This is a genomic window from Escherichia sp. E4736 (assembly GCF_005781225.1).
GTDB lineage: Bacteria > Pseudomonadota > Gammaproteobacteria > Enterobacterales > Enterobacteriaceae > Escherichia.
This window is the reverse complement of record NZ_VATT01000038.1, coordinates 1-57,671: the sequence shown is the minus strand read 5'-3', so window position 1 is coordinate 57,671 and position 57,671 is coordinate 1. Positions and strand designations below refer to the sequence as shown.

57 protein-coding genes, 3 tRNA genes and 2 pseudogenes (1 of these 62 running past the window's edge) are annotated in these 57,671 nt (G+C 49.4%); 19 read left to right on the top strand and 43 right to left on the bottom strand.

The features are described from left to right. From torZ to FEK46_RS20620, 4 genes are all read right to left on the bottom strand, one after another. Window positions 1-1,750: the 5' portion of a trimethylamine N-oxide reductase TorZ gene (torZ, locus tag FEK46_RS20635; protein ID WP_135559475.1), read on the bottom strand. 680 nt of this gene lie to the left of the window's left edge; only the first 1,750 of its 2,430 coding nucleotides appear in the window; its start codon is at window positions 1,748-1,750; the stop codon falls past the left edge of the window. A 24-nt stretch (window positions 1,751-1,774) separates the two neighbouring features. Then, window positions 1,775-2,875: a NapC/NirT family cytochrome c gene (locus tag FEK46_RS20630; protein ID WP_135559474.1), complete on the bottom strand. Its 1,101-nt coding sequence runs from the start codon at window positions 2,873-2,875 to the stop codon at window positions 1,775-1,777. Window positions 2,876-3,262: 387 nt separating this feature from the next. Further along, window positions 3,263-4,009 carry a copper homeostasis protein CutC gene (gene cutC / locus FEK46_RS20625; protein WP_135494067.1) on the bottom strand — a complete coding sequence of 249 codons (747 nt, stop codon included), beginning with the start codon at window positions 4,007-4,009 and terminating at the stop codon, window positions 3,263-3,265. 13 nt (window positions 4,010-4,022) lie between these two features. After that, window positions 4,023-4,589, bottom strand: coding sequence for a VOC family protein (locus tag FEK46_RS20620; protein WP_130208505.1), 567 nt, complete (start codon window positions 4,587-4,589; stop codon window positions 4,023-4,025). 215 nt (window positions 4,590-4,804) lie between these two features. Here FEK46_RS20620 and argS point away from each other — a divergent pair, with 215 nt between their 5' ends. Beyond that, on the top strand, window positions 4,805-6,538 hold the full coding sequence (gene argS, locus FEK46_RS20615; RefSeq protein WP_130208507.1) for an arginine--tRNA ligase: 1,734 nt from the start codon (window positions 4,805-4,807) through the stop codon (window positions 6,536-6,538). 52 nt (window positions 6,539-6,590) lie between these two features. Here argS and flhe read toward each other — a convergent pair whose 3' ends face one another. The 15 genes from flhe to flhD all read right to left on the bottom strand — a co-directional run bounded on the left by flhe (window position 6,591) and on the right by flhD (window position 20,680). Further along, a complete protein-coding gene (gene flhe / locus FEK46_RS20610; RefSeq protein ID WP_167852914.1) occupies window positions 6,591-6,986 on the bottom strand; it encodes a flagellar protein FlhE in 396 nt (131 codons plus the stop codon). Further along, window positions 6,986-9,064, bottom strand: coding sequence for a flagellar biosynthesis protein FlhA (gene flhA, locus FEK46_RS20605; protein ID WP_135559472.1), 2,079 nt, complete (start codon window positions 9,062-9,064; stop codon window positions 6,986-6,988). Before flhA ends, flhe begins: the two co-directional genes overlap by 1 nt. Next, window positions 9,057-10,205, bottom strand: coding sequence for a flagellar biosynthesis protein FlhB (gene flhB / locus FEK46_RS20600; RefSeq protein ID WP_130208511.1), 1,149 nt, complete (start codon window positions 10,203-10,205; stop codon window positions 9,057-9,059). The genes flhA and flhB overlap by 8 nt, the downstream gene beginning before the upstream one ends. A 207-nt stretch (window positions 10,206-10,412) precedes the next feature. After that, entirely contained in the window at window positions 10,413-11,057 is a 645-nt protein-coding gene (cheZ, locus tag FEK46_RS20595) for a protein phosphatase CheZ (RefSeq protein WP_135559471.1), read from the bottom strand. A 10-nt stretch (window positions 11,058-11,067) separates the two neighbouring features. Beyond that, the gene (cheY, locus tag FEK46_RS20590; RefSeq protein ID WP_000763855.1) at window positions 11,068-11,457 is read right to left on the bottom strand and encodes a chemotaxis response regulator CheY; all 390 of its coding nucleotides are present in this window, start codon (window positions 11,455-11,457) and stop codon (window positions 11,068-11,070) included. A 14-nt stretch (window positions 11,458-11,471) separates the two neighbouring features. After that, complete coding sequence (gene cheB, locus FEK46_RS20585; RefSeq protein WP_130208515.1) at window positions 11,472-12,521, bottom strand: protein-glutamate methylesterase/protein glutamine deamidase; 1,050 nt, start codon at window positions 12,519-12,521, stop codon at window positions 11,472-11,474. Window positions 12,522-12,523: 2 nt separating this feature from the next. Continuing rightward, window positions 12,524-13,384: a protein-glutamate O-methyltransferase CheR gene (cheR, locus tag FEK46_RS20580; RefSeq protein ID WP_130208517.1), complete on the bottom strand. Its 861-nt coding sequence runs from the start codon at window positions 13,382-13,384 to the stop codon at window positions 12,524-12,526. Then, window positions 13,381-13,518: a hypothetical protein gene (locus FEK46_RS23470; protein WP_165383289.1), complete on the bottom strand. Its 138-nt coding sequence runs from the start codon at window positions 13,516-13,518 to the stop codon at window positions 13,381-13,383. The genes cheR and FEK46_RS23470 overlap by 4 nt, the downstream gene beginning before the upstream one ends. Beyond that, window positions 13,518-15,173, bottom strand: a complete 1,656-nt coding sequence (gene tar, locus FEK46_RS20575) for a methyl-accepting chemotaxis protein II (protein WP_135559470.1) — start codon at window positions 15,171-15,173, stop codon at window positions 13,518-13,520. Before tar ends, FEK46_RS23470 begins: the two co-directional genes overlap by 1 nt. A 145-nt stretch (window positions 15,174-15,318) precedes the next feature. Beyond that, on the bottom strand, window positions 15,319-15,822 hold the full coding sequence (gene cheW, locus FEK46_RS20570; protein ID WP_130218676.1) for a chemotaxis protein CheW: 504 nt from the start codon (window positions 15,820-15,822) through the stop codon (window positions 15,319-15,321). Between the two features lie 21 nt (window positions 15,823-15,843). Next, window positions 15,844-17,808 (bottom strand): chemotaxis protein CheA, encoded by a 1,965-nt coding sequence (gene cheA, locus FEK46_RS20565; RefSeq protein WP_135559469.1) that lies wholly within the window; start codon window positions 17,806-17,808, stop codon window positions 15,844-15,846. Between the two features lie 4 nt (window positions 17,809-17,812). Further along, the gene (gene motB / locus FEK46_RS20560) at window positions 17,813-18,739 is read right to left on the bottom strand and encodes a flagellar motor protein MotB (RefSeq protein WP_131161115.1); all 927 of its coding nucleotides are present in this window, start codon (window positions 18,737-18,739) and stop codon (window positions 17,813-17,815) included. Further along, window positions 18,736-19,623: a flagellar motor stator protein MotA gene (gene motA, locus FEK46_RS20555; RefSeq protein ID WP_130208527.1), complete on the bottom strand. Its 888-nt coding sequence runs from the start codon at window positions 19,621-19,623 to the stop codon at window positions 18,736-18,738. The genes motB and motA overlap by 4 nt, the downstream gene beginning before the upstream one ends. A 125-nt stretch (window positions 19,624-19,748) precedes the next feature. Continuing rightward, complete coding sequence (gene flhC, locus FEK46_RS20550) at window positions 19,749-20,327, bottom strand: flagellar transcriptional regulator FlhC (protein WP_064529301.1); 579 nt, start codon at window positions 20,325-20,327, stop codon at window positions 19,749-19,751. A gap of 2 nt (window positions 20,328-20,329) precedes the next feature. Then, window positions 20,330-20,680 (bottom strand): flagellar transcriptional regulator FlhD, encoded by a 351-nt coding sequence (gene flhD, locus FEK46_RS20545; protein ID WP_130208529.1) that lies wholly within the window; start codon window positions 20,678-20,680, stop codon window positions 20,330-20,332. Window positions 20,681-21,460: 780 nt separating this feature from the next. On the opposite strand from flhD, the gene uspC reads away from it, so the two are divergent. Beyond that, window positions 21,461-21,889 (top strand): universal stress protein UspC, encoded by a 429-nt coding sequence (gene uspC, locus FEK46_RS20540; RefSeq protein WP_130208531.1) that lies wholly within the window; start codon window positions 21,461-21,463, stop codon window positions 21,887-21,889. 6 nt (window positions 21,890-21,895) lie between these two features. Here the strand turns inward: uspC and otsA are convergent, their stop codons facing one another. The 5 genes from otsA to araF form a co-directional block, all read right to left on the bottom strand. After that, window positions 21,896-23,320 carry an alpha,alpha-trehalose-phosphate synthase gene (otsA, locus tag FEK46_RS20535; protein WP_135559468.1) on the bottom strand — a complete coding sequence of 475 codons (1,425 nt, stop codon included), beginning with the start codon at window positions 23,318-23,320 and terminating at the stop codon, window positions 21,896-21,898. Then, entirely contained in the window at window positions 23,295-24,098 is an 804-nt protein-coding gene (otsB, locus tag FEK46_RS20530; protein ID WP_130218666.1) for a trehalose-phosphatase, read from the bottom strand. Before otsB ends, otsA begins: the two co-directional genes overlap by 26 nt. 162 nt (window positions 24,099-24,260) lie before the next feature. Continuing rightward, a complete protein-coding gene (araH, locus tag FEK46_RS20525) occupies window positions 24,261-25,247 on the bottom strand; it encodes an arabinose ABC transporter permease AraH (RefSeq protein WP_130208537.1) in 987 nt (328 codons plus the stop codon). 14 nt (window positions 25,248-25,261) lie between these two features. Continuing rightward, complete coding sequence (gene araG / locus FEK46_RS20520; RefSeq protein ID WP_135559467.1) at window positions 25,262-26,776, bottom strand: arabinose ABC transporter ATP-binding protein AraG; 1,515 nt, start codon at window positions 26,774-26,776, stop codon at window positions 25,262-25,264. A gap of 70 nt (window positions 26,777-26,846) precedes the next feature. Further along, the gene (gene araF, locus FEK46_RS20515) at window positions 26,847-27,836 is read right to left on the bottom strand and encodes an arabinose ABC transporter substrate-binding protein AraF (RefSeq protein ID WP_130208541.1); all 990 of its coding nucleotides are present in this window, start codon (window positions 27,834-27,836) and stop codon (window positions 26,847-26,849) included. 791 nt (window positions 27,837-28,627) lie between these two features. On the opposite strand from araF, the gene FEK46_RS20510 reads away from it, so the two are divergent. After that, the gene (locus FEK46_RS20510; RefSeq protein ID WP_130208543.1) at window positions 28,628-29,131 is read left to right on the top strand and encodes a non-heme ferritin-like protein; all 504 of its coding nucleotides are present in this window, start codon (window positions 28,628-28,630) and stop codon (window positions 29,129-29,131) included. An 82-nt stretch (window positions 29,132-29,213) separates the two neighbouring features. Here FEK46_RS20510 and yecJ read toward each other — a convergent pair whose 3' ends face one another. Continuing rightward, window positions 29,214-29,465: a DUF2766 family protein YecJ gene (gene yecJ, locus FEK46_RS20505; RefSeq protein ID WP_064529310.1), complete on the bottom strand. Its 252-nt coding sequence runs from the start codon at window positions 29,463-29,465 to the stop codon at window positions 29,214-29,216. Window positions 29,466-29,580: 115 nt separating this feature from the next. Continuing rightward, a complete protein-coding gene (gene azuC, locus FEK46_RS20500) occupies window positions 29,581-29,667 on the bottom strand; it encodes a stress response protein AzuC (RefSeq protein WP_010723106.1) in 87 nt (28 codons plus the stop codon). Window positions 29,668-29,920: 253 nt separating this feature from the next. On the opposite strand from azuC, the gene yecR reads away from it, so the two are divergent. After that, complete coding sequence (gene yecR / locus FEK46_RS20495) at window positions 29,921-30,244, top strand: YecR family lipoprotein (RefSeq protein ID WP_130208545.1); 324 nt, start codon at window positions 29,921-29,923, stop codon at window positions 30,242-30,244. A 178-nt stretch (window positions 30,245-30,422) separates the two neighbouring features. Beyond that, window positions 30,423-30,920 carry a non-heme ferritin gene (gene ftnA / locus FEK46_RS20490; protein WP_135559466.1) on the top strand — a complete coding sequence of 166 codons (498 nt, stop codon included), beginning with the start codon at window positions 30,423-30,425 and terminating at the stop codon, window positions 30,918-30,920. A gap of 37 nt (window positions 30,921-30,957) precedes the next feature. Here the strand turns inward: ftnA and FEK46_RS20485 are convergent, their stop codons facing one another. Beyond that, window positions 30,958-31,197: a YecH family metal-binding protein gene (locus tag FEK46_RS20485; protein ID WP_130208547.1), complete on the bottom strand. Its 240-nt coding sequence runs from the start codon at window positions 31,195-31,197 to the stop codon at window positions 30,958-30,960. 189 nt (window positions 31,198-31,386) lie between these two features. On the opposite strand from FEK46_RS20485, the gene tyrP reads away from it, so the two are divergent. Continuing rightward, window positions 31,387-32,598: a tyrosine transporter TyrP gene (gene tyrP / locus FEK46_RS20480; RefSeq protein ID WP_135559465.1), complete on the top strand. Its 1,212-nt coding sequence runs from the start codon at window positions 31,387-31,389 to the stop codon at window positions 32,596-32,598. A 93-nt stretch (window positions 32,599-32,691) separates the two neighbouring features. Here the strand turns inward: tyrP and yecA are convergent, their stop codons facing one another. From yecA to uvrY, 7 genes are all read right to left on the bottom strand, one after another. Continuing rightward, window positions 32,692-33,357: a UPF0149 family protein YecA gene (gene yecA / locus FEK46_RS20475; protein ID WP_130259925.1), complete on the bottom strand. Its 666-nt coding sequence runs from the start codon at window positions 33,355-33,357 to the stop codon at window positions 32,692-32,694. Window positions 33,358-33,550: 193 nt separating this feature from the next. Further along, window positions 33,551-33,637 (bottom strand) — tRNA-Leu (locus tag FEK46_RS20470). 11 nt (window positions 33,638-33,648) lie between these two features. Then, window positions 33,649-33,722, bottom strand: a tRNA-Cys gene (locus FEK46_RS20465). A 54-nt stretch (window positions 33,723-33,776) separates the two neighbouring features. Continuing rightward, a tRNA-Gly gene (locus FEK46_RS20460) sits at window positions 33,777-33,852 on the bottom strand. 151 nt (window positions 33,853-34,003) lie between these two features. Then, window positions 34,004-34,552, bottom strand: coding sequence for a CDP-diacylglycerol--glycerol-3-phosphate 3-phosphatidyltransferase (gene pgsA / locus FEK46_RS20455; RefSeq protein WP_135559464.1), 549 nt, complete (start codon window positions 34,550-34,552; stop codon window positions 34,004-34,006). A gap of 56 nt (window positions 34,553-34,608) precedes the next feature. Then, window positions 34,609-36,441, bottom strand: a complete 1,833-nt coding sequence (uvrC, locus tag FEK46_RS20450) for an excinuclease ABC subunit UvrC (protein WP_130208553.1) — start codon at window positions 36,439-36,441, stop codon at window positions 34,609-34,611. Beyond that, window positions 36,438-37,094 carry a UvrY/SirA/GacA family response regulator transcription factor gene (gene uvrY / locus FEK46_RS20445; protein ID WP_064529316.1) on the bottom strand — a complete coding sequence of 219 codons (657 nt, stop codon included), beginning with the start codon at window positions 37,092-37,094 and terminating at the stop codon, window positions 36,438-36,440. Before uvrY ends, uvrC begins: the two co-directional genes overlap by 4 nt. A gap of 338 nt (window positions 37,095-37,432) precedes the next feature. On the opposite strand from uvrY, the gene FEK46_RS23835 reads away from it, so the two are divergent. Continuing rightward, the gene (locus FEK46_RS23835; RefSeq protein ID WP_240731141.1) at window positions 37,433-37,567 is read left to right on the top strand and encodes a hypothetical protein; all 135 of its coding nucleotides are present in this window, start codon (window positions 37,433-37,435) and stop codon (window positions 37,565-37,567) included. Then, window positions 37,554-37,778 (top strand): DUF2594 family protein YecF, encoded by a 225-nt coding sequence (gene yecF / locus FEK46_RS20440; protein ID WP_000106474.1) that lies wholly within the window; start codon window positions 37,554-37,556, stop codon window positions 37,776-37,778. Before FEK46_RS23835 ends, yecF begins: the two co-directional genes overlap by 14 nt. A 66-nt stretch (window positions 37,779-37,844) precedes the next feature. Here the strand turns inward: yecF and sdiA are convergent, their stop codons facing one another. From sdiA to dcyD, 4 genes are all read right to left on the bottom strand, one after another. Continuing rightward, complete coding sequence (sdiA, locus tag FEK46_RS20435; protein WP_135559463.1) at window positions 37,845-38,567, bottom strand: transcriptional regulator SdiA; 723 nt, start codon at window positions 38,565-38,567, stop codon at window positions 37,845-37,847. A 229-nt stretch (window positions 38,568-38,796) separates the two neighbouring features. Continuing rightward, window positions 38,797-39,549, bottom strand: a complete 753-nt coding sequence (tcyN, locus tag FEK46_RS20430; protein ID WP_135559462.1) for an L-cystine ABC transporter ATP-binding protein TcyN — start codon at window positions 39,547-39,549, stop codon at window positions 38,797-38,799. Continuing rightward, complete coding sequence (tcyL, locus tag FEK46_RS20425; RefSeq protein ID WP_130208559.1) at window positions 39,546-40,214, bottom strand: cystine ABC transporter permease; 669 nt, start codon at window positions 40,212-40,214, stop codon at window positions 39,546-39,548. The genes tcyN and tcyL overlap by 4 nt, the downstream gene beginning before the upstream one ends. A gap of 14 nt (window positions 40,215-40,228) precedes the next feature. Then, the gene (dcyD, locus tag FEK46_RS20420) at window positions 40,229-41,215 is read right to left on the bottom strand and encodes a D-cysteine desulfhydrase (protein WP_135559461.1); all 987 of its coding nucleotides are present in this window, start codon (window positions 41,213-41,215) and stop codon (window positions 40,229-40,231) included. 240 nt (window positions 41,216-41,455) lie between these two features. Here dcyD and FEK46_RS23830 point away from each other — a divergent pair. The 3 genes and pseudogenes from FEK46_RS23830 to FEK46_RS20405 all read left to right on the top strand — a co-directional run. Continuing rightward, window positions 41,456-41,572 (top strand): annotated as a pseudogene (locus FEK46_RS23830) (hypothetical protein); the annotation flags it as partial. 443 nt (window positions 41,573-42,015) lie between these two features. Next, complete coding sequence (locus FEK46_RS20410) at window positions 42,016-45,999, top strand: autotransporter outer membrane beta-barrel domain-containing protein (RefSeq protein WP_135559460.1); 3,984 nt, start codon at window positions 42,016-42,018, stop codon at window positions 45,997-45,999. A gap of 23 nt (window positions 46,000-46,022) precedes the next feature. After that, window positions 46,023-46,268: pseudogene (locus tag FEK46_RS20405) on the top strand (integrase core domain-containing protein); the annotation flags it as partial. A 21-nt stretch (window positions 46,269-46,289) separates the two neighbouring features. On the opposite strand, the gene tcyJ reads toward FEK46_RS20405, so the two are convergent. From tcyJ to FEK46_RS20385, 4 genes are all read right to left on the bottom strand, one after another. Next, window positions 46,290-47,090 (bottom strand): cystine ABC transporter substrate-binding protein, encoded by an 801-nt coding sequence (tcyJ, locus tag FEK46_RS20400; protein ID WP_130208565.1) that lies wholly within the window; start codon window positions 47,088-47,090, stop codon window positions 46,290-46,292. A gap of 87 nt (window positions 47,091-47,177) precedes the next feature. Further along, the gene (gene fliZ, locus FEK46_RS20395) at window positions 47,178-47,729 is read right to left on the bottom strand and encodes a flagella biosynthesis regulatory protein FliZ (RefSeq protein WP_130208735.1); all 552 of its coding nucleotides are present in this window, start codon (window positions 47,727-47,729) and stop codon (window positions 47,178-47,180) included. Window positions 47,730-47,774: 45 nt separating this feature from the next. Next, on the bottom strand, window positions 47,775-48,494 hold the full coding sequence (gene fliA / locus FEK46_RS20390) for an RNA polymerase sigma factor FliA (RefSeq protein ID WP_064529323.1): 720 nt from the start codon (window positions 48,492-48,494) through the stop codon (window positions 47,775-47,777). A gap of 317 nt (window positions 48,495-48,811) precedes the next feature. Next, entirely contained in the window at window positions 48,812-50,086 is a 1,275-nt protein-coding gene (locus FEK46_RS20385) for a FliC/FljB family flagellin (protein WP_135559459.1), read from the bottom strand. A 246-nt stretch (window positions 50,087-50,332) separates the two neighbouring features. Here FEK46_RS20385 and fliD point away from each other — a divergent pair, with 246 nt between their 5' ends. The 4 genes from fliD to amyA all read left to right on the top strand — a co-directional run bounded on the left by fliD (window position 50,333) and on the right by amyA (window position 54,130). Then, a complete protein-coding gene (gene fliD, locus FEK46_RS20380) occupies window positions 50,333-51,748 on the top strand; it encodes a flagellar filament capping protein FliD (RefSeq protein ID WP_064529325.1) in 1,416 nt (471 codons plus the stop codon). A gap of 15 nt (window positions 51,749-51,763) precedes the next feature. Beyond that, window positions 51,764-52,174 (top strand): flagellar export chaperone FliS, encoded by a 411-nt coding sequence (gene fliS / locus FEK46_RS20375; RefSeq protein ID WP_130208571.1) that lies wholly within the window; start codon window positions 51,764-51,766, stop codon window positions 52,172-52,174. Further along, window positions 52,174-52,572 carry a flagella biosynthesis regulatory protein FliT gene (gene fliT / locus FEK46_RS20370; protein ID WP_131161107.1) on the top strand — a complete coding sequence of 133 codons (399 nt, stop codon included), beginning with the start codon at window positions 52,174-52,176 and terminating at the stop codon, window positions 52,570-52,572. The genes fliS and fliT overlap by 1 nt, the downstream gene beginning before the upstream one ends. Window positions 52,573-52,642: 70 nt before the next feature. Further along, window positions 52,643-54,130, top strand: a complete 1,488-nt coding sequence (gene amyA / locus FEK46_RS20365; protein WP_135559458.1) for an alpha-amylase — start codon at window positions 52,643-52,645, stop codon at window positions 54,128-54,130. 120 nt (window positions 54,131-54,250) lie between these two features. Here the strand turns inward: amyA and yedD are convergent, their stop codons facing one another. Continuing rightward, window positions 54,251-54,664 carry a lipoprotein YedD gene (gene yedD / locus FEK46_RS20360; RefSeq protein WP_064529329.1) on the bottom strand — a complete coding sequence of 138 codons (414 nt, stop codon included), beginning with the start codon at window positions 54,662-54,664 and terminating at the stop codon, window positions 54,251-54,253. Window positions 54,665-54,849: 185 nt separating this feature from the next. Here yedD and yedE point away from each other — a divergent pair, with 185 nt between their 5' ends. The 4 genes from yedE (at window position 54,850) to FEK46_RS20340 (ending at window position 57,656) form a co-directional block, all read left to right on the top strand. Further along, entirely contained in the window at window positions 54,850-56,055 is a 1,206-nt protein-coding gene (gene yedE, locus FEK46_RS20355) for a selenium metabolism membrane protein YedE/FdhT (protein ID WP_135559457.1), read from the top strand. Beyond that, complete coding sequence (gene yedF / locus FEK46_RS20350; RefSeq protein ID WP_000790504.1) at window positions 56,052-56,285, top strand: sulfurtransferase-like selenium metabolism protein YedF; 234 nt, start codon at window positions 56,052-56,054, stop codon at window positions 56,283-56,285. Before yedE ends, yedF begins: the two co-directional genes overlap by 4 nt. Before the next feature lie 189 nt (window positions 56,286-56,474). Then, window positions 56,475-56,879 (top strand): DUF1398 domain-containing protein, encoded by a 405-nt coding sequence (locus FEK46_RS20345; RefSeq protein WP_130259933.1) that lies wholly within the window; start codon window positions 56,475-56,477, stop codon window positions 56,877-56,879. A gap of 405 nt (window positions 56,880-57,284) precedes the next feature. Next, the gene (locus FEK46_RS20340; protein WP_135559456.1) at window positions 57,285-57,656 is read left to right on the top strand and encodes a GNAT family N-acetyltransferase; all 372 of its coding nucleotides are present in this window, start codon (window positions 57,285-57,287) and stop codon (window positions 57,654-57,656) included. Window positions 57,657-57,671 lie beyond the last annotated feature (15 nt).

Sequence of the window (57,671 nt, the reverse complement as noted above, 5' to 3'; positions counted from 1 at the left end):
GCGCACGCGCACCTTTCTGGGCGGCATCATAGAAAAATTTCAGCCACGCCATTTCATCTTTACCTTCGGTATAGATCTCTTTTCCGCCAGGTTTCAGTAATTCCGCAAGATCGGCAAACACGTCAAAATCGTTACGCGCTTCAAATTGCGGAGCGACAGCTTGCTTCATCGGCACAATATGCTGGTTGCTATAATCACCGGTCATCGTCAGGTCATTGCGCTCAAACGATGTGGTGATCGGTAATACGATATCTGCGTGTTTGGCTGCTGCGGTCCAGTAGCATTCAGAAACGACGATCATCTCCGGTTTCTGCCAAGCTTTAATCAGGCGATTAGTATCCTGGTGATGAGTAAAGTTACCGCCACCCGCCCACCAGATCATTTTGATATTCTGATACGTTTGTTCTTTACCGTTATGCTGATATTTGCCGCCAGGATTTTCCAGCGCATCGACAATACGGGCGACCGGAATCGCGGTCATTCCGCCATCATCAGCTTCCTCACTTGCCTGTCCGGCAATCGCCGCAGACATTTCTGGCAGCACGCCGCCAACTCGCGTAGGGTTGCCACCGTTGGAGTAATGATAAGAGAAACCAAAACCGCCGCCCGGTGTACCAATTTGCCCTAACATCGCCGCCAGCGTCACCAGCATCCAGTGTTTCTGTTCGCCGTATTGCTGGCGTTGGATCCCCCAACCAGCCATCAGCATCGTGCGATTCGCCGCCATCAGTTCAGCGAGTTTGACAATCTGCGCTTCCGGTACACCAGTAATTTCTGCCGCCCAGGCCGCACTCTTCGGCGTATTATCGTTCTTGCCGGTCAGATACTCTTCAAACTGCGGATAACCGGTGGTGTATTTCTCAAGGAAGGCTTTATCGTGTTTGCCTTGAGTCATCAGGGTATGCGCGATGCCTAACATCAGCGCCACGTCGGTCCCCATATTCGGCGCGATCCAGGTCGCGTTATCGCCAAAGAACTCGATTGTTTCGGAACGGATAGGGTCGATGGCAATCACCGGTTTGCCCGATTTTTTCAGCTGATGGAAGTATTCCAGCCCTTGTTCATCGGTACTGCTCCAGGCAATTTTTAAGGTATTCAGCGGGTTCATGCCCCACAACACCACCACCTGACTGTTTTCCAGAATCAGCGGCCAGGAAGTCTGCTGTTCATAGACCTCCACAGAACCGACAACGTGCGGCATGATCACCTGCGCAGCCCCGGTAGAGTAATCGCCACTATGCCCGGAATATCCCCCCGCCAGATTCATATAACGTTGCATCAGCGTTTGCGCTTTATGCAGCACCCCTGATGAACGCCAGCCGTAAGACCCTGCAAAAATGGCCGAAGGGCCGTTGGCCTTGCGGATGCGATCGTGTTGCTCATGAATCAGTTTTAATGCCTGTTCCCAGCTCACCTGAACGTAACTGTCTTCGCCACGACCTTTTGCCGGTTGCAGTGGATTGTCGAGATAACTTTTTCTCACCATCGGATGCTGAATACGCGCCGTAGTGTGTACCTGATCCGCCGCCGTAGACTGTAACGAGTTCGGGATAGTCTTCGCCAGCGCGCCTGTCGAAGAAACAATCTTACCGTCCTTCACTTCTACGTTCATCGCTCCCCAACGACCCGCGGTGAGGATTTTTCCGCCCTTCTCTTCTGCCCATGCGGGTAACGGCGTAGCCGATGTCACCACCAGCGCCCCGGCAGCAATACCGCTATGTTTAATAAACTCACGTCTTGTTAATGTCATAACTTCCTCCCTGATCTACGAGGATCACTGTTTTTCGGTAATATCTTTGGCGTTGTACTGGAAGTACCGCGTCAAAATGTCCAGTTCGTTTTCGCTCATGCTGGTTCGCGCCCCCATTCCTTTGGCAATAGAGGGCCAGGCATTGACGGTGTAATGGTCAGCGGCAATAGGCGCATGGCAGCCAGCACAATAGGTGTCATCGAGTTTTTCAGCGTATTGCCATAACGGTTTACGATCCGCTAATACGGGATCGATTAGCGCCCCTTGTAATGACGCCTGACGCCATTGATTACCGTATTCGTCAGCCTGCCATTCCCCGTTTACCGTTAGCGCCTTGATACCTTCATCACTTAATGTGGCTAGCGCCAGACGTTGACCTGCCGCCAGGTAGAGCGTGTTTTCACTGCCCTGCATTTGATAACCCTGCAACAGAACGATCGGCTGTTTGCCACTGGCATCAACGACGGTGAGATCGGTACCAGGATTCACAGTGGCCAGTTCGCCTATGTGGGAAGGTTTGAAAGGATAAATATGTGCGCCATTGGTCACAGAAGTGGCAGCCTGACTTTCCAGTTCATGCGCCGCGTTGTCATCCATTTTTATTTCTGGCGGGAAATGGGCAATTCCTTTATGACAATCAATACACGTTTCACCGTCCTTTTGCGCTTTGGTATGCATTTTCTGCGCAGATTCACTTTGCGAGGCAATATCCATCGCATCAAAAGAATGGCAACTACGGCACGTTGCAGAATCCGATGCTTTTAATTCTTTCCATACTGTTTCGGCCATTTCCTGACGATGCGCTTCGAACTTATCGTCACTGTCTATTTTGCCGCTAACAAATTCATGATAAATATCTTTAGATGCTTTTAATTTGGCAAATAAATAATCCATCCCTGACTTTGGAATATGGCAATCGGCACATTCCGCACGTATACCTTTCTGGTTCGCAAAGTGGACAGTTCCCTGATATTCCTCAAAAGGTTTACTCATCGAGTGGCAGGAAAGACAAAATGCTGTATCCGACGTTTTATGTAAGGCTTTTTGCGCAAGCAATAACCCGCCGCCACCAACCACAACCGCTATCAGCAGAAAAAATAACCCAATGCGTTTTTTCCCTCGCATAGATTCCTCTAATTAAATTCCAGGACACCGAAATCATTGTATAAATAAATATACAACGAATTGACTACTTGCTTAATTCGGCACAACACTGCCTGAAATAATCGATAAAGAATATGATTTATTACAATGTAATTATTAATTGCGAAAGAATAACCCAGCCGTTATTTATAATATATATTTGTCAGTTTTAGTAATTTAAATAACATAATTAATGTGAATATATATAACATTTTAAGCACAACGCTATGCGCACTGTCACCCGTTCTACACATCACAGCAATCGTTCGTTTTTTATACTACCAGGGAATAAAAAAAGGCCCCTGTTGAAATTGCAGGGGCCTGGTACGAGCAAGCATCATATTGGGCGACATGATGCAACGGTAAAAATCATTTGGCCTGATGGCGTTCAATGATTCCTTTCATTTCAGCAACCGCCGCCCCGTCTACGACATAACGCGAATACTCGTCCGCGTGTGCATCTGATGACATGGACAATCCTTGATTACGATAACGCATCGGTGAGGCTTGCCACGCTCCCGCGGAGCTATGGACTTCCAGCACTCCGGCATCGAGGAAGTGGTGCAGGTTTTCTGCGCGAACTCCTGCTCCGGCCATGATGATTGGAGTATCACCATAGGCAATAAGTTCCATAATTTTTGATAAACCTTGCAGAGCGTCTGATTTTTGCCCGGAAGTCAGTACCCGGGCAATGCCCAATTTCGCAAGATTATTCATTGTATTTAATGGGTTAGCACACATATCGAAGGCACGATGAAAAGTAACGGCCAACGGACCGGCAGCAGACATTATTTTTTCCATTCGTAGCATATCGACATTACCGTCAACATCGAGAACGCCCGTCACCAGTCCCGGAAAGCCTAATTCGCGGACAGTACGAACATCCTCAAGAATGGCGGCAAACTCGCCGTCGCTGTAGCAAAAATCACCACCGCGCGGGCGGATGATCGGATGTACGGGAATCGTTATCTGCTGGCGCACGGATTTAAGCACGCCCAGCGACGGCGTTAAGCCCCCTTCTTTCGGTGCCGCACACAATTCAATTCTGTCAGCGCCATTTTGCTGCGCCGTTAGTGCGCACTCCATGCTGTAACAGCAAATTTCCAGTAATGCCATTTTTGCTCCTTAATTACGCCGACTGCTCGCTGGCGACGATCTCTTCAATGGACCACGGATGAAACTTAATGGTTGTTCTGCCATCGGTGACCGCCAGCGTCGGATTCGGTAATCGCTCATGCTCACCTTTTGGCGAACTGGTTTTAACTGAGATCCCCGGCAGGCTGAGTCCTTCATCAGAAAGCAACGCCAGCGCACGGGCATTCAGCGTTTCTGGCTCGCCCGGCAGAACGATTTCAATATGTTCCCAACCTTCGTGCGGGTAACGTTTTTCCCCGGGCCACGGTAGCTCAACAATGGAAAACTGCCAGTGAGCAACCTGTACCGGCTCATGCAATTTAAACAGACAAATCGGCCTGCCATTGATCATATTTTCTGACAGGAGTTCACCGCACTGTTCAAACCCGCGACGCCAGCGTTCAGCGGTGGCGTTTTGATGGCAACGCAAAGAAATGTGATCGGCAGTCAGCGGAGTGATATCCAATCCCAGACGGCGGGAAAGTTCATCTAATGCGTGGGTAAATCGCGGTAAATCCGATGCAATATCCTGCAGCTCGTCGATAGATTGCCAGTTCGCCATAATCACTCTTCGTCTTTCAGTAAAAGCGTTAATTTACCCTGTTGCCCTGCGCCAACCAACCGCTGATTTCACGCCGCTTCTGATGCAATAGTGAAAACGGCAATACGCCACGCGCACGTTGCTGACGAAAACAGCCATTTGCAGTATACTCCCGCCCTAATTTCTTTAACTGGTGCGGGCAATTTTTGCTCGCTTCATCAATGTAAGGTATTCCGGTGAATATTCAGGCTCTTCTCTCAGAAAAAGTCCGTCAGGCCATGATTGCGGCAGGCGCGCCTGCGGATTGCGAACCGCAGGTTCGTCAGTCAGCAAAAGTTCAGTTCGGCGACTATCAGGCTAACGGCATGATGGCAGTTGCTAAAAAACTGGGTATGGCACCGCGACAATTAGCAGAGCAGGTGCTGACTCATCTGGATCTTAACGGTATCGCCAGCAAAGTTGAGATCGCCGGTCCAGGCTTTATCAACATTTTCCTTGATCCGGCATTCCTGGCTGAACATGTTCAGCAGGCGCTGGCGTCAGATCGTCTCGGTGTTGCTACGCCAGAAAAACAGACCATTGTGGTTGACTACTCCGCACCGAACGTGGCGAAAGAGATGCACGTCGGTCACCTGCGCTCTACCATTATTGGTGACGCGGCAGTGCGTACTCTGGAGTTCCTCGGTCACAAAGTGATTCGCGCAAACCACGTCGGCGACTGGGGTACTCAGTTCGGTATGCTGATTGCGTGGCTGGAAAAACAGCAGCAGGAAAACGCCGGTGAAATGGAACTGGCTGACCTTGAAGGTTTCTACCGCGATGCGAAAAAGCATTACGATGAAGATGAAGAGTTCGCTGAGCGCGCACGTAACTACGTGGTAAAACTGCAAAGCGGTGACGAATACTTCCGCGAGATGTGGCGCAAACTGGTCGACATCACCATGACGCAGAACCAGATCACCTACGATCGTCTGAACGTGACGCTAACCCGCGATGACGTGATGGGCGAAAGCCTCTACAACCCGATGCTGCCGGGTATCGTAGCGGACCTGAAAGCCAAAGGTCTGGCAGTAGAAAGCGAAGGCGCAACCGTCGTATTCCTTGATGAGTTCAAAAACAAGGAAGGCGAACCGATGGGCGTGATCATTCAGAAGAAAGATGGCGGCTATCTTTACACCACTACTGATATCGCCTGTGCGAAATATCGTTATGAAACACTGCATGCCGATCGCGTGCTGTATTACATCGACTCCCGTCAGCATCAGCACCTGATGCAGGCATGGGCGATCGTCCGCAAAGCAGGCTATGTGCCGGAATCCGTACCGCTGGAACACCACATGTTCGGCATGATGCTGGGCAAAGACGGCAAACCGTTCAAAACCCGCGCGGGCGGTACGGTGAAACTGGCCGATCTGCTGGATGAAGCCCTGGAGCGTGCACGTCGTCTGGTGGCAGAAAAGAACCCGGATATGCCAGCTGACGAGCTGGAAAAACTGGCCAATGCGGTGGGTATCGGCGCGGTGAAATACGCGGATCTCTCCAAAAACCGCACTACCGACTACATCTTCGACTGGGACAACATGCTGGCGTTTGAGGGTAATACCGCGCCATACATGCAGTATGCTTACACGCGTGTTTTGTCTGTGTTCCGTAAAGCAGAAATTAACGAAGAGCAACTGGCTTCAGCTCCGGTAATCATCCGTGAAGATCGTGAAGCGCAACTGGCTGCTCGTCTGCTGCAGTTTGAAGAAACCCTCACTGTGGTTGCCCGTGAAGGTACGCCGCATGTGATGTGTGCTTATCTGTACGATCTGGCCGGTCTGTTCTCTGGCTTCTACGAGCACTGCCCGATCCTCAGCGCAGAAAACGAAGAAGTGCGTAACAGCCGTCTGAAACTGGCACAACTGACGGCGAAGACGCTGAAGCTGGGTCTGGATACGCTGGGTATTGAGACTGTAGAGCGTATGTAATCGCGTTATGTGTCAAAGGCCGATGTCGCAGTTACGGACATCGGCTTTTTTATCACCGCCGATAATTCACAATCACTTCATTACGTTGTACTTTCAGCGGCGGAATTAACCTCCCACCGCCAGGCACTTCCCAGATAAAGCGCAATGGTTCTGCTGCCGCTATACCGGAAAAGGCCACGGTGGTTCCGCTCTGCCCCTCTAATTCGACACAACGAGATTGTGAGCATAAACGTACCCGCAGTCCCGCGGGGGGCGGACCGATAAGCTGATAACGCCACGCCACCAGCGTCATCAATCCTGAAACAGGTTGTCGCGAAGAAAGAGGCGCAGAAGACATCGACTCACCGCGATGATTTAGCGTAATTCCGACACTACTTGCCTGCCACATCCCCTCCCCGGCGGCTTGCGCAATCACCGGAAACAACAGCATAGCCAATAAAGTTCTCATCATTTACCGCCAATTGTCGCCGTCATGCGGATATGTCGGTTATCAGATAGTTCCAGATTCGACAGCACCACTAACTGCGGCAAGCTGCGGCGCAGGAAGCGAGACAATAATGGTCGCAGCGCGTGGTTCACCAACAATACAGGCGGCGCACCCAACATCTCCTGACGGGATAGCGCTTCCTGAGTTTGCGCCAGTAAACGATCCGCCAGCCCTGGCTCCAGTCCGCCCCCGCCTTGCAACGCCTGTAATAACAAACGTTCCAGCGGCGTGTCGAGGCCAATAACATGGACTTCATCTTTGCCGGGGAACCACTGCTGGGTAATCGCTCGCCCCAACGCCACGCGCACGACGGCGGTTAATTCATGCGGATCGCTCTGAATGGGCGCATGCTCCGCCAGCGCTTCGAGAATGGTACGCATGTCGCGAATCGGCACTTTTTCATCGAGCAGATTTTGCAGCACTTTATGTAGCGTGGTGAGCGTGACGACGCCAGGAACGAGATCTTCCGTCAGCTTTGGCATCTCCTGGGCGACGCGATCCAGCAATTGTTGCGTCTCCTGGCGACCAAACAACTCTGCGGCGTGCTGGCTAATGAGATGGTTAAGATGCGTTGCCACCACTGTGCTGGCCTCAACCACGGTGTACCCCTGAATCTGCGCCTGTTCTTTTAGCGCACTTTCGATCCAGATAGCGTTCAGACCAAAAGCCGGATCGACGGTCGCTTCACCAGGTAACGTCCCGGCAGCGGTACCCGGGTTAATTGCCAGCCAGCGCCCCGGATAAGCATCGCCACTGCCAATCTCTACGCCTTTCATCAAAATACGATAACGTGCCGGTTGCAGATCCATATTGTCGCGAATGTGCACCACCGGCGGCAGGAAGCCCATTTCCTGAGCAAATTTTTTACGAATACTACGAATACGGCCCAGCAACTCGCCATCTTGTTGGAAATCAACCATCGGGATCAGTCGATAGCCCACTTCCATTCCCAGAGAATCTTCCAGTTGCACATCATTCCACGTTGCTTCGACTACAGCATTATTCTCTGCCATTTTTACCGGTTTTGGTTCGGCAGGCGCTTTTTGATCGCGTCCGCGGATCCACCAGGCCAGCCCGAGCAATCCCGCCGTGAACAGCAAAAATACCAGGTTCGGCATTCCTGGCACCAGCCCGAGTAAGCCGAGCACGGCGGCGCTTAGCAACATAACGCTTGGGTTACTGAAAAGCTGATTCACCATCTGCTCGCCAACATCCTGATCGGTGCTGACACGCGTAACGATGACCCCGGCGGCGGTAGAAATCACCAGTGCCGGGATTTGTGCCACCAGACCGTCGCCTATGGTCAATAGCGTATAACTTTCCGCCGCGTGCCCCATGCTCATGCCATGTTGCAGCACACCAACCAGCAATCCGCCGACAACGTTAATGACCATGATGAGGATCCCGGCGATGGCATCGCCGCGAACAAACTTACTTGCCCCGTCCATTGAGCCGTAAAAATCGGCTTCCTGAGTCACTTCGGAGCGGCGTTTTTTCGCCTCATCTTCACCAATCAATCCGGCGTTCAGGTCGGCGTCAATCGCCATCTGCTTACCCGGCATACCATCGAGAACAAAGCGCGCGCCCACTTCCGCAATACGCCCAGCACCTTTGGTAATGACCATAAAGTTGATGATCACGAGAATGACGAACACCACGATACCGATAGCGAAATTGCCACCAACGAGGAAGTGACCGAACGCTTCGACCACCTTCCCTGCCGCCGCCGCGCCGGTATGCCCTTCCATCAAAATAATACGGGTTGAAGCTACGTTAAGAGCCAGACGCAACAGCGTGGTGAACAGCAGGATTGTCGGAAAGGCGGCAAACTCGAGCGTACGCTGGGTAAACATCGCCACCAGCAACACCATGATCGACAACGCGATATTAAAGGTAAACAGCAGGTCGAGAATGAATGCAGGCAATGGCAGCACCATCATCGACAAAATCAGCAAGATCAAAATCGGTCCGGCAAGGATCTGCCATTGTGTCGATTTCAGATTTGCAGGCAGGCGCAGCATCGCGGCCAGATTACTCATGGGTCGGTTTCTCGTTAATAAAATCCAGGGCTTCCGGCACCGGAAGATGAGTTGGTTGTACAGGGCGCTGTCCACCAGCCAGACGCCAACGTTTCAGTTGCCAGACCCAGGCCAGCACTTCCGCCACGGCGGCATATAGTTGACCAGGTATTTGTTGACCGATTTCAGCATGTCGATACAGCGCACGCGCCAGCGGAGGCGCTTCGAGGGTCGGGACGTTATTTTCAGCGGCTATTTCACGAATGCGTAATGCCACCAGCCCCGCGCCCTTGGCAACGACTTTTGGCGCACTCATTTTGTTTTCGTCGTACTGCAAAGCCACTGAGTAGTGAGTTGGGTTATTGACGATAACGTCCGCTTTCGGCACATCGGCCATCATCCGCCGCCGCGCCGCAGCTCGCTGCATCTGACGGATTCGCCCTTTGACATGAGGGTCGCCTTCACTTTGTTTGAACTCATCACGAATATCCTGCCGTGACATACGCAGCTTTTTCAGGTGGCTGAAGATTTGGAAAAAGACGTCAAATCCCACCATCGGAATAACGCCAAGCACCACCAACAACGCGCATAGCCCAACCAGATCCATGGCGTTTCCCATGGCGGTAATCGGAGACTCGGCCATTAAGCGCATCATCTGCGGCCAGTGGTGCCAGAGATAAAACCCCGTCACACTGCCGACCAGGATGGATTTCAGTATCGCTTTCAGCAACTCCGCGCCAGTCTGTGCCGAGAACATCCGTTTAATGCCCGGTAGCGGGTTGAGTTTGGAAAACTTCGGCTGCAAGGATTTGCCGCTAAATACCAGCCCACCCAGCATCACCGGAGAAATGAGCGCCACCAGCACCACGCCGCTAATCAGCGGCAGCAGCGCCAGCATGGCTTCTCTGATCAGCAAAATAATCTGCCCGAGGATCAGGTTCGGGTCATTGATAATACTGTGATCAAAATGCAATCCCGCGGAGAGCATGCCCGACAATCGACGAGCCAGCGACACACCGCCAAACCAGATAACACACACGCCCACTAACAAAATCAGCAGCGACGTTAATTCACGGGAACGCGGGATTTGCCCCTCTTCCCGCGCTTTTTCAAGTCGGTGAGGTGTGGGGGCTTCTGTTTTGTCGTCGCTCTCGTCAGACACGTCGCCAATCCTGGAAAGAGTAATAAGCGTGAATGATGCCAGAGCGCAAAGCGTTCAATGGTTTGAGTAAGGGGTAAAAAAGGCGGGATTTAGGGCTTTTGCCACAGCACATCAGGCATGGTGACATGTTTGTCGGGTACGGCGTAAACGCCTTATCCAACCTTGAAGATCGATGTGACGCGGCCGCGTCACATCAGGCAATACAAATCAGAATCCAAGGCTATCCAACAAATCGTCGACCTGGTCCTGACTGGCTACCACACCGGCTTTGCTGGTATCTACCTGTGGTCCATTCAGCAAACTCTGGCTTTCACGTTTCGGACGTGCATCCTGTTCCGGGATATTTTCCAGCAGCACCATTAGCAACTGGCGTTCAATCTCCTGAATGACATCCATCATTCGTTTAATGACCTGCCCGGTGAGGTCCTGAAAATCCTGCGCCATCATGATTTCCAGCAACTGCGCATTGGTAAAACTGGTATGCGTCGGCACATCCGCCAGAAATTGCCGTGTATCGGTCACCAGTTCGCGAGCGTCGGCAAGATCAATGGGATCGGCAAACCAGTCATCCCAGCGTTGGGTTAACGCTTTTGCTGATTTCTCCATGTGATCCTGATGCGGTTGTGAAGCCTCAACACTGTTGAGCGCCCTTTCCGCAGCCTGGGCAGTCATCTGCACAACGTAGTACAAACGATCGCGGGCATCGGGGATGGCTTCCGCCGCTTCTGCAATGGCCTGGTCCAGCCCCAGCTCCCGCAGACTATCGCGCAGCATACGCGTCAGGCTGCCGATGCGCGCAATGATATCGCCAGCAGAATTTTCATCAGCAGGTTTAATTGATGGTTGCATCATAGTCGCATCCTCACATGCCCAGTTTCTCAAAGATTTTGTTGAGTTTTTCCTCCAGCGTCGCGGCGGTAAATGGCTTAACCACGTAGCCACTGGCCCCCGCTTGTGCTGCGGCAATAATGTTTTCTTTCTTCGCTTCTGCAGTCACCATTAACACCGGCAATGCTGACATCGCGCCATCAGCACGAATCGTTTTCAGCAATTCAAGGCCGTCCATGTTTGGCATATTCCAGTCGGAGATAACAAAACCATATCCTCCCGCCTGCAACTTATTGAGAGCATCGGCGCCATCCTCCGCTTCCTCAACATTATTAAATCCAAGCTCTTTCAGCAGGTTACGCACGATGCGTCGCATGGTGGAAAAGTCATCCACAACCAAAAATTTAAGCTCTTTATCCGCCATCTCACACTCCTGATTTAAATACGTATCGCCTGTCCGGCACTGATTTTTGCCAGCATTTGCTGGCTTACCTGGCTAAGATCGACCACTTCGCAGACGCCACCCATATTGATGGCCTCGCGCGGCATGCCGAACACCACGCTGCTTGCTTCATTTTGCGCAAGAGTCCATGCCCCCGCCTGACGCATTGCTAACATTCCCGTCGCGCCGTCGTTGCCCATGCCCGTCAGGATCACCCCAACCGCATTACGCCCCGCCTGTTTGGCCACAGAATGAAACAACACATCTACCGATGGCCGATGGCGATTAACCGCCGGGCCATCGTGAATTTTGATTTGATAATTCGCGCCACTACGCGCCAGTTCCATATGCCGATCGCCCGGGGCGATATAGGCATGCCCCGGCAAGACGCGTTCTCCGTCCTCGGCTTCTTTCACGCCGATTTGGCACAGCTTATTAAGTCTGTCGGCAAAAGAGCGGGTAAAACCGGGCGGCATATGCTGGGTAATTAACAGTGCCGGGCTGGAAAGCGGCAACGGTTGCAATACGTGACGAATCGCCTCAGTTCCCCCCGTTGAGGCGCCAATCGCAATCAGCTTTTCTGAACTCAAAAGCGGTCCGGTCTTCAGCGTTGTCGGTGCCGATAACGGTTTATGCGCAGTAAGGCTTGCCCTTGCTGCCGTACGCACCTTTTCGGCAATCATTTCGCTATACGCCAGCATTCCTTCGCGGATCCCCAGTTGCGGTTTGGTGACAAAATCTATCGCCCCCAACTCCAGAGCACGCAGCGTGACTTCGGAACCTTTGCCAGTCAGAGAAGAAACCATCACTACTGGCATCGGTCGCAAACGCATTAATTTTTCGAGGAAATCCAGTCCGTCCATACGCGGCATTTCGACGTCCAGCGTCAGCACATCAGGGTTGAATTTCTTAATCAAATCACGCGCGACCAGCGGATCGGGAGCCGTCGCTACCATTTCCATGTCACTATGACTATTGATGATTTCTGTCATTATCTGGCGCATCAGTGCCGAGTCATCGACCGACAACACCCTGATTTTGCTCATCGTTAATCCTTACTTAGCGCATACACCGTCTGTCCACGCAATGTGAAGCTGCGCTCAAGGTGGCTAAAGTTTTCAGAGTGACCCGCAAACAATAATCCGTCGGGTTTAAGCAGCGGTACAAAGCGGCGCAAAATCTCCTGCTGGGTCGCTTGATCGAAGTAGATCATGACGTTACGACAGAAGATCGCATCGAACGGCCCCGGCGCAGCGTACTGTTTCGCCAGCAAATTCAGCGGGGAAAAATCGATGTAGTTCGCCAGTGCCTTACGCACACGCACCAGCCCTTGATGCGGCCCCGTACCGCGCATGAAGTAGCGCTGGAGTTGTTGCGGCGTCAGGTTTTTCAGCTCTTCATGGCGATAAATGCCGCTTCTGGCTTTCTCCAGCACTTCGGTGTCGATATCGCTGGCGAATACTTTCCAGCGTCCGGGCGCGGTGCCCAGCGTATCCGCCAGCGTCATCGCAATGCTGTAGGGTTCTTCACCTGTCGATGCCGCCGCACTCCATACGCGATACTCGCCAGAGCTGTGGCGGGCGTGCTCCGCGAGCAATGGGAAATGATGCCCCTCGCGGAAAAATGCCGTCAGGTTTGTGGTCAGCGAATTAATAAACGCCTGCCACTCGCCGCTGTGCTGATTAGATTCCAGTAAATTCAGATAATGGCCGAAGTCTGCAAGCCCCAGCGAGCGCAAACGGCGCACCAGGCGGTTGTAAACCATGTCGCGTTTGTGGTCCGCCAGGACTATCCCCGCACGTTGATAGATCAATTGACTTATCCGCCGAAAATGCGCGTCGGAAAGCGCCAGGCGCTCGGTCATCTGTAACAATAAAGACGTTTGCCCGCAGGGCAGAGATGATGTCATAGCGCCTTCTCAGTCACTTCAGGAAACCACTGATTCACCCGTTGTGCCGTTGCCGCCGCTTCTTCTGCCAGTGCGACGTTTTGTTGCATCACCTGATCCATTTGGCTGAAATGACCGAGTGAGTAAATACTCATCAAAATGTTTCCCAGTTTGGATCTTGTTCAGTAATACGCAGTCGCGGCTGTGCGGGTGGTTGTTCAGTGGTTGGACGGGATTGTGGTTTAATCGTTTGCGAGCTTGCAGCCAGACGGAATGTGGAAACTGCTTGCGTTAAACGGCTGGCCTGCTCTTCAAGGGCCGCCGCCGCCGCGGCAGACTCCTGCACCAGCGATGCGTTTTGTTGGGTGACGCGATCCATTTCCGACACTGCCAACGCCACTTGATCGATACCGCGACTCTGTTCATCCGATGCAGAGGCAATCTCGCCCATAATGTCGGTAACACGGGTGACGGCATTGACAATATTCGTCATGGTTTCCCCGGCACTTTCTACCAGCACCGAACCGGTATCAACGCGGGAGGCGGAATCTTCAATCAGCGCTTTGATCTCTTTTGCCGCCTGGGCGCTGCGACTGGCGAGATTACGCACTTCGCCCGCCACCACGGCAAAACCACGCCCCTGTTCCCCTGCTCGGGCGGCTTCAACAGCCGCGTTCAGTGCCAGGATATTGGTCTGGAAAGCAATGCCATCAATAACGCTAATAATGTCAGCAATTTTCTGCGAACTGTCGGCAATTTCGTGCATGGTTTTCACCACACCGTCCACGACTTTGCCACCATGCTGAGCAGTATCGGAGGCACTTTGCGCCAGTTGCGAGGCTTGACGGGCGTTATCGGCGTTCTGTTTCACTGTTGCTGTGAGCTGTTCCATGCTGGCGGCCGTTTCTTCCAGCGCCGATGCCTGCTGTTCAGTACGGGAGGAAAGATCGGTATTCCCCGCAGCAATCTCACGAGTACCAGCATAGATAGCGTCTGAACCTTCTCGCACATGGTTGACCGTGTCTGTCAGAGAGCGTTGCATATGTGAAACGCTCTGTGCCAGGTCGCCCATTTCACTGCGCCCGGCAATGCTGAGGGTATGCGCCAGATTGCCACCAGCAATTTCCCGGATGTGAGAAATGATCTTCGCTAACGGGTTAAGTAGCATGCGGCGGATGCCGTACCACGCCACCAGCAGAATCAATACCACCACCAGCGCGATAACCGCCAGTTGCCACTGGGCAAATCGGTAATCATCAGTGTTGTCAGTGACGATAGCTTGATACCGTTTTTCACTACTGAGGGCGTACTGGGCAAAGGCTTCGCCCATCGCATTTTGCATTCCCTGGGTTGGCTGAGCGAAATAGGCTCCGGTATTGCCATAATCAAGATAATCAATCAGTTCTGTTAATGCTGTGTGATAGTTTTTATATTTTTCGTCGATATTACGACTGGTAGCGACCATTTCAGCTAACGGTGCCATGATTTTGAATTTTTTATAATGGATTGCAGCCTGGGCCAATGTTTTCCTGGCGCTATCAAGTAATTCAACTTTAGCGTTACTTTGTTGATTGGATGAATCCATCATCATCCGCACCGCTGAACGACTCAGGTTAATGCGCGTTTGCAGCATTAAATCCCAGGTTGAGGTCAGCTCGCTTTGCTGCTCCCGTAATTGATTGGAAACCACAAAACTTTTCTGGCTATGGTGAAGAGAAGAAAAAAACAGACTTCCGGAAATAAGCTGTAACAGTGCGAATACCCCCAGCACCATTACCAACAGCGTGACTACGCGGATACGGTTAATCATAAGGCACCTTCCTGAAAACAAGTTGGTTTCGTTATCGGCAGGAAGGAGGGAAACTTTATTTCTGATGCCAGTCATGGCGATATTAAAATGAAAAACCCAATGCGCAGGGCATCGGGCTCATTTCATTTGAGTACGGCTGGATAAATTATGCGACTTCTGATGCCGTGCTATCCAACAGCGCCATCTCTTCGCTATTCAGCAGTTTTTCGATATTAACCAGAATTAGCATGCGATCGCCCAGCGCGCCCAGGCCGGTGAGGTATTCTGTGGAAAGCGTCACAGCAAATTCCGGTGCCGGGCGAATTTGTTCCGTCGTCAACGAAAGAACATCTGAAACGCCATCTACCACAATGCCGACCACCCGCTGCCCAAGATTCAGAACGATAACCACCGTGTTATCGTTGTACTCCACATCCACCTGGCTGAACTTAATACGCAAATCAATAATTGGCACAATCACGCCGCGCAGATTAGTGACGCCTTTGATAAACGCGGGTGTATTGGCAATCCGCGTAACCTGATCGTAGCCACGGATCTCCTGCACTTTCAGAATATCGATGCCGTACTCTTCGTCACCGAGGGTAAATACCAGAAACTCCTGGCCTGACGGTTCGCTGGCCAGCTTTGTTACATTTGTCATACCGGTCATATTTATTCCCTTTTTACTCAATCAGGCGGCGGTATTCGCCATACGTTGTTCGCGGTTTATCGCCTGCAAGGCGGAAACATCAACAATCAGTGCCACGCTGCCGTCGCCAAGAATGGTTGCAGCAGAAATGCCAGGGACTTTGCGATAGTTACTTTCAAGGTTTTTAACCACCACCTGATGTTGACCAATTAACTGATCCACCAGCAAGGCGTAGCGGCGACCGCCACTTTGCAGAATGACAACAATCCCCTCTGTAGCTTCGGTTTTCGCGCCTGCGACGTTGAACACTTTCCACAGTTCGACGATGGGCAGATATTCACCACGCACTTCCAATACTCGCTCGCCCCCTGCCAGTGGATGGAGATCGGCTTCACGAGGTTGTAGTGATTCCATGACGGCGTTCAGCGGCAGAATGAAAACTTCGTCAGCGACGCGTACCGACATGCCATCGAGGATCGCCAGCGTTAGCGGCAGTAAAATGCGGATTGTGGTGCCAACGCCCTGCTTCGACTGGATTTCAACGTGGCCACCCATCTCCTGGATATTACGTTTGACGACATCCATGCCGACGCCGCGCCCGGAGACATCGGTGACCTGCTCCGCCGTGGAAAAACCAGGGGCGAATATCAACATCGCCACTTCGTCGTCAGTCATGTTGTCGCTAACGCTCAGACCTTGCGAGGCGGCTTTTGTCAGAATCCGCTCTCGATTAAGCCCCGCGCCATCGTCGGTCACTTCGATGCAGATGTTGCCGCCCTGGTGTTCAGCAGACAGGATTAAATTTCCAACGCTATCTTTACCCGCAGCGAGTCGTTTTTCTGGCAATTCAATACCATGGTCGAGGCTATTGCGTACCAGGTGGGTCAGCGGGTCGATAATGCGTTCTATCAGACTCTTGTCGAGTTCGGTGGAACTGCCCACCAGCGTCAGTTCCACCTGTTTGCCAAGTTTACCCGCCAGGTCGCGCACCAGCCGGGGATAGCGGCTAAAGACATATTCCATCGGCATCATGCGAATCGACATCACTGATTCCTGCAAATCGCGGGCGTTACGTTGTAACTGCCCCATGCTGGTAATCAAATCCCCATGATTCACCGGGTCCAGTTCACTGGAGCGCTGGGCCAGCATCGACTGAGTAATCACCAGTTCGCCAACGAGGTTAATCAGCTGATCAACCTTTTCAACCGCCACGCGGATGCTGCTAGATTCGCTGCCGCGCGACGTTTTTTCCCGTTCCACTCGCCCTGCTGGTGCTTGTTCGGCTGCCAGTTTAAGTACCGGTGGCGGGGATATTTTGGGCGCGGACTCTACTTTTTCGAAGGTAATCTGATCGGCCTCAATCACAAAACAGAGCACCGCTTTGATGTCATCTTCGGCGATGTCGCCCGGTAATATTGCCGAGAGAGAATCCGCCCCCTTCACCACATCAGTTAACGTTGTCAGATGCCCCAGCTCTTCTTCCAGTAGATCGACTTCTCCCGCCTTCAGACGCGAAATTAGAATTCGTCGCGGCGACTCACTGTTACCCTGTTCATCTTGCGGTTCACTTTTGGCAACCACACTTAACCGGGCCATGGCGGGTGTCGATTCGCCTTTCGCTTCTATTGCCAGTTGACGTAAGGCCTGGCAGATATAGTCAAAGCTGGCGGCATCCGGCTCTTGCGACTGTTTATAAGCGTCGAGCTGTTCCTGCATGATGTCCTTCGTTTCCAAAAACAGATTGATAATGTCGGTGTTAAGCAGCATTTCACCGCGTCTGGCTTCGTCGAGCAGGTTTTCCATCAGATGCGTGGTTTCCTGCAATACGCTAAAGCCAAAGGTTCCCGCCCCTCCTTTGATGGAGTGGGCCGCACGAAAGATGGCATTCAATTGTTCGGCATCTGGCGCTTCTGGCTGTAAATTCAGCAGATGCTGCTCCATATCGGCCAACAGTTCGTCCGCTTCATCAAAAAATGTCTGGTAAAAATCGCTTATATCCATGCTCACGCTGTCACCTCGATTCGGCTGATGGCATTGTGGAAACACTGACCTGCGGTGTTACCCCAGGTTTTTCCAGGACGCTTACCGGCTCATTCTGGCTTTCGGCGTTTTCATGCAAAATGGCCTGTTCGGCTTGTTTATTCAGTACCAACAGACTGATTCGACGATTAACGGCATCATCCGGGCCGCGATCGCTTAAGCGCATGGTCGCCGCCATGCCGACAACGCGTAAAATTTTGCCATCAGCCAGACTTCCCACCATTAGCTCACGGCGCGACGCATTGGCGCGTTCAGTGGAAAGCTCCCAGTTGCTGTAACCTTTCTCACCATTGGCGTAAGGGAAATCATCGGTATGACCGGAAAGGCTGATACGGTTAGGAATACCGTTCAGCACCGGCGCAATGGCGCGCAGAATGTCGCGCATATAGGGCTCGACATCAGCACTACCGGTTTTAAACATCGGGCGATTCTGGCTATCAATTATCTGGATACGTAAACCTTCCTGTACCAGATCGATTTTGAGATGTGGACGCATCGCCCGTAGTTTCGGGTCTGATTCAATAAGCTGGTCGAGATCGCCACGCAATTTCCGCAGCCGACTTTGCTCCATGCGTTTTTTAAGTTCTTCAATGTTCGGCTGCTTATTCACTTCCCCCTGGCTTTGGGTGAAATCATCACCGCCGCCGGGAATTGGGCTTTCGCTATTAGAAATTCGATCGCCGCCCGTTACCGCTGTCGCCAGCGGCGTACGGAAGTATTCCGCAATCTGAATCAGCTCTTTTGGGCTGGAGATGGAGATAAGCCACATCACCAGAAAAAAAGCCATCATCGCGGTCATAAAGTCAGCATAAGCAATCTTCCACGAACCATGTGCTGCGCCGTGGGATTTCGCTTTGCGTCGTTTGACGACAATAATCGGATGCGCTTGATTCTTCATGCTTCCTCGGTTGTCGTCTGCTGTTGCGGATTTTTCACCGCGCGCACATGCTCTTCCAGTTCAACAAACGACGGACGTTCACTGGAATAGAGCGTTTTGCGACCAAATTCAACGGCGATAGGCGGTGCGTAACCGTTCAGATTAGAAAGCAGTGTGACTTTGACGCACTGCATCATTTTGCTGGTTTCGGCGCTTTTCTGGCGCAAAACACTCGCCAACGGGGAAATAAATCCGTAAGCCAATAAGATACCGAGGAAAGTCCCCACCATCGCATGTGCGATGAGCGCCCCCAATTCGGCAGCAGGACGATCGGCTGATCCTAATGCGTGCACCACTCCCATTACGGCCGCAACAATCCCAAACGCAGGAAGAGAGTCTCCGACCAACGCCAGGCTGTTCGCCGGAACCTCCGCCTCGTTTTCGTGCGTTTCTATCTCTTCGTCCATCAGGGCTTCAATTTCGAAGGTATTCATGTGGCCGCTGATAATCAGGCGCAGATAATCGACGATAAAATCCAGCATAACGGCATCCGCGAGGATGCGCGGATAACTGGCGAAGATCTCGCTCTCTCGTGGATTTTCAATATCGCGTTCCAGTGAGAACATGCCCATTTGCCGCGATTTCGCCATCAGACGGTAAAGCAACGCCAGCAAATCCATATACATTGCTTTGGTATATTTAGAGCGACGAAACAACAATGGCAGCGCCTTAAGCGTACCTTTGATTGCTTTGCCATTATTGCCGACGATAAACGACCCAATGCCTGCACCGGCAATAATCACCAGTTCAGCGGGTTGATAGAGTGCTCCAAGGCTTCCACCGGTCATCAAATAACCGCCGAAAACTGTACCGAGAACAACCAGGTAACCTAATAAGATAAGCACGACATCATCCTTTCACTGTTGACCATGACAGGATGTCCAGTCGGCAGACGTTACCTTACGGCTGGAGAAAAATAAGCAGCGGCAATTAATTACCGCTGCTGGAGTGTTTCGCCACACCGTATGGGTTAAACAGCCTGTATTCTCTGTTCATCCAGCAGTTGAGGGATAATATCGGCAGGGTTCTGAGAAAGTTTACGTCTTTTTACGGCGCGCGATGGCGGTTGACATAAGCTGCAGGCAAAACTGCCGACAGGTTGATGAGCATGAGTGATAAAATTACCGCCGCAGCAGTTGCAGCTGGAAAGTTGCAGTAAATCGCTTTCGACAAATCGCACCAGAGTCCAGGCGCGGGTTAGCGCCAGCAGTGGTCCGTTTTCGGCTTGTGGGCACTGTTCAAGGTATAAACGATAGGCTTTGATTACCGCATCGACGCCATTACATAACCCGGTTTTCAGTAAAAACTGCCATGCATTACAGAACATCGACGCATGGACATTTTGTTCCCAGGTCATAAACCAGTCGGTAGAGAACGGCAACATCCCTTTCGGCGGCGGGCTTCCGCGCAGCTCTTTATAGAGCTTGATCAGGCGTCCGCGACTTAATTGTGTTTCACTTTCCAGCATCTGCAAACGAGCGCCCAGGGTTATCAACTCCATGGCGAGTTGGATATCACGGGCTTCCTGAACAATGCTTTTTTCACTCATGATCAGGCCCTTTTCTTACGTTGTGCTTCTTCGGGCTGATTAACATCATTCAATAAACGCGTGGAGAGCATAATGCCGGTATGAATTTGCTGGAGATCGTCAACACGGGAATCCTGCGTCAGTTGGTTAATAGTCTGGTGGCTGTCAAAGCGGAATTGACAAATCAGTTGATTGGTTTCGGCCAGTTTAACCATTTGCGGAAGAGTCAGCGTCGCCAGCGTTGTAGCCATTTCTTCATTAATACCGAGACGAAACATGGCGGACGCTTTGTCCTGAACGATCAGACGCTGTGCAAGAAGTAAATATGACAAGTTAATGTCATAAATATGTTTCAGCAACTCGGAGGTATGCATTATTCCCACCCAGAATAACTAACTTTATTTTTTATGCGGTATCACCGCATCCCGTGATGTCGCCGGGAAATCCCGGTAAAAAGTAAATAAAAATGGAATAGTAGCGATCAACGAAAAAACACACAGACATCATAAGAGGTGAAACACGTCTTACACAGAGTGATGCTTTTTACACTTATCTAAGATTTTTCCTAATTCGACGCAACTGTACTCGTCACCACTCATACATACAACGGAGCGGAGCTGCGATTTTCGACAATGTGTGATACGGATCACACAAAACACTCAATTACTTAACATTGATGTATAAGTCATACTTTTGTTTTGCGTATATTTCATTCTGTTAAAAAGTTTTTCAGCTTATCTGCCAGCAAAAATGATGTGGCGGGATAAAATTGAGATGTTGCGCACTGTTAATATAAATCACCGTGAATAACCATATCCCGGATATGGGATAAATATCTATGATCTCTGTAAATCATTAAAAAAACAGCCAATTAAATAATAATATGCCATTTAAAAAAAATTAAGGCTGCCAACAATACCAATGTTAACAAGATGTTTTATTAATATTAACCATTTGTTTAGTGAGAGAAATCAATTTCTTCACTTCCTCATCATCACCCGCATGACTACATAGTAACACTACGATATTGATTAATTATCTTTATTAATGATCATGCTAATATTTGCATTTTTGACCAAGTTGTTATTGCATCTATAGCTCATTCAGGGTAAAGCTGTGATCTCACCTGAAGTTCATAGAATAAGGAGCAGGTTATGAGTTACGCCAATATTCTTGTTGCCGTTGCTGTCTCACCGGAAAGCCAGCAACTGTTAGCAAAAGCGGTATCTATCGCCCGTCCCGTTAATGGGCGTATCAGTTTAATCACCCTCGCTTCCGATCCAGAAATGTACAATCAATTAGCCGCGCCGATGCTTGAGGATTTACGCAGTGTGATGCATGAAGAAACACAAAACTTTCTGGACAAATTAATTCAGGATGCTGGATATCCCGTTGAAGAAAAGTTTATAGCTTACGGAGAGTTGAGCGAACATATTCTGGCGGTATGCCGTAAACATAAATTCGATTTGGTGATTTGCGGTAATCATAATCACAGTTTCTTTTCGCGAGCATCCTGCTCTGCGAAAAGTGTGATTGCCTCAAGTGAGGTTGATGTGCTGTTGGTTCCGCTTAAGGGAGATTAAGCGCAATTACGCCAGCTTTGGAAAGGTCGCAACTTTATCGCGCTGCTGGCTTTCCGCGCTGCGCGGAATTATCAGCTTTAGGTCGCTAATAAAGCACTCCTGCCAGTGGTTAATATCGTTTTTCACGATAATTTCCAACATTTCTGCATGACGGGAAATACGTTCTGCCAGCGACATAGTCAATGCCCGATTCAACGCTGCCGCGACCTCATCACGATCGTATGGGTTAACGATTAACGCTGACGTCAGTTCATTCGCCGCCCCCGCAAATTGTGAAAGTACCAGTACACCGGGATTGGCAGGATCCTGGGCGGCGACATATTCTTTCGCCACCAGATTCATCCCGTCACGCAGCGGCGTCACTAATCCGACATCGGAATAGCGGAAGATTTTCATCAGTAATTTACGGTCGAAATGCTGGTTCAGATAATAAAGCGGTGTCCAGCCTAATTGCCCATATTTTCCGTTAATTCTCCCGGCTTCATTTTCCAGCTGATGACGAATATCCTGATACGCCTGCACATCACCACGCGAGGTTGGCGCTATCTGGGTATAACGTATTTTGCCATGATGTTGCGGATATTTTTCCAGCAAGGCTTCATAGGCGAGAAAACGCTCAGGCAGACCTTTGGAATAATCCAGTCGTTCGACAGAAAAGATATTTTGTACGCTTTTCAGCTCCGCTTTTAATTGCGCCAGTTTGGGCGGCAGCGGTCCGGCAGCCTGTTTGGCTATTTCATCCGGTTCAATACCAATAGGGTAAACTTCGGTGCGAAATGCCTTGCCCCAGGCCGTATGATTGCGCGAACTACGCGTCGTGACGCGCGTCAGGTTGGAAAGGCAATCCAGAAACGCCAGGCGATCGTTTTCTGTCTGAAACCCCAGCAAATCATAATCACAAAGCTGTTCAAGCAACGTGTTATAAGTCGGCAGCGCGTTGAAGATTTCCGGTGTTGGGAAAGGAATATGCAGAAAGAAACCAATGCGATTATTCACGCCACGTTTACGGAGTTCATGCGCAAATGGCAACAGGTGATAGTCGTGGATCCAAATAATGTCATCGTCTTCCAGCAACGGCAGTAATTTATCTGCCAACAATGCATTCACGCGTAAATAGCCTTCCCAGGCGGAACGCTGAAATTGCACCAGATCGAGTCGATAATGAAATGCGGGCCAGAGAACAGCATTGGAGAATTGGTTGTAGTATTCGTCGAGATCCTTTTCACTGAGGTTAAAAGAGGCCCAGGTGATATTTCCTTTTTTCACCTTTTTTAGCGGCTGATCCTCATTCCCTGTTTCGCCACTCCAGCCAAACCACAGTCCACCTGCGGCTTTCAGCGCCCCCAGTATACCGACAGCAAGGCCACCGGCACTGGCGGCGTGCTCGTCTGGTGATGCAATCCGGTTAGATACTACGACTAAACGGCTCATAGTCATCACTCCTGTTATTGTCTCTTTTTAGTTGTTGTAATGCGTTGGTTATCATTTCAAGCCAGCGCCAGACATCCGGCACGCCCGCCAGCCGCCATGATGCCTGAGTTGCGCCTGTGCCAATTTTCACTGACATTCCGCCCAGCCTGTTAACGACCGAGAAGCCAGATTCATCGGTTAAGTCATCGCCTAAAAAAATAGGCTTGCGGCCAATAAAGGGAACTTCCTGCATAAATGCGGCAATCGCGTCCCCTTTGCTGGTGCCTCTCGGTTTTATCTCAACGACACACTTTCCCTGTTGTAACGCCATTTGCGGCCAAATCTGGGTAATGCGCTGCGCTAATGTCAATAAGGCGTCCTCATGCTGCGGTGCCTGACGATAATGCAACGCAAACGCCATCCCTTTAGCCTCAATCTCCACACCGGGAAGCCTGGCGATAGCCGTATGCAATTGAACGCTAATATCCCGGGCAATCGCTTCCGGCAAATGAACAATATGCGTTTTACCATTGATGTCACGGCGCTCCGCCCCATGCACACCCGCTAACGGGAAGCGATAAGGTTTCGCCAGTGCGTCAAGCTCTACCATTGAGCGCCCTGATATCAATGCCAATGCACCATCACTTGCGGTTGCCAGCAGCTGGAGTCCTTGCAGAATATTTTCAGGTACGACGACCTGATCGGGATGCGGTTTGATTTCCGCCAGCGTTCCATCGAGATCAAAAAACCAGGCATAATTCGCGGATAGTTCAGGGGGTTCGGTTAACGGTTCTGTCACCCGGTACTCCTCCTTATCTTTTTATTGTTCGCGCAGAACGCGCTTTACAGACATGTAAGTATAGACAGTGTGACGAGGCTCGCCATTGGCAAAAAGAACAGCCAACCGTTGTGGCGGTTGGCTGTGGAGGATTTTGGAACTAAATAATTATCGTATAAAGCATCAAACAGTGCGTTTCGCTTTTTGCTTATAACGGTCGAAGATTACCGCAGCCAGCAGGATTAAGCCACGAACAACATACTGTGCGAACGGAGAAATATTAAGCAGGTTCATGGCGTTTTCCACGGTGCCTAAAATTAAGATACCCGCCACTACATATGAGATTTTTCCGATGCCGCCTTTCAGAGAAACGCCACCTAAAACGCAGGCAGAGATAACAATCAACTCATAACCAATAGACGTCATTGGCTGGCCGCTGGTCATACGAGAGGCCAGAATGATCCCGGCAATCGCCGATACCAGACCAGAGAGAACGAAGATAATAATTTTGGTACGGACCACCGGTACACCCGCGAGACGCGCCGCCTCTTCGTTACCGCCAATTGCCAATGTATTACGACCAAACGTGGTTTTGTTCAGCAGCAAACCAAAGACGACCAGGCAAGCCACAGTGAGCCAGATTGGCGCAGGCAGGCCGAACCAGTTGGCATAACCGAGTGCAAAGAAGCTTTCATCTTCGATGCCCACCGCTTTACCGTCAGAGATAATATACGCCAGACCACGGACAATCTGCATCGTCGCCAGCGTGGTAATCAGGGCGTTGATTTTCAATTTAGCGATAACAAAGCCATTCACCAGGCCGCACAGAACGCCCAGCAGTAAACCTGCCGCCACGCCAATCCACAAACTTTCGGTCAGGTTAATAACCACCGCAGTGGTTACGCCTGCGCAGGCAATCACCGAGGCGACAGAAAGGTCAAAGTCACCTGAGGCCAGGCAAAACAACATACCGCAAGCCACCATCCCCGACATGGAGATTGCCAGTCCCAGCCCTTTCATATTAATAAAGGTGGCAAAGTTCGGCACGAAGATGGCACAGGCGATAAAAAGCACTGCGAACACCACCAGCATACCGTACTGATCCCAGATACGCCCGAGGCTGAATGACGACTTAGGCGCGCCAGAACCCGATGTAGAAACAGAAGACATCTTATTCTCCTTACTCAGGCAACTGCCTGGCTGACTTTAGGCATAGCAAGGCTTAGTGCCTGACGCTCATCTGCCTGCTCGTGTAGCAATTCACCGGCGATTTCACCTTCCCACATAACTACGATGCGGTCGGCGACACCAAGGACTTCGGGCAGGTCACTGGAGGCAAACAGTACCGCCACGCCCTGCGCGGCCAGCGCATAAATCACGTTATAAATTTCATGTTTAGCCCCCACATCGATGCCGCGCGTAGGTTCATCAAGCAAAATGACTTTCATCTCTTCGGATAACCAACGCCCCAAAATGGCTTTTTGCTGATTACCGCCGGAAAGATTCATGATCAATTGCTCTGCACCTGGCGTTTTGATGTTGAGAGAACGAATGTGGTGATCGGCATTATTGGCTTCCCAACCGTTGTTGATCACGCAACCGCCGTGCACATGTTTGCGACGAGCGCTGATGTTGATATTGTCGCGCACCGAATGCACTGGAATAATGCCCTCCGCTTTGCGATCTTCCGGGCAGAGCATCATGCCAGCGGCAATGGCGTGGCCCGGTTTACGGATATCGATCGGCTGTTGGTCGATATAAACCTGCCCAGCGGTAATTTGCGTACCGCCAAACATGCCTTTCATTAATTCGCTGCGCCCTGCCCCCACCAGACCAAACAGGCCGACGATTTCGCCACTGCGAACAGCCAGGCTTATTGGCGTACGCACACCTGGCGCCTTTACCGCATCCAGACGCAAGCGCTCCTCGCCATAGTTGCGCGGTTGCCAGCCGTAGATATCGCCGATGTCGCGACCAACCATTGCCTGTACCAGCGAGTCATGATCTACCTGCTGCATGTCGGTAAAGGTTTTGACGTAACGACCATCTTTAAAAACAGTGATGGCATCGCTGAGCGCAAAAATTTCTTCCATACGGTGAGAAACGTATAAGATCACCCGCCCCTCTTTTCGCAGTTCACGAATGACGCGAAACAGATTGTCTATTTCACGCGCGGATAAGGAGCTGGTTGGTTCATCAAAAGCGATAATTTTGGCGTTACGTGCCAGAGCTTTGGCAATTTCAACCATCTGCCATTGCCCGATGGAGAGATATTTCAGCGGCGTATCCGGGTCAATATCCATACCCAGATGTTTGAGCTGTATCCCAGCTTCATAATTCAGCAGTGAACGATTCACGATACCGCCTTTATGAGGAAGCTGGCCGAGATAGATGTTTTCCGCGACGGTCATTTCCGGCACGAGATGCAGTTCCTGGTAAATAATCGCGACACCCGCATTCAGTGCTGCAGTTGTATCGGAAAAGGACATTTCCTGCCCATTAATCACTACAGAACCCGTGGTTGGCGCATAGTTTCCACTAAGGATTTTTAAGAGTGTTGATTTTCCGGCGCCATTTTCACCCATCAACGCATGAACCTGACCGGCATAACAGTCAAAACTGATATCCGTAAGCGCCTTAACGCCTGGAAAGGTTTTACCAATGCCGCGAAATGAGAGATACGGGGTAGACTGTTGCATAACGTCTCCGTGAATCACTGGTCGTTTTACACCCCCTCTGCATAACGCAGAGGGGAATTTTTCCGGCAGATTACTTACCGCCTAAACCTTTTTTCTCCAGTTCTTCTTTAAAGTTGTCACGCGTGATCAGCACTACGTCGGTAACTTCGGTGAATTTTGGCGGTTCAACGTCTTTTGCTACCCAGTTGTAAAGCATTTCGCTGGATTTATAGCCATGAACGTCCGGGCTTGGCAGCAGTGAACCATAGAAACCCGTAGCCTGTGCCTTTGACAGTTCACTCACCGCATCCACACCGTTAATACCGATACCGATAATATCTGCGGCTTTAAAGCCCTGACCTTCCGTCGCGCGTACGCCACCCAGCACGGTGCTGTCGTTCATACCGACGATCAACCAGTGTTTAACTTCAGGATGCTGAACCAGCATAGAGTTGGCGGCGTCAAACGCCCCTGGAATGTCGTTAGATTTGGTAGGAACTTGATAAATTTGTTTTTCCGGGAATCCGGCGGCTTTCAGCGCATCCATAGAACCGGTGGTACGACGACGGGCGGTATCCAGTTCGTTGGCAGTAATCGCCATTACGGCGCTTTCTTTCACATCCCAGCCACGTTTCTGCATCTCTTTATACAGTTCCTGGCCCTGACGTTCGCCAATTTTCGTCGCCGCCATCATCACCAATGGAACGGTATCAACCGGCTTACCTTTGGCATTAACAAACTGATCATCCACGGCAATAACTTTCATATCGTAGCCACGCGCTTTCGCCACGATGGCTGCACCCAGTTTCGGGTCCGGAGTACAGATAACAAAACCTTTCGCGCCACTGGCTGCCAGGCTATCAATAGCGTTCAGTGTTTTTTCGCCATCAGGTACGGCTATCTTAATAACTTCAAAGCCTAAATCTTTCCCGGCTTTATCGGCAAACTTCCATTCAGTCTGAAACCACGGTTCTTCTGGTTGCTTCACCAGGAAACCGAGTTTCAAATTTTCCGCCATAGCGGATTGTGACATAACGGCAGCCAGACCGATGGCTGCAAGAGCTTTAGTAAATTTGTGCATGGTTATCTCCAGCTTTAGCATCATTTTGTGTAGGGCAAAACCTAAGAACTTTCGTTAATTCAATCGGAAAACAAAGCATTACCTTTGGCGAAAAGATAAGTGACTGTGTTGGCATAGTTTTAGCGAGAAATTAATTCTCCATAGGAGAGCAATATCACACCGCAGAATTACAGTGAGAACGTGCATGAATTTAGCAATAAAAGACATACGGAAGACGTCAATTGTATGACAAATGAGAAATGACTTAGCAGATTAGTCCATAAGATTAGCCTGGAAATCCTTGTGGCATCATTTGATAGCTCTGGCGTGTCTTCTTTTTAATCTAATTTGCTCGGGCAAGAAGCTGCTCATTACAGCTGAATGGTGAATGATGTAAGAAGAATAAAAACTCCAGACAAAATTCCTTTCGCTGTTAATTATCACCACCTTCATTAATGAAGGATAAATCCATAATGCGAGCATCATCGCAAAACTGAAAAAATACCTGAAAATATAAGAACAGCATCATGAAATTGATAAATTCATTTAATATCAATAACATCCAGAAATTCACAACATTGAGAGTTATTGCAAATCAATAACTCTAATCAATGAAATGTAAAAAAATATAAACTTGGTGATTTAAGGATTTTCTTATAATGCTTCAGACGTTATGCTTATTTCAGATCATCGTCAGAATTGACTCCAGGATCACATTTCGGACCCGCAGAAAGGAATTATTCTGCAAACAGTAATTACGGTGTTTTGATTTATCTTGCACCTCTCGTCTTCTGGATATAAGGATATTAGGTATGGCAACCACTGGAATGCTTCTCAAACTCAACACTCAAATGAACCGCGAGTTTTATGCATCCAATCTCTACCTCCACCTGAGCAACTGGTGTTCTGAACAAAGTCTGAATGGCACCGCGACTTTTCTTCGCTCCCAGGCACAAAGTAACGTGACTCAAATGATGCGCATGTTTAACTTCATGAAAAGCGTCGGAGCGACGCCCATCGTGAAAGCCATTGATGTACCTGGCGAAAAACTGAACTCTCTGGAAGAACTCTTCCAAAAAACCTTGGAAGAATATGAGCAGCGTTCAAGCACGCTGGCGCAATTAGCAAATGAAGCTAAAGAATTGAATGATGATTCTACTGTCGATTTTCTGCGCGATCTGGAAAAAGAACAGCAGCACGATGGTCTCTTACTGCAAACCATTCTTGATGAAGTGCGCAGTGCGAAACTGGCCGGTATGTGCCCTGTCCAGACCGACCAGCATGTTCTGAATGTCGTGTCGCATCAGATACATTAATAAAATCGGCGCATGAAAAGATGCGCCGAATACACAAAAAGTGGTGAAAACCGCTGCCTCACATCGCTGAGGCGGCGGTTTTTTAATGGGATTCGTTTTGTGGGGTAAACTTTAGCTCAATCAACGCGATGGCTTTTTGAATAGCACGCATAGTGACTGGGTCAGCAGCAGCCGGATGGTGGGTAAAATCAATATTCTTCAGCTGGCTGGACATTTTTTCACGAACCTCAACAGGCGCGATCACATCGAGCACGTCGAGAATTTGTTTGATCACCAACTGGCAAGCAACAACATCAGAAACCAGTTCCTGATCGGCATTCAGCGGCTGGGACATCCTAAACTCCTGATAGCATTTTGAAAGCCGTTATAGTAGCGGCTTCCCTTCCTCAACGATAGTCACATCAGCCCGCATCAGGGTATAAAAAAACCTGCCGGAGCAGGTTTTTTTATTATCTGAACATATTGCCTGGCGGTACGTCTTTGAACGTCTTGCAATAATTATTGAACATGCTTTTCAGGATCTTACGCAGTTTCATCGCGCCACTCCGATTATTTGTTATGCAGGTGTTATTGTTCTTGCTGCTTATAATATGACATCCATCACAAAAATCAATCTTTATGTGATGCAAATCACATAAATACCCCTTTAATGTTACATAAATGATAACCACAAGATGTGTGCGTTCTGAAGAAAGCAAGGAATAGCGCTAATCCGTCGTCTTTTCTGTCCATAACCTGGCTGTGTCCACAAGTACAATACCTGTTTCTTCTCCCTCTTCAGGCTGTGACATGAAACATCTGATAATTGTTTTTTCACTTTTAACAGTAGCGGGCTGTACCGTAACTCGTCAGGCTCACCTCAGCGATGTTGATGCCACGAGTGGCATTGTACGCCTCGTTTATAATCAGGCTTTTTTACAACACGCCCGCACTGACAACTATCTCGATCAGGGAATCGCGAACCGCGCATGTCAGCAGGTTGGATTTACCCGCGCCTTTGCGTTTGGGCAACCTGTAAGTAACTGTAGTTTGTTTGCAGGATCATTATGTCTGAATACGCAATTTACACTGTCGTATCAGTGCCGATACTTAACCCCCTCGGCTTATCAATAAAGATTTTAATCAGCGAGGGAGGCTTCGCTGGTTAATTACCATCTCAAATAGCGTTAATGCGTTTTATTCACATTCGCATTTTTAATAATTGACTTTAATATTTTACCTTTTGCAAATAATAAAATAACAAATTATAGTGGCGCCACAGCAACAAATATAACCTTTGTGGAGCACTATCATGCTGAAACCAGAAATGATTGAAAAACTTAATGAGCAGATGAACCTGGAACTCTACTCTTCACTGCTTTATCAGCAAATGAGCGCATGGTGCAGCTATCACACCTTCGAAGGTGCTGCCGCGTTTCTGCGTCGCCACGCCCAGGAAGAGATGACGCATATGCAGCGTCTGTTTGATTACCTGACCGATACCGGAAATCTACCGCGAATTAATACCGTTGAATCACCGTTTGCTGAATATTCTTCACTTGATGAATTATTCCAGGAAACTTATAAACACGAACAATTAATTACGCAAAAAATTAACGACCTCGCTCACGCTGCCATGACTAATCAGGACTACCCAACGTTCAATTTCCTGCAATGGTATGTGTCTGAGCAACACGAAGAAGAGAAGTTGTTCAAATCTATTATTGATAAATTGAGCCTGGCGGGGAAAAGCGGCGAAGGACTTTATTTCATCGATAAAGAACTCTCTACCCTCGACGCACAAAACTAATCTTCTCTGGCGGCAGATTTTCTGCCGCCGTTTCAGATCAGTGACGACAAATCTTACTTTTATCGGTTGAGAACCCCTCTTCGCAGGGAATAAATTTGCCTTTTTCCGCCAGAAAAGCCACCAACTCTCCCGCTGTCATCCCTTCAGCCGAGCAAGTATGAAAACGTGTCTGATCACCAAAACGCGCTTTGATCGCCGCTTCCAGGCTGGCGTGCGTATATTGCTCACCTGATTCAATCATCATATTTAACACTTCATGACCGTGAATCGATTCCATCGTTCCTCCTCAAAAAAAGCATAGCGTAACGATCCCCGCGCCTTATGGCTTTGCGCCAGCTCAGTTCTGAATGCATTTATCGTACATTTTTATTTACACTAGATGTAACGTCGATTTGACGAAATATGGATAATGCCTTAACCTGCGCCGCAGATATCACTCATAAAGATCGTCAGGACAGAAGAAAGCGTGAAAAACAGAACTCTGGGAAGTGTTTTTATCGTGGCGGGAACCACAATTGGCGCAGGCATGCTGGCAATGCCGCTGGCAGCGGCTGGCGTCGGTTTTACCGTCACTCTGACATTGTTAATCGGCTTGTGGGCCTTGATGTGTTACACCGCGCTGTTACTGCTGGAAGTGTATCAGCATGTCCCTGCAGATACCGGCTTAGGCACACTGGCAAAACGCTATCTGGGCCGCTACGGTCAGTGGCTGACCGGCTTCAGTATGATGTTTTTAATGTATGCCCTGACCGCAGCATATATCAGCGGTGCCGGTGAATTACTTGCCTCCAGCATCAGCGACTGGACAGGCATTTCAATGACCACAACCGCTGGCGTGCTGTTGTTTACTTTTGTTGCCGGTGGTGTGGTTTGTGTTGGGACATCGCTGGTCGATTTATTTAACCGTTTTCTGTTCAGCGCCAAGATTATTTTCCTGGTACTAATGCTGGTATTGCTGCTACCACATATTCATAAAATCAATCTGCTAACGCTGCCACTGCAACAGGGTCTGGCATTGTCTGCAATTCCGGTGATTTTTACCTCGTTTGGTTTTCACGGTAGCGTACCGAGCATCGTCAGCTATATGGATGGCAACATTCGTAAATTGCGCTGGGTGTTTATTACCGGTAGCGCGATCCCTCTGGTGGCATACATTTTCTGGCAACTGGCGACACTGGGCAGTATTGATTCAACAACCTTTATGGGACTGCTGGCGAATCATGCTGGATTAAATGGGCTGTTACAGGCATTACGCGAAGTGGTGGCCTCGCCGCATGTCGAGTTGGTGGTGCATTTATTCGCTGATTTAGCCCTCGCCACATCTTTCCTGGGCGTAGCGTTAGGCTTATTTGATTATCTGGCGGATTTGTTTCAGCGTTCCAATACCGTTGGTGGAAGACTGCAAACCGGTGTAATTACCTTTCTGCCGCCATTGGCGTTTGCGCTGTTTTATCCACGTGGTTTTGTAATGGCGCTCGGGTATGCTGGCGTAGCGCTGGCAGTATTAGCGTTGATAATTCCTTCACTGCTGACCTGGCAGAGCAGGAAGCATAATCCACAAGCAAGCTATCGGGTGAAAGGTGGACGTCCCGCACTGGTGTTGGTGTTTATCTGTGGCATTGGCGTGATTGGCGTGCAATTTTTGATTGCGGCAGGATTGTTGCCAGAAGTGGGATAAATGCTTTGCCGTGTATATGGACATAGTCCAGATTTTTGTCCGCATCCTTAAAACATGGGTGCCAGAGTTAATTCTGACACCCAATATAGCCTCTTAATGCAGGCAGCACTGCTTATATTTCTTGCCACTACCACATGGGCAAGGGTCGTTACGACCAGGTTTTTCTTCAGCTTTAATCGGTTGCTGAACAGCTTTTTCCTGAGGATGCGTCATCCAGTAAGCATGCAAATCAAGCGCCGCCAGTCGAATGGCATCCACGCTTTCTTCAAACGCTTCTGGCGACATCTTCTCTACGCGCTCGAAGTTTTTCTCAGTACCGTGCAGCGCAATCGCTTCAAGCGCCGGTTTTAATGAGTCAGGCAATGCTGACCAGTCAGAAAGCGCAACGCCACGCATATAGCCAAAGCACCACTCTTCGACAATCGTCAGCTCGCTACCGTCAACTTCTCGTAGACCAAATAACGGTTCAAACTGTTCAGGAAACTCGTTGAGGCGCTCTGCAGTATCGGCCATATGTTGGAACGCCAGGTTCATAAAGCGCGTCATCTCTTTCTCTGACGCCCAGCGCGGCACATAATCCGCCCCACCCCACACAGCAACCAGCCACTGTTCTGGTTCAATTTCTTGCGGAGAACTCAACACCGCCGTCAACAAACCGTCCAGCTCTGCCACATCAAGGATGGCGTGGTCTGTGTTGTATTTGGTCAAGATATCATCCAGCCATTCCAACTCACTTTCGTTTAACGGTCCAGTTTTCATACGCTTTTCCTTGTGGATCTCGACTCGCCAGCACCTATCTTACATGTCGGTCTGGCATAGAGATACTTTTCGAGTGGATTACCCGGAGATTAAAAATCAGAGAGGGTGTAACGACAAGTTGCACATACAAAAAAACCACCCGAAGGTGGTTTCACGACACTGCTTATTGCTTTGATTATTCTTATCTTTCCCATGGTACCCGGAGCGGGACTTGAACCCGCACAGCGCGAACGCCGAGGGATTTTAAATCCCTTGTGTCTACCGATTCCACCATCCGGGCTCGGGAAAAATTGGAGGCGCGTTCCGGAGTCGAACCGGACTAGACGGATTTGCAATCCGCTACATAACCGCTTTGTTAACGCGCCAAATTCTTCAGGCTTTTCAGCCAGACACCCGCTTAATGCCGATGTCGTTTAAACTGGAGCGGGAAACGAGACTCGAACTCGCGACCCCGACCTTGGCAAGGTCGTGCTCTACCAACTGAGCTATTCCCGCAATCATCAAGCAATCAGCTAATTACTTGATTTTATTATCGTCTGGCAATCAGTGCCGCCGTTCGATGCGTTGCATTCTACTTACCTGACGCGTTGAGTCAACGATATTTTTCATCACTTTTGATCGTTTGCTGAAATTTGCGTCGAAACGATCACTGATCAAGCAAATCTGCGCGAGCAGCGCTCAAATATTGCAACATTGACCAGAGTGTCAGCACCGCAGCCACAAAGAAAAGGGCAATACCGGCGTACTCAACCCAAATATTCGGGCGCCACAGCAACCAGGCCAGCGCGACCATCTGGGCAGTCGTTTTGACTTTACCAATCCAGGATACGGCCACACTGCTACGTTTACCGAGTTCAGCCATCCATTCACGCAGAGCAGAAATGATAATTTCACGGGCAATCATCGTTGCCGCCGGTAAGGTCACCAACCAGCTATGATAATGCTCGGTTACCAGCACCATGGCGATGGCGACAAGCACTTTGTCTGCTACTGGATCAAGGAAGGCACCAAAACGGGTACTCTGGTTCCAGCGACGCGCCAGAAAACCATCGAACCAGTCAGTCACCGCCGCGACGCAGAAAATGAGCGCGGCAGCAAACGGCGACCAGGTAACAGGTAGATAAAAAACCAATACAAAGAATGGGATAAGGATGACACGGAACAGTGTGAGCAACGTAGGGATATTAAATTGCATAATGACGGGTAACTATCTGTTGTCAGTAAGATTACCCCTATGTTGCTACAGAGACATCAATGTTTCAACGACCAGAAGATCTTTTCTGCCAGACCTTGCGAAATACCCGGCACTTTTGCAATTTCTTCGACGCTGGCGTTACGTAAACCTTGCAAACCGCCCATATATTTCAACAACATTTGCCGACGTTTTGGCCCGACGCCTTCAATGGTTTCCAGGGTGCTGGTATTTTTGACCTTCGCCCGTTTTTTGCGATGTCCGCCAATCGCATGATCGTGTGATTCATCGCGAATATGCTGGATGACGTGCAACGCAGGCGAATCTGGCGGTAAGCTAAAGCCCTCTCCTTCAGGCTCGAAGAACAATGTTTCCAGCCCAGCCTTACGGTCGGCCCCTTTGGCAACGCCAAGTAACAACGGATGGTTTTTATCCCAGGGGACGTCCAGCTCGGCGAAGACATTTTTCGCCTGCGCAAGTTGTCCTTTGCCACCATCAATCAGGATCACGTCCGGAATCTTACTGTCATCGATGGCTTTACCATAACGCCGACGCAACACCTGATTCATCGCCGCATAATCATCGCCTGGCGTAATGCCATTGATGTTATAGCGCCGATACTCCGCACGCAGTGGGCCATTAGCATCAAACACCACGCACGAGGCAACGGTTTGTTCGCCCATCGTATGGCTGATATCGAAACATTCCATCCGTTTCACTTCCGGCAATTTCAACACGCTGGCAAGCGCTGTCAGTCGCTGATGAACGGTTGATTGCTGCGAAAGTTTGGTGGTTAACGCTGTTGCGGCATTCGTCCGCGCAAGTTTCAGGTAACGCGCCCTGTCGCCTCGCGGTTTGGTCTGAATGTTTATCTTGCGCCCCGCCAGTTCTGATAATGAATCGGCGAGCAGCGTTTTATCACTAAGATTAAAATCGAGCAGGATCTCACCCGGGAGAGTGCGCATCTGGCTGCCCTGTAAATAGAACTGACCAACAAAGGTTTCCACGACTTCGCCCAGTTCCGTACCGCCCGGCACCTTCGGAAAATAGCTACGGCTACCGAGCACTTTGCCCTGACGAATAAACAAAACATGGACACATGCCATACCAGCATCGAACGCCACGCCAATAACATCAAGGTCGTCGCCCGTATTAGAGACAAATTGTTTTTCGGTGACGCGTCGCACCGCCTGAATTTGGTCGCGAATACGTGCCGCTTCTTCAAACTCCAGATTCTGGCTGGCTGTTTCCATGCGGCTAATCAGTTGCTTAAGCACCTGATCGTCTTTACCCGATAAAAACAGGCGCACATATTCAACCTGCTGGGCATACTCTTCTTCGCTAACCAACCCGGCCACGCACGGCCCAAGACAGCGCCCTATCTGGTATTGCAGGCATGGACGCGAGCGATTGCGATAAACGCTATTTTCGCACTGGCGAATGGGGAAAATCTTTTGCAACAACGCCAGAGTTTCACGCACCGCATAACCATTCGGGAACGGGCCGAAATACTCTCCCTTGGCGTGCTTTGCACCGCGATGCATCGCCAGACGTGGATGTGTATCGCCACTGAGGAAGATAAAGGGGTAAGATTTATCATCGCGTAACAAAACGTTGTAACGCGGCTGATAGAGTTTGATGTAGTTGTGTTCCAGCAATAATGCTTCGGTTTCAGTATGAGTCACCGTGACATCGATTTGCTGGATCTGGGCGACCAACGCTTCCGTTTTGCGCGAAGCGAGATTGCTACGGAAATAGCTTGAAAGCCGTTTTTTCAGGTCTTTCGCTTTACCGACATAAATAACCGTACCACCAGCATCATACATGCGATATACGCCCGGCTGGCTGGTGACGGTTTTTAAAAACGCTTTTGCGTCAAACTGAACACTCACTGACTTGTTAACGTCTCCGCATTACACAAACCATGGCGAATAGCCAGGTGAGTCAGCTCAACATCGCCATGAATGTTTAATTTACTGAACATACGGTAGCGATAGCTGTTCACCGTTTTCGGGCTGAGATTAAGCTGTTCTGAAATCTCATTGACCTTCTGGCCTTTGGTAATCATCAGCATAATCTGCAATTCGCGTTCAGACAAACTGGCAAATGGGCTTTCTGTTTTTTCTGGTTCGATCTGGCTTAACGCCATTTGTTGCGCAATGTCAGAAGCAATATAACGCTGCCCAGAATAGACAGAACGAATCGCGCTCACCACCTCCTGCGGGGCCGCACCTTTGCTTAAATAGCCCGCAGCGCCAGCCTGCATGACTTTTGCTGGTAAAGGGTTTTCGGTGTGAACCGTAAGCATGATGATTTTGACATCTGCGGTTGAACGGGCGATTTTACGCGTCGCCTCAAGGCCGCCAATGCCAGGCATGCTCATGTCCATTAGCACCACGTCGACGGAATTTGCCCGGCACCACTTAACGGCATCTTCACCACAGGAAGCCTCACCAACGACTTTAATACCCTTTATATCTTCCAGAATGCGTCGTATCCCTGCGCGCACCAGTTCGTGGTCATCAACAAGTAGAACGTTGATCAAAGGAATATCTCCAGAAATAGGGATAACGCTACTGATAGTTAGTCATCCGTATATTAGCGGGTTTTATTGCAACTTTGAAACGTTAAAAATGGTGGGTATTCGATTTTTCTCTCATTTTTGATAATTCGATTGTCCACAGTTATGATCACGTCCGTCACCAAAAAGCTTCCGGGGCGTTGTAACCTATCTGTTAGACTGAAATGTGACAAAAATTGACTTCATTCAGCACAAATGAAAAATCATCAGCATGAATATGTAACATTAATTAACTCAATAAATACGCACAAAAAACATTCATGATATAAATATTTATTAACCACTATATTAACTAATTTAATATCAATGATGATTCAGCGACCAAAAAACAACCACTGCTATTTTTAGCAAAGCTTATGGTATACTCCGCCGCCTTAACATTTTTTACTGCAAATTTTCATTGCAACATGACGAGGAAAATAAATGAGTACGCCTGATTTTTCTACTGCCGAGAATAATCAAGAACTGGCAAATGAAGTCTCCTGCCTGAAAGCGATGCTGACGCTGATGCTGCAGGCGATGGGACAAGCTGACGCGGGCCGCGTGATGTTAAAGATGGAAAAACAGCTTGCGCTGATCGAAGACGAAACCCAGGCTGCGGTATTTTCCAAAACGGTTAAGCAAATTAAACAGGCCTACCGCCAGTAATATAAAACCGGCTGAAAGCACACCTTTCAGCCGGTTTTACACCTGGCACGCAGAATGTAATAGAGGTCATATTAAGCCAGTTGCGGCAGCGTAGCAGGCAACCTGGGTCTTATTCGGCGCGTTGATTTTTTTCTGCATGTTTTTCTGATGAAAATTAACCGTGTTCTCGGAGATTGACAAGATCATCGCAATCTCTGCCGATGTCTTACCTTCCGCGGTCCATTTCAAAATCTCCATTTCCCGCTTACTGAAATTCATCTCCGGCGTCATCACTATTTGATCATTTAAACGCATCAGCGCCATCAAACTTTCGCGCACCAGTAACTGCATTTTTAATTGCAGCTCATCACTAAGAACGGGTATTTCGCGCGTACTGCTACGAGAAAATGACAAAAATCCCAACGCCCGGTTCGGTAGCATTAAATACTGAGTGACTCCCCTGCGTAAACCATGCGCACGCGCAGCCTCCCATAATGGCTGGGCTTCACTGAATAAGTCATCATTCCACAATAAATGGCCCTGACTGAAGTTTTCAGGGTTGAGCACGGGATCAATAGCGAGAAAGTTTTTTGCCTGATAATAACTAACCCACGATTCAGGGTAATTGGTGTAGAAAGCCACTTTGGGTCGCGTGAATGGCACCGGGTGGCGAACACATAACGAATAGTAATCGTACTCGAGCTGCTGAGCCTGAAGCTCTATTTCATGGTAGACCTCTTCTGCGGCCTCCATCCTCTGAAAGCGCGACAGCATTGTGCGACGCCAGCTAAAAAAATCCGTATCCTGCATAGTAAACCGCAATGCCCCTGAGAGTGAGTATCATTTATACTGAAAACTCAAGCTATCACATAAATAAGATTTATATATAATTTATATTATTCAGATAATGAATTACTTTTGCAAGACATCGCATTCTCTTATGTTATTAATGAGTTATGCTGATTTATTGACCGTTTATTGAGTCTTCAGAAGAGTGGTTCGCCCCGGTAACTAACTCACCGGGGCTGATTTTTTCTTATTATTGCAGTAGAAACTTCTCGAGAAACTGGCGGGTACGGGGCTGCTGTGGAGTAGCAAATAACGCTTTCGCCGAGCCCTGCTCTACTATCCGCCCCTGGTCCATAAAGATCGCGCGGTCAGCAACATCTCGGGCAAAGCTCATTTCGTGTGTCACAATCACCATTGTGCGCTTTTCCTGTGCCAGCTGGCGGATAGTATTCAGGACTTCGCCCACCAGCTCTGGGTCCAGGGCCGACGTTGGCTCATCAAACAAAATCACCTCGGGACGCATCGCCAGCGCCCGGGCAATCGCCACACGCTGCTGTTGACCGCCAGATAAACGACGTGGATAGCTGGTTTCTTTGCCTGCAAGGCCAACTTTCGCCAACAACTCACGTGCGCGCACCGTGGCTTCCTCTTTAGGTTCACCTTTGACAATCACCGGCCCTTCAATAATGTTTTCCAGCACCGTACGATGCGGAAACAAATTAAAGTTCTGGAAAACAAAACCAACGTGCTGGCGCAACTGACGAATCAGGGATTTTTGCTGGCTTAACGAACGCGCTGTATCAATGGTGATATCCCCGACGGTAATCGTCCCCGCTTCTGGTTGTTCCAGCAAATTTATGCTGCGTAGCAACGTGGTTTTCCCGGATCCGCTTGGACCTATAATAGCCACCACTTCGCCGGTTTTAACCTCCAGATCTATGCCATGCAGCACCGTCTGACCGTGGAATTTTTTCACCAGGTTTTTAACGTCAATGGCACTCATTTTGGATCCCTCTCCTGGCGATTAAGTTGACTCTCAAAATGGTTCTGCAACGTCGATAACACCGTCGCCATAATCCAGTAGATGAGCGAAGCCGCCAAATACATGGTGAAAACTTCCAGTGTGCGCGAAGTAATCAACTGCGCCTGACGGAACAGCTCTGGCACCTGAATCGTCGCAGCCAGAGAAGTATCTTTTACCAGGCTGATAAAACTGTTCGACAGCGGCGGCAGTGCTACCCGCGCGGCCTGTGGCAAAATAGCACGACGCATAGTTTGCCACGGCGTCATGCCGATACTGGCAGCTGCTTCCCACTGACCTTTATCTATAGACGAAATCGCTGCCCGCAGCGTTTCGGCTGCATAGGCGGCGGTGTTCAGTGACAGGCCAATCATCGCTGACGGAATCGGGTCTAATTCAATGCCAAACTGCGGCAAGCCGTAGTAGATCATAAACAGCTGTGCGATGAGTGGCGTACCACGGAAAATGGAGATATAAAAACGCGCCAGCCAGCGCACTGGCCAGACGGGCGACAGGCGCATCAGCGCGAGAATAAATCCCAGCAGTAAGCCAAAAAACATGCCGCCAATGCTGAGTTGCAGCGTATACCCTGCCCCTTTCAACAGGAACGGCAGCGAATCAATAACCAGTTGTATGCTTTCTTGCATGAGCGTTTCCGGAGCTAAACGTGGGGGTGATAGGCGAACAGTGCAGGTGCGCCGCCGGTATGAATAAACAGAATCGGCCCTTCATCTTTGAAGCGTTTCTGACTTATACCATCAATCAGCCCCGCCATCGCTTTTCCGGTATACACGGGATCAAGCAGAATGCCTTCCAGACGCGCCAGCAGTTTCACCGCCTCCATGCCTTCGTCATTCGGCACACCGTAGCCAGGCGCAAAATAGTCATCCCAGAGTAAAATTTCCGCTGAGGCAGTCAGCTCCAGTTCTTTCGCGATCGCCTGTTGTAGGCTAACCACTTTCGGCAACTGGTCAGCAACAGAACGTGAAACAGTCACGCCAATCAGTTCTGTTTCAGGCATCAGTTGTTCCAGCCCTACTGCAAGCCCGGCGTGAGTTCCGGCACTGCCTGATGCCACCACCACCGACGATATGTTAACCGCCCCTTCACACTGCTGGGCGATTTCCAGCGCACTCTCCACATAGCCCAACGCCCCTAAAGCATTGGAGCCGCCAACCGGAATGACGTATGGGCGAAAGCCTTGCGCTTCGACGCGAGTCGCTAACTCTTCCAGTTGGGCATCAGGATCGGTCAGCGCATCGCACATTTCAATCTGAGTATTGAACAGATCCAGCAACAAGCGGTTGCCGTTAGTTAAATAGTTTTCTGCGGTAGTACCAATGGGATTTTCCAGCAGCGCCACGCAATGCAGACCAAGTTTTGCGGCCACTGCGGCAGTCTGGCGCACATGGTTAGACTGAATCGCTCCGGCGGTAATCAGTGTGTCAGCACCTTCGCGCAAGGCGTCTGCTGCGAGAAATTCCAGTTTGCGTGACTTATTTCCGCCCATTGCCAACGGGGTGACGTCATCCCGTTTGATGAAAATGTCCCGACCGAGATAATCAGAAAAACGTGGCAGATATTCGAGCGGTGTCGGTGCGCCGATAAACTCCAGTCGTGGAAAACGAGTTAAATTATGCAATGGCATAAAAGCCTCCGATGTGTGTTGTTGTGATCTTGTTATTATGCACGCTGGAAACGTATAAATAAAAAATGCACCGATTAAAGCGCCCTTTTTTGTCATTATGCCCCGTCCAGAATAGCGTTGACACGTTCCCGACTGTGAGTTCAACCGAGGGATGCAACACACTGGTTGAACCGATCTGTGAGTGATTCGTACTCTGGAGTTTTCTCGGTCTTTCGTTGAGCATATGGCAACTGTAGTACTCATGGATTCCGGGCGATAGCAGGTAGTGTGTTAATAGAATCAGATTTGTGGTCCCGTGATGCTGTTGAATGTCCGATGGGTCATCAGGAACGTAACGGTGTAAAGGCTGCTTATGTAAAATCTGATGTCCCCTGGTTATGGGGATAACTTCTCCTGGCATCTTAGGTTGATCAAGCCTGGTTATCCATACCCGTTCATTAATATGGTAATCATTATCTCTGTATTAATTATTATTTATATTCATGTCTGTTTTTAGGATAAAAATATTATATTCCATGACGGTATTTTCAGGCACTTTTCTTATAAAAAAGCAGAGAAACACTCACTATCTAAAATTACACCAATCAATAAACAAACTAACATCCAGAAAACATTACAATTTCAAATTACTCGCCAAAAAAAATCAACCTGATTGCTTGAGATGGATTTTCTCTGTTTATTTGCAATAATGCTCGCATCGATCATTTGTATGATGATTGGATGATGCATATTACTTCCCAATGACATTACACAGTCAAAACATTTAACCCACCATTCTTAAACAAAAAAATGGAGCTTTTGTGAAAATCAAAATTAATAAAAAAGAAATGTTTAATGTATATATAAACAACAGAAAAACATTCGGCATAACGCAAGAGGGAATGAAGACAACATTACTATTCAGCCTTATATCTGCCACTCTGGCCATTCAGCCTGCTTTGGGAGCTAAAAAGGAAGTTACTCTTTCTGAAGGAAACCCTGCTGAAATATCTGAAAATATCATTGGTGCTGATGCCTCGCATCACAGACCAGATAATAATGATGATGGGGAAGCCGGTGAAGATGCTCTCATTGTTAATGTTGTACCTGGTTCGTTACAGGATGAAAATATCCTGACAATTAACAGCGGTGCTCGCATTAGTGGCGGTGAAGGCGGATGGGCTGGTGATGATGATGTTACTAAGATGGGCTCTGCAGGAGGCCAGGGCGGCACAGCTATTACTGGAAATAATTTTACTCTTGTTAATTATGGTGATATTTCCGGTGGTAAGGGGGGGTGGGGAGGTTATGGTAATGGCGGGGGCGATGGAGGTGAAGCGGGTACCGCTATTTCCGGAGATGATCTTACCATTACGAACAACGGTAGCATTACGGGTGGCAATGGCGGAATGCCTGGAGCCAGTGGTTATGGCGATAAGAGCAGTGGTTTAACTGGGACTCCTGCTGTTGGTGGGACTGCCATATCTGGCAATAATCTTCAAATAAGCAATAACGGAAACATCACTGCCGGGCAAGGTAGTAGTGGTGCCTGGTGGGCGGTATGGGGGTCTTCTGCCGGCACAGGAGGGAATGGAGGCACGGCAATATCCGGAAATAATATGGAGATAACAAATAATAATCACATTACAGGTGGCCAGGGGGGGGATGGTGCTCGCGGTGGTGAAGGTAGTGTCGAATTTACTACCGATCAGAATATTAATGGAAGTAGCGGTGGTAGTGGTGGTATTGGAGGGTCTGCTATATATGGTAATAATATTAAGATAAATAATACGGGAGATATAACTGGCGGACAGGGGGGCACTGGTGGTGAAGGTGGTAGAGGTGGTACAGATGAATATGATTACACTGACTCAGCGCCCCTTGGTTCTGGTGGTACTGGTGGTACTGGTGGTATTGGTGGCACCGGGGGGATTGCCATATCTGGAAATAATATGGAAATAAATAATTATGGAAATATTATTGGTGGAAATGGCGGCACTGGTGGTGATGGTGGCGATGGATGGCGTTCCCTTGAAAATAATAAAACTGGTGCCGGAGGTAATGGTGGCAACGGAGGTAATGGTGGTACTGCTATCTCCGGGAGTAATATCACGATAAATAATCATGGCAGGATATTGCCTGGGAGTGGCGGACAGGAAGGTGAAAGTAACGTTATCTTCTCCGGAGGAGTATCTGGTAACAGAGGGCAAGATTGTGATACCGCAATATCTCTGAATGGTGGAACTAACTCGTTGAATCTCTTCGCTGGTTCTGTCATTCAAGGTGATATTGTTTTGAATAATGTCGAAAATAATGCTGATGGTAATTCTCTGTCCATTACAAATAAAGACTCCGCCAGCTCTGAGATCAAAGGCAATCTGAGTGCGGGTACAGGTACACATATTTCCGTTTCGGGAGCTGATGTCACCTTTAGCGGAAGTTCGGTATTTGACAGAGATTCATCGCTGAATATGAGTACAGGTTCCAGTCATTTAACTGCCAACAATATCCAGTTCAATAACGGTGCAGTGCTTAATGTTGATACTGCCATGACAATATGGAAGCAAAATGAGTACGGCTTGTTGACGACCTCCGACGGCATAACAGGGCTCTCTGAAAATAATATTTATCAGCATAATAATCTACTGAGTGATGGTGCTGAAGACTATGTTTTAACATCACTTAGTGGTAACGGGCAGACAGTAAAAGAGGTTAGTTCTTCCCTGAAGTGGAATGACCCTTCAGGAAATGGATATGGCACGTTTGACCTGAGATATGGCGCGGTGTTAGAGCTGAAGGTACGGCTTGCAGATAACAATGCTGTTCAGTTATCTCATGGCTGGGATGGAAAAACGCTGACCAAAGCCGGCGAAGGAACACTGATTCTGTCCTCCCAAAACACTTACACAGGTGTAACAGACATCCGCGGCGGCAATGTCCGCATGAACAGCAACAGTGCACTGGGGCAGACCAGCGAGATTCGCCTGGCAGACGACACCATGCTGGACATGAACGGTCACAGCCAGACCGCAGGTAAACTGAACAGCGCAGCAGGTTCCATACTGAACATTAATGGCGGTAATCTGACCCTCACAGGTGGAGGCCTGTCTGCAGGTACCCTCATCGGCTCTGGCTCCCTGAACATCAGCGGTGGCGTGTTCGATATTACTGGTACCAGCCGCGCCCTGAATGCCACCACCACTATCGCAGAAAAGGCAATGGTGAAAGTGCTTAATACTGACGGACTGGGAACAGGCTTGGTTAACACTGCCGGCACACTGATTCTGGGCAAGGCTGATGCACCTGTCATGCTTGCCAACAGCCAGGTCACCATCGCTCAGCAGGGGACACTCTCCGGCTCTGGTGGTGTCGCCGGGAACGTAACCAACAGCGGTACCCTTGACCTGAGAGCCGATGCTCCGGGTAATGTACTGACGATCGGAGGTAACTATACCGGTAATAATGGCTTACTGCTCATGAACACCGCTCTGGGGAATGACAGCTCCGCAACAGACAAACTGGTTATTAAAGGCAATGCTTCCAGTCAGACCCGAGTGGTTGTTATAAATGCAGGTGGTACCGGAGCACAGACACTGAACGGTATTGAGTTGATTCATGTCGACGGAAATGCTGACAGTGCTGCATTTATTCAGGCCGGGCGTATTGCCGCCGGGGCTTATGACTACACGCTGGGACGTGGTCAGGGAAGCAACCGTGATAACTGGTATCTGACCAGTGGTAAAAACACTCCGTTCCTGCTGCGCGCTCTGAAAGCAATGCAACCCCCTGCCCCTGAACCTGCTCCGGGTGGTCATGACAACGACCTGCGCCCGGAAGCTGGCTCCTACACGGCGAACATTGCTGCCGCAAACACTCTGTTCGTGACCCGTCTTCATGAACGCCTGGGGCCAATGCATTACACCGATGTGATTACCGGTGAGCAGAAAGAAACCAGCATGTGGATGCGCCATGAAGGGGGACACAACCGCTGGCGTGACGGTACAGGTCAACTGAAAACACAGGGTAACCGTTACGTCCTGCAGATGGGCGGTGACCTGGCCCAGTGGAGCCGGAACAGATCTGACCGCTGGCATCTGGGGGTTATGGCTGGTTACGGTAATGACCATAACAATACAGATTCTGTACGTACCGGATACAGTTCAAAAGGCAGTGTGAAAGGATACAACACAGGTCTGTATGCCACCTGGTATGCTAATGATGAGACACATAGCGGGGCTTATCTGGATAGCTGGGCACAGTACAGTTGGTTCGATAACGATGTGAAAGGTGACGGACTACCGGGGGAATCCTGGAAATCAAAAGGTCTGACAGCCTCACTGGAAACCGGTTATGTCTGGAAAACCGGTGAGTTTATCGGTAGCCATGGCAGTCTGAACGAATGGTATGTCCAGCCTCAGGCTCAGGTTATCTGGATGGGCGTAAAAGCTGATGAGCACCATGAACGCAATGGTACCCGTGTTGAAAGCACTGGTGACGGTAACGTCCATACCCTTCTGGGCGTGAAAACCTGGATCAAGGAACACAACAGAATGAATGACGGCAAATCCCATGAGTTCCGTCCGTTCGTTGAGGTGAACTGGCTGCACAACACCCGTGATTTTGGCACCCGCATGAACGGTGTGACGGTACATCAGGACGGCGCCAGCAATATCGGAGAAGTAAAAACCGGTGTTGAGGGACAGATTAATGACCATCTGAACCTGTGGGGCAATGTGGGTGTACAGATCGGTGACGAGGGATACAGTGACGCCTCTGCCATGCTGGGGGCGAAGTATACATTCTGAACCGGGTAGTGGAGTAGCCAGCGCTTTATCAGTCAGTGCATGAGAGAAACGGGATAACCTGCTCAATGACCGTTGGTTATGACTGCAACCAGAATGCGCTGGCTGAACGAATAAACGAGATCCTGAAAAACTCGCGTCCTGCAGGTCCGGATAATAGTAAAAAATCCGTGGCAATTTATAACCATGAGCGGCCACACCTGGCACTGAAAGACAAAACGCCCGATGAAGTTCATCAGGCGTTTTACAGACAGAAATCTGTCAACTTATAGCAGGACCAGTCAATACGTTGATTATTTGCTCACATCAGCACCAAACCATTTTTCGGAAAGGGCTTGCAAGGTTCCATCTTTTTGCATTTCTGCAATGGCATCGTTAACTGCTTTCAGCAAGTCTTCGTTACCTTTACGCAGCGCGACACCTGACTCCTGGCGGGAGAAGGCTTCGCCAGTTACTGCCAGCGTATCATTGGTTTTCTTCACCAAATCCAGCGCCGCCAGACGGTCAACCAGGATGGCATCAATACGGCCTACGCGCAGATCCTGGTACTTGGTCGGGTCGTCATCATAGGTGCGCACATCAACACCCTGAACATTCTGACGCAGCCACTCTTCATAGTTGGTGCCTAAACCAACACCAACTTTTTTACCTTTCAGGTCGTCTGCGGTTTTTATTGTGCCTTCATTACCTTTTTTCACCAGCGCCTGAATACCGGAAATGGTGTAAGGGGTAGAAAAATCGTATTTTTTCTTGCGTTCATCAGAAATGGTGACCTGGTTAATCACCACATCGATGCGTTTAGAATCCAGTGACGCCAGCATCCCGTCCCATTTGGTCGGTTTTAATGCGGCATCAACGCCCAGATGTTTTGCCAGTTGTTGGGCAAATTCCACTTCAAAACCAGTCAACTTGCCGTCATCGCCCTGAAAGCTGAACGGCGGGTAAGTCCCTTCCAGTCCCACCAGCAATGTGCCACGCTCTTTTACTTTATTGAGCAGGCCTTCGTTGGCAAAACTTTTCACGCTCATACCCGCAACCAGCGCCACGGCCATAACGCCCATCAACGCCTGATGTCCCAGATGTGCTAGTTTCATATTCACCCCGAATGTTGTTTTGTTGGTTTGCAGTGTAGAGCTATTGTTTGTAAACACAAAAACAAGTCTGCTACATCTTATTCTTATTTAATATATATCAGAAGCTGACATGCAGGGGGAATTCTGCGCAAGATCACCGCGGGTTTGCGTCTGGTAACACTGATACTTACGTAATGCGATGCGGTAATTATTGGTGCTTGTGGTGGGTAGCCATGGCGCCAGGTTTTCATCAAGAAAACCATCCTGCAGCAGGTCGGTGGAAATATCTTGCTCGCTTAAATAATTACCCAAACGACGCAGACGTACCACATACTCGCGCACAGTACCGGGGCTCATTTCAGTATGGTCAAAGAGAAACTGCTTGAAGCCGATAATATCAAAAAAATCACTCTGCGTTTTGCAGTGTAAATCGCCGCAAAAACGACACAACGCGGACCATGATTTTTGTTCTTCCTGCCAACCATTTTCATCAAGCAGTGTATCGAGACGGGAAATCTCGATTTTATTCACTATTTTGCCGTCGCGAACCAGCGTAATGCGATCAAGTAGTTTACGGCAAAATGCGCAATGGGTTTGACTGTGTTTAAAGTCTTTAAGATAGCGACTCAATGGCCGCCTTTTCTGGTGCTGCATCATTATTAAGAACTCCTGGTATTCAAAATTAATGTGCGGCATTTACTTAAGTTATAACTTACCCAGTTTGGTGCGTAACCGTTTAATGGCCTGACTGTGTAACTGACTGACCCGCGATTCACCAACTTCCAGCACCGCGCCAATCTCTTTGAGATTAAGCTCTTCCTGGTAATAGAGCGTTAATACTAACTGTTCACGCTCCGGCAACATTTCGATGGCTTCCATTACCCGTTGACGCAAATTACTTTCCAGTAATTTTTGTAACGGGTTTTCGCGCTGATGATCGTCACTTACCAGTTCAATACTATCGCCGTGCTCTTCACGCCACTCATCGTAGGAAAAGAGTTGGCTGTTATTAGTATCAAGCAACATTTGTCGATAATCGGCGATTTCGATCCCTAAACGTTCTGCCACTTCAGTTTCTGTGGCGTTACGGCCAAGTTCCTGTTCCAGTTGCCCCATTGCCTGCGCCACTTCACGCGCATTGCGTCGCACGCTTCGTGGCACCCAGTCACGGCTGCGAAGTTCATCCAGCATAGCGCCACGGATTCGCTGCACTGCGTAAGTTGTAAATGCCGTTCCTTGCAGGGCGTCATAACGTTCAACGGCATTAAGTAATCCAATGCCGCCCGCCTGTAGGAGATCATCAAGTTCTACACTCGCGGGCAGTCGGACCTGCAGGCGCAATGCTTCGTGACGCACCAGCGGGATATAACGCTGCCACAGCGAGTATTTATCCATTACACCTTCAGCGGTATAGAGTGATTTCACGATAAACAACCCTGCGTTATATAAGTAATCGGCATAATTATCCGTTTCTGCAGGTTTTTTAATCGGACGATTAATGGGTGAAATAAGCGGTTATTTAGAGTGATCGGTAAATAATGAGCAAAATAACCCCGCCGGACGCGGGGTTAAGAGATCTGACAACGTACGCTTCATCTTGCCGGATGCGGTGTAAATGCCTTATCCAGCCCAGACGAATATGCAAATTTAATTAATTGCGATTCACCTCGTAGGCCTGATAAGCGTAGCGCATCAGGCAATTTGGCGTTTGCTGTCACTATCGGTTAGTCAGGTTTTGGTGATTAACCCTGCAGCAGAGACAGAACTTGCTGCGGCACCTGGTTAGCTTTAGACAGCACGGAGTTACCCGCCTGCTGGATGATCTGCGCTTTCGACATGTTGGACACTTCGGTCGCATAGTCGGCGTCCTGAATACGGGACTGCGCTTCAGACAGGTTGGTGGTGGTGTTGTTCAGGTTAGTGACCGCAGAATCCAGACGGTTTTGTACGGCACCGAGGGAGGAGCGGAATTTGTCGACAGAAGCAATCGCTTTGTCCAGCAGCGCCAGTGGATCGTTGGTCGAAGCACCTGCAAATTCAGTATCTGCTGACATATCAATTGCAGTATCAATATCTGTGGTTTCCAGAATATCTGTACCAGTGCCATCATCACCAGCTTTATAATTTTTACCATCAACTGTCACAAAACCTGCTGCATTTCCCGTTGCTGGATCATTGGCAACTTTAACTGCAACACCGTTTTTAGTCGCACCGGCACCATCAGCAGTAGTGTAAGTTACATTAGATGTGTTAATTGTCACCACACCACTAGTCTGATTCAGCGTTGCCGCATAATAATCACTACCAGATTTAACAACATAATTTCCTGTAGCGGCCCCATCTTTATCAAGAATGTTATGCAGGCTTAAATTATTAGTATCCGCAATACCTAACGTTGCAGCTGTTGTCCCTGCAAATGTAACATCTTTCGGAGCCCCTGTAGCCTGAGGCACACTTGTAATCGAGTCGCCAACATTTAAAGAATTACCGTCTACGGCAAATCCTTTAAGACCCAGCGTTGAAGAATCAATTTTCTGCAAATCGATAGAGATGGTCTGCCCATCATTCGCGCCAACCTGAATCTTCATCGAACCGTCTTTCGCCAGCACATTCACGCCGTTGAACTGAGTCTGACCGGATACACGGTCAATTTCATCGAGACGGGATTTGATTTCGTCCTGAATAGAAGACAGGTCAGAATCAGAGTTAGTCCCGGTCGTCGCCTGAACGGTCAACTCACGCACACGCTGCAAGTTGTTGTTGATTTCAGACAGTGCGCCTTCTGCGGTCTGCGCCAGAGAAATACCGTCATTGGCGTTACGCGCGGCCTGAGTCAGCCCTTTAATGTTAGAGGTGAAACGGTTAGCAATCGCCTGACCAGCGGCGTCGTCTTTCGCACTGTTGATACGCAGGCCAGAAGACAGGCGTTCGATAGAAGTCGACAGCGCAGACTGGTTTTTGTTGATGTTGTTCTGAGTGATCAGCGAGAGGCTGTTGGTGTTAATGACTTGTGCCATAATTTTTATTCCTGTTTTTTAGCTCTACGGTTTAAGTATTGGGCTTCCACCCTTCGGCTTCGTCGCCGTCAACCCTGTTATCGTCTGGTCACTCACAACCTTTAGAATTTTTTTCTAGCCGTCGAAATACTCCCCTTCCTCGTTGCTGTTCGTGTCATTAAGCCCAAAAATAAATCGTAAACTTTGCCCCGCTTGCGCCGATAACCCCGGTATTCGTTCTACATGTCGCATGATTAAGGAATATATATGGCTAGTATTTCAACGCTCGGGGTTGGGTCGGGGCTGGATCTCAGCAGCATCCTCGACAGTCTTGAGGCGGCAGAAAAATCTACCCTGACGCCGATATCAAAACAGCAAAGCTCGTACACCGCGAAACTGAGCGCCTACGGGACGCTGAAAAGCGCGCTGGAGAGTTTTCAGACCGCCAACACGGCACTGAATAAAGCCGACTTATTTACCGCTACCTCAACCACCAGCAGTTCTTCAGCTTTTAGCGCCACCACCACGGGCAGCGCAATTGCCGGAAAATACACCATTAGTGTCAGCCAACTGGCACAGGCACAGACGCTCACGACCCAAAACAGCCAAAAAGACAACAAAGCCGCCATCGCCACCAGCGATAGCGTACTGACCATCCAGCAAGGCGGTGGAAAAGATCCCGTCACGATTGATATCAGCGCGGCTAACTCGTCACTCTCTGGCATCCGCGATGCAATTAACAACGCCAAAGCCGGCGTCAGCGCCAGTATCATCAATGTGGGTAACGGCGAGTATCGTTTGTCTATCACCGCCAATGATACCGGTAGCGATAACGCCATGAAACTGAGCGTCAGCGGCGACAGCGCCCTGCAAAGTTTTATGGGTTACAACGGAACGTCGGGTGATAGCAGTAATGGCATGATTGAAAGCGTCACCGCGCAGAACGCCAAACTGACGGTTAATAACGTTGAGATTGAAAACAGCAGCAACACTATCAGTGACGCGCTGGAAGATATCACTCTCAACCTGAATGACGTCACCACTGGTAATCAGACCCTCACCATCAGCAAAGACACCTCCAAAGCTGAAAATGCGGTTAAAGCGTGGGTGGATGCCTATAACACGTTACAGGATACGTTCAGCAGCTTAACAAAATACACCGCAGTCGATGCCGGGGCAGAGAGTCAGGACTCCAGCAACGGCGCGTTACTCGGTGACTCCACGCTGCGCACCATCCAGACCCAGTTAAAAACGCTGCTTGCCAATACGCATAGCAGTTCGGCCTATAAAACATTGGCACAGATCGGTATCACCACCGACGCCAGTACCGGTAAGCTGGAAATAGCGACTGACAAGCTGCAAACGGCCCTGAAGAAAGATGCCGCTGGCGTAGGTGAAATGTTTATTGGTGACGGTAAAAGCACTGGCGTAACCACCAGCATTAGCAGCAACCTGACCAGTTGGCTCTCCTCCACCGGGATAATCCAGGCTGCAAAAGATGGCGTAAGCAAAACGCTGAACAATTTGACGGATCAGTACAACGCTGCCAGTGAACGTATCGATACATTAATGGCGCGCTACAAAGCCCAGTTCACCCAACTGGATGTGTTAATGAACTCGCTTAACTCCACCAGTAGCTATCTGACACAGCAATTCGACACCTCAAATAGCAGCTCGAAATAATCTTCAGGAGAGACTATGTACAGCGCAAAAGGCACGCAGGCCTATGCACAAATTGGCGTTGAGAGCGCCGTGATGAGCGCCAGTCCACAGCAACTGGTTACCATGCTATTTGACGGCGTGTTGAGTGCGCTGGTAAGAGCACGCCTGTTTATGCAGGACAACAACCTGGAAGGTAAAGGCGTTTCTTTATCGAAAGCTATCAACATCATTGAGAATGGGCTGAAGGTGAGCCTCGAAGAAGAAAGCCAGGATGAATTAACCCAGAATTTAATTGCGCTCTATAGCTATATGGTCAGGCGTTTGCTGCAAGCGAATTTGCGTAACGATGTCTCCGCAGTAGAAGAAGTGGAAACGTTGATGCGCAATATTGCCGATGCCTGGAAAGAGACTTTACTCTCCCCTTCTTTGATTCAGGACCCTGTCTGATGAACCATGCACCGCACTTGTATTTTGCCTGGCAGCAACTTGTCGAAAAAAGCCAGCTCATGTTACGCCTGGCGACAGAAGGACGATGGGATGAACTCATCGCCAGCGAAATGGATTATGTGAATGCGGTGCAACAAATCGCGCACCTGACGGAAGAGATGGAACCCTCTGCAATGATGCAGGAACAACTCAAACCGATGCTACGCCTCGTCCTGGACAACGAAAGCAACGTTAAGCAGTTATTGCAGGGGCGAATGGATGAGCTGGCGAAGCTGGTTGGTCAGTCATCGATGCAAAAATCCGTATTAAGTGCTTACGGCGACCAGGGCGGCTACGTACTGGCGCCGCAGGAGAATATCGTCAATTTTTCTCCCCATCTGCATTTTGGCAAAGCATAAAAGTTGGATTACTCGCGAATAACCTGATTACGGCTACGCTTCTAATGTTCCCCTCATGTGGAGTCGAAGAATGCGTAATCCCACGCTGTTGCAATGCTTTCACTGGTATTACCCTGAAGGCGGCAAGCTCTGGCCCGAGCTTGCCGAGCGCGCCGACGGTTTAAATGATATTGGTATCAATATGGTCTGGCTGCCACCTGCCTATAAAGGCGCATCGGGCGGATATTCTGTCGGCTACGACTCCTATGATTTATTTGATTTAGGCGAGTTTGATCAAAAAGGCACTGTCGCGACGAAATATGGTGATAAAGCGCAATTGCTGGCGGCCATCGACGCGCTTAAACGCAACGACATCGCCGTACTGCTGGATGTGGTGGTGAACCACAAAATGGGTGCCGACGAAAAAGAAGCGATTCGCGTTCAGCGAGTTAACGAAGAGTGTCGCACGCAAATTGATGATGAAATTATCGAATGCGAAGGCTGGACCCGTTACACCTTCCCTGCACGAGCCGGAAAATATTCACAATTTATATGGGACTTCAAATGTTTTAGCGGTATCGACCATATCGAAAACCCGCATGAAGATGGCATCTTTAAAATCGTCAACGATTACACTGGCGAAGGCTGGAATGATCAGGTTGATGATGAATTAGGCAATTTCGATTATCTGATGGGCGAAAATATCGATTTTCGTAACCATGCCGTTACCGAAGAGCTCAAATACTGGGCGCGCTGGGTAATGGAACAAACTCAGTGCGATGGTTTTCGTCTCGACGCGGTAAAACATATTCCGGCGTGGTTCTATAAAGAGTGGATCGAGCATGTGCAAGAAGTTGCGCCGAAACCACTCTTTATTGTGGCGGAATACTGGTCGCGCGAGGTCGAGAAACTGCAAACGTATATTGATCAGGTGGAAGGTAAAACCATGCTGTTTGATGCACCGCTGCAGATGAAATTCCACGAAGCGTCTCGTATGGGGCGTGATTATGATATGACTGAAATTTTTAGCGGCACATTGGTTGAAGTCGATCCTTTCCACGCTGTGACGCTGGTCACCAACCACGACACCCAGCCGTTACAAGCCCTTGAAGCCCCAGTGGAGCCGTGGTTTAAGCCGCTGGCTTATGCCCTTATATTGCTACGGGAAAATGGCGTGCCTTCGGTGTTTTACCCTGATCTGTACGGGGCTCATTACGAAGATGTCGGCGGTGACGGACAGACCTATCCAATCGATATGCCAATAATCGAACAACTTGATGAGCTAATCCTCGCCCGCCAGCGTTTTGCCCACGGTGTACAGACGCTATTTTTCGATCATCCGAACTGTATTGCCTTTAGTCGCAGTGGCACCGATGAATATCCTGGCTGCGTTGTGGTTATGTCGAACGGTGAGGATGGCGAAAAGACGATTAATCTGGGGGAGAACTATGGCAATAAAACCTGGCGCGATTTCCTCGGTAATCGACAAGAGAGCATAGTTACCGATGAAAATGGCGAAGCGACATTCTTTTGCAACGGCGGCAGCGTCAGCGTTTGGGTTATCGAAGAGGTGATTTAAAACCGATCGCTGACAATACACGCATCGTTATTGCGGCGCCGTTACAGTTCCAGGCCCGATAAGCTTGCGTATCGGGCACTTTTTTTGACATGAAAATCCCCCAACGCCAGGGGGATTTCATTACGGCAGCGGCGTCGGTAACGGCGCTTTTTCCAGCGCGGCGGCACACTCTGCCGTCGGACGCGCCACACGTTCCATCGTCATGCCATCATACTCAATAGTGTTACCGTCACGCTCAATCTCGTACAGCTCACGTTTCACAGTAACGTTAGTGAGAGAATCAGACATCAGCGTCAGCTTACCCGGTAACGCAATCACTCGCTGCCATTGACGGCAATCCAGGGTATCACCCTCTTTAGTGACAATCAGGCTACCAATCGCTTCCGGGCTGACCAGCGCACGTTGCGGCCCTTTGGTCTGCCAGTACCCTGCCAACCAGTCTGGCGCAGGGGTTTTTACAACATTATTATAGTTTTCGACTTCGGCACAGCCCGCCAACAACATGAGTGCGCCTGCAATTGCGAGTTTTTTCATCATTCATCCTGCATGAGAAGAAAAGTGGATTGTGGCATTAAAGCCCTGACGCTGCCAGCCTTTCCAGGCCCAAAGAGAAATTTGATCTAACTATTATTTTTGCGAATTATTGCCACGCAAATAAATTCTCCTGATGTATGATTCGCGACTCTTGTTTAAACCTTCTGAGTTCAGAGGCTACATACATGTCATGGCAGCAATTCAAACAAGCCTGGTTGATTAAATTCTGGGCGCCAATCCCTGCGGTCATCGCGGCGGGCATTCTCTCCACTTACTATTTTGGCATTACCGGCACTTTTTGGGCAGTTACGGGTGAATTTACCCGCTGGGGCGGTCAGCTCCTGCAACTGTTTGGCGTCCATGCTGAAGAGTGGGGCTATTTTAAAATTATCCATCTGGAAGGATCACCATTAACCCGCATTGACGGGATGATGATTCTCGGTATGTTCGGCGGCTGTTTTGCCGCGGCATTATGGGCCCACAACGTCAAACTGCGCATGCCGCGTAGCCGTATCCGCATTATGCAGGCCATTATTGGCGGGATTATTGCTGGTTTTGGTGCACGTCTGGCGATGGGCTGTAACCTGGCGGCGTTCTTTACCGGCATTCCTCAGTTCTCGCTGCACGCCTGGTTCTTTGCCATCGCTACCGCCATCGGCTCATGGTTTGGCGCGCGCTTTACCCTGCTGCCTGTCTTTCGTATCCCCGTGAAAATGCAGAAAGTCTCTGCCGCCTCACCGTTGACGCAGAAACCAGATCAGGCGCGGCGCCGTTTTCGTCTCGGGATGCTGGTCTTTTTCGGCATGCTTGGCTGGGCGCTGCTGACGGCGATGAACCAACCAAAGCTGGGGCTGGCGATGCTGTTTGGTGTCGGCTTTGGCTTGCTGATAGAACGTGCACAAATCTGCTTTACTTCGGCGTTCCGCGACATGTGGATCACCGGACGAACCCACATGGCGAAAGCGATCATTTTCGGTATGGCGGTTAGTGCCATCGGGATTTTCAGTTATGTACAGTTAGGCGTAGAACCTAAAATCATGTGGGCGGGTCCGAACGCGGTAATTGGTGGATTACTGTTTGGTTTTGGTATTGTGCTGGCGGGCGGCTGCGAAACGGGATGGATGTACCGCGCGGTGGAAGGCCAGGTACATTACTGGTGGGTCGGTCTGGGCAACGTTATTGGCTCCACGATTCTGGCGTATTACTGGGATGATTTCGCCCCAGCACTGGCAACCGACTGGGACAAAATCAACCTGCTAAAAACCTTTGGTCCAATGGGCGGCCTGCTGGTGACATATTTACTATTGTTCGCTGCGCTGATGTTGATTATCGGTTGGGAAAAACGCTTCTTCCGCCGTGCGGCGCCGCAGACAGCTAAGGAGATCGCATGAAAAATATCGTTCCTGATTACCGTCTTGATATGGTGGGCGAGCCCTGCCCTTACCCGGCGGTTGCAACCCTTGAGGCGATGCCGCAGTTAAAAAAAGGCGAGATCCTAGAAGTAGTCAGCGATTGTCCACAGTCGATTAACAATATTCCGCTGGATGCGCGTAATCACGGCTATACGGTACTGGATATTCAGCAAGACGGGCCGACCATTCGTTATTTAATTCAGAAGTAATCTTTTCTTCCGCTGTTTCAGGCAGCGGGAGTCACTTGCTACGAATACTCCGTTGTCTATTTTCCGTACCGCAGTTGGACTATTATTGATTCACACAGACACAGCATTAAGTGATCGGACCAGATTGAAGGAATAACACCGATCATGCAAACTACTCTCCCTCACAACTGACGAGAGATTATTTCCCTGATGGATCAGGTTGCTAATTTTCAAAAGATGTTTGAGCAAGTGAGAACGGAGCTAAACTTTTCCTGGTTTTATGCTGAGTTAAAACGTCATCGTATTGCACATTATATTTACTATCTTGCCACAGATAACATCAGGATCGTCACGCACGATGACAATGTTTTGTTAATCAGAGGGAGCAGGAGTCTATTAAAAGTCAGTGCCATCAAGGATCCTGAGCAAGTCAAAAAAGCAGCCCGGACTCACATTTCAAGACAGTCAACATTTCGGGAATATTGTATAACGCTTGCAAAGGCTGGCGTTTTCCGGTGGGTTACTGACGTTGGTGATAATAAGCGGCGTTACTATTCTATCGATAATACACTTTTATATATTGAAGATATCGAGAACAACAAACCACTTATTTAGCTGTTCTCGCCAGCTCAGCCCTGACAGTGACTGGTTATTAATAAAAATTTTTAAATGAACGGTTCTGAAATAGCGATTAACTAACGCCTTCATGTTCATGCCTGTGACCATGTATTTTTCGTTGATGACAAAGAAAGCCCTGGAGCGCACCAGATAACAGGCGGGGTGAATTATCAAGCATCATCGTTCACCGTAGAGCCCGCGGTGTGTCATACCCTATACACGCCCATCACTCGATGGGCATTCTGAAAGCAAGTTACTGCGAAGCGTTCTTCCAGCGATGGCTCCATACAATGGTGAGCGGTCATTTTTTACAAACAGAACTGTGTCATAAGAAACATCTATTAGACAAAAATGTTTTCGCCTGTTGGTATGTTGTAATTAGACAACCAACAAGAAACAATCATGTTCACTGTCAAAACAGATGATCTCTCCCATCCTGCAGTACAAGCATTTGTGAATTACCATATTTCCGGTATGCAGGAACAATCTCCACCAGAAAGCATCCATGCTTTGGACGTACAAAAACTACGTGATCCGGCAGTGACATTCTGGTCAGCATGGGAAGGAGATCGACTCGCCGGAATTGGCGCGCTGAAGTTACTGGATGATGAACATGGCGAGTTGAAATCAATGCGTACTGCGCCAGACTTTTTACGTCGTGGCGTTGCAAATCTGATTTTACGGCATATTTTGCGGGTTGCACATGACAGACGCCTTCATCGCCTGAGTTTAGAAACAGGAACACATGCTGGATTTACGGCCTGCCATCTGTAGTGGATCACAAAATCA

What these genes read in the sequence shown, in the direction of transcription:
- FEK46_RS20630 (WP_135559474.1), bottom strand. Translation starts at nt 2,875, where the DNA reads ATGCGAGGGAAAAAACGCATTGGGTTATTTTTTCTGCTGATAGCGGTT.
- cutC (WP_135494067.1), bottom strand. Translation starts at nt 4,009, where the DNA reads ATGGCATTACTGGAAATTTGCTGTTACAGCATGGAGTGCGCACTAACG.
- FEK46_RS20620 (WP_130208505.1), bottom strand. Translation starts at nt 4,589, where the DNA reads ATGGCGAACTGGCAATCTATCGACGAGCTGCAGGATATTGCATCGGAT.
- flhe (WP_167852914.1), bottom strand. Translation starts at nt 6,986, where the DNA reads ATGAGAACTTTATTGGCTATGCTGTTGTTTCCGGTGATTGCGCAAGCC.
- flhA (WP_135559472.1), bottom strand. Translation starts at nt 9,064, where the DNA reads ATGAGTAATCTGGCCGCGATGCTGCGCCTGCCTGCAAATCTGAAATCG.
- cheZ (WP_135559471.1), bottom strand. Translation starts at nt 11,057, where the DNA reads ATGATGCAACCATCAATTAAACCTGCTGATGAAAATTCTGCTGGCGAT.
- cheY (WP_000763855.1), bottom strand. Translation starts at nt 11,457, where the DNA reads ATGGCGGATAAAGAGCTTAAATTTTTGGTTGTGGATGACTTTTCCACC.
- cheB (WP_130208515.1), bottom strand. Translation starts at nt 12,521, where the DNA reads ATGAGCAAAATCAGGGTGTTGTCGGTCGATGACTCGGCACTGATGCGC.
- cheR (WP_130208517.1), bottom strand. Translation starts at nt 13,384, where the DNA reads ATGACATCATCTCTGCCCTGCGGGCAAACGTCTTTATTGTTACAGATG.
- FEK46_RS23470 (WP_165383289.1), bottom strand. Translation starts at nt 13,518, where the DNA reads ATGAGTATTTACTCACTCGGTCATTTCAGCCAAATGGATCAGGTGATG.
- tar (WP_135559470.1), bottom strand. Translation starts at nt 15,173, where the DNA reads ATGATTAACCGTATCCGCGTAGTCACGCTGTTGGTAATGGTGCTGGGG.
- cheW (WP_130218676.1), bottom strand. Translation starts at nt 15,822, where the DNA reads ATGACCGGTATGACAAATGTAACAAAGCTGGCCAGCGAACCGTCAGGC.
- motB (WP_131161115.1), bottom strand. Translation starts at nt 18,739, where the DNA reads ATGAAGAATCAAGCGCATCCGATTATTGTCGTCAAACGACGCAAAGCG.
- flhC (WP_064529301.1), bottom strand. Translation starts at nt 20,327, where the DNA reads ATGAGTGAAAAAAGCATTGTTCAGGAAGCCCGTGATATCCAACTCGCC.
- flhD (WP_130208529.1), bottom strand. Translation starts at nt 20,680, where the DNA reads ATGCATACCTCCGAGTTGCTGAAACATATTTATGACATTAACTTGTCA.
- uspC (WP_130208531.1), top strand. Translation starts at nt 21,461, where the DNA reads ATGAGTTACGCCAATATTCTTGTTGCCGTTGCTGTCTCACCGGAAAGC.
- otsA (WP_135559468.1), bottom strand. Translation starts at nt 23,320, where the DNA reads ATGAGCCGTTTAGTCGTAGTATCTAACCGGATTGCATCACCAGACGAG.
- araH (WP_130208537.1), bottom strand. Translation starts at nt 25,247, where the DNA reads ATGTCTTCTGTTTCTACATCGGGTTCTGGCGCGCCTAAGTCGTCATTC.
- araG (WP_135559467.1), bottom strand. Translation starts at nt 26,776, where the DNA reads ATGCAACAGTCTACCCCGTATCTCTCATTTCGCGGCATTGGTAAAACC.
- araF (WP_130208541.1), bottom strand. Translation starts at nt 27,836, where the DNA reads ATGCACAAATTTACTAAAGCTCTTGCAGCCATCGGTCTGGCTGCCGTT.
- FEK46_RS20510 (WP_130208543.1), top strand. Translation starts at nt 28,628, where the DNA reads ATGGCAACCACTGGAATGCTTCTCAAACTCAACACTCAAATGAACCGC.
- yecJ (WP_064529310.1), bottom strand. Translation starts at nt 29,465, where the DNA reads ATGTCCCAGCCGCTGAATGCCGATCAGGAACTGGTTTCTGATGTTGTT.
- azuC (WP_010723106.1), bottom strand. Translation starts at nt 29,667, where the DNA reads ATGAAACTGCGTAAGATCCTGAAAAGCATGTTCAATAATTATTGCAAG.
- yecR (WP_130208545.1), top strand. Translation starts at nt 29,921, where the DNA reads ATGAAACATCTGATAATTGTTTTTTCACTTTTAACAGTAGCGGGCTGT.
- ftnA (WP_135559466.1), top strand. Translation starts at nt 30,423, where the DNA reads ATGCTGAAACCAGAAATGATTGAAAAACTTAATGAGCAGATGAACCTG.
- FEK46_RS20485 (WP_130208547.1), bottom strand. Translation starts at nt 31,197, where the DNA reads ATGGAATCGATTCACGGTCATGAAGTGTTAAATATGATGATTGAATCA.
- yecA (WP_130259925.1), bottom strand. Translation starts at nt 33,357, where the DNA reads ATGAAAACTGGACCGTTAAACGAAAGTGAGTTGGAATGGCTGGATGAT.
- pgsA (WP_135559464.1), bottom strand. Translation starts at nt 34,552, where the DNA reads ATGCAATTTAATATCCCTACGTTGCTCACACTGTTCCGTGTCATCCTT.
- yecF (WP_000106474.1), top strand. Translation starts at nt 37,554, where the DNA reads ATGAGTACGCCTGATTTTTCTACTGCCGAGAATAATCAAGAACTGGCA.
- sdiA (WP_135559463.1), bottom strand. Translation starts at nt 38,567, where the DNA reads ATGCAGGATACGGATTTTTTTAGCTGGCGTCGCACAATGCTGTCGCGC.
- tcyN (WP_135559462.1), bottom strand. Translation starts at nt 39,549, where the DNA reads ATGAGTGCCATTGACGTTAAAAACCTGGTGAAAAAATTCCACGGTCAG.
- tcyL (WP_130208559.1), bottom strand. Translation starts at nt 40,214, where the DNA reads ATGCAAGAAAGCATACAACTGGTTATTGATTCGCTGCCGTTCCTGTTG.
- dcyD (WP_135559461.1), bottom strand. Translation starts at nt 41,215, where the DNA reads ATGCCATTGCATAATTTAACTCGTTTTCCACGACTGGAGTTTATCGGC.
- tcyJ (WP_130208565.1), bottom strand. Translation starts at nt 47,090, where the DNA reads ATGAAACTAGCACATCTGGGACATCAGGCGTTGATGGGCGTTATGGCC.
- FEK46_RS20385 (WP_135559459.1), bottom strand. Translation starts at nt 50,086, where the DNA reads ATGGCACAAGTCATTAACACCAACAGCCTCTCGCTGATCACTCAGAAC.
- fliD (WP_064529325.1), top strand. Translation starts at nt 50,333, where the DNA reads ATGGCTAGTATTTCAACGCTCGGGGTTGGGTCGGGGCTGGATCTCAGC.
- fliS (WP_130208571.1), top strand. Translation starts at nt 51,764, where the DNA reads ATGTACAGCGCAAAAGGCACGCAGGCCTATGCACAAATTGGCGTTGAG.
- fliT (WP_131161107.1), top strand. Translation starts at nt 52,174, where the DNA reads ATGAACCATGCACCGCACTTGTATTTTGCCTGGCAGCAACTTGTCGAA.
- amyA (WP_135559458.1), top strand. Translation starts at nt 52,643, where the DNA reads ATGCGTAATCCCACGCTGTTGCAATGCTTTCACTGGTATTACCCTGAA.
- yedD (WP_064529329.1), bottom strand. Translation starts at nt 54,664, where the DNA reads ATGAAAAAACTCGCAATTGCAGGCGCACTCATGTTGTTGGCGGGCTGT.
- yedE (WP_135559457.1), top strand. Translation starts at nt 54,850, where the DNA reads ATGTCATGGCAGCAATTCAAACAAGCCTGGTTGATTAAATTCTGGGCG.
- yedF (WP_000790504.1), top strand. Translation starts at nt 56,052, where the DNA reads ATGAAAAATATCGTTCCTGATTACCGTCTTGATATGGTGGGCGAGCCC.
- FEK46_RS20345 (WP_130259933.1), top strand. Translation starts at nt 56,475, where the DNA reads ATGGATCAGGTTGCTAATTTTCAAAAGATGTTTGAGCAAGTGAGAACG.
- FEK46_RS20340 (WP_135559456.1), top strand. Translation starts at nt 57,285, where the DNA reads ATGTTCACTGTCAAAACAGATGATCTCTCCCATCCTGCAGTACAAGCA.